Genomic DNA, 57,671 nt, shown 5'->3' on the forward strand with positions numbered 1-57,671 from the left:
GGGTTCCGCTATGATGCCGCCAAGCATATAGAGCTTCCGGATGATGGGAATTACGGAAGCCAATTTTGGCCGAATATCACAAATACATCGGCGGAGTTCCAATACGGAGAAATCCTGCAGGATAGTGCTTCCAGGGATACTGCTTATGCGAATTATATGAATGTGACAGCTTCTAACTATGGGCATTCCATCAGATCCGCTTTAAAGAACCGTAATCTGAGTGTGTCGAATATCTCCCATTATGCATCTGACGTGTCTGCGGACAAGTTAGTCACATGGGTGGAATCACATGATACGTATGCCAATGATGATGAAGAGTCTACATGGATGAGTGATGACGATATCCGTTTAGGCTGGGCAGTGATTGGTTCGCGCTCAGGAAGCACGCCTCTTTTCTTTTCCAGGCCTGAGGGCGGAGGAAATGGTGTAAGATTTCCAGGGAAAAGTCAAATAGGAGATCGAGGGAGCGCCTTATTTAAAGATCAGGCGATCACTGCGGTCAATCAATTTCACAATGAAATGGCCGGGCAGCCTGAGGAACTCTCAAATCCGAATGGGAACAATCAAATATTTATGAATCAGCGCGGCTCAAAAGGTGTTGTGCTGGCAAATGCAGGTTCCTCTTCTGTCAGCATAAATGCTTCAACGAAATTACCTGATGGCAGCTATGATAATAAAGCCGGGACCGGTTCATTTCAAGTCAGGGACGGTAAACTGACAGGCACGATCAATGCTAGATCTGTGGCTGTGCTTTATCCTGACGATATTGCAAATGCGCCTCAAGTTTTCCTTGAGAATTACAAAGCAGGCGTAACACATTCTTTCAATGATCAACTGACGATTACCCTGCGTGCAGATGCGAACACAACAAAAGCTGTTTATCAAATCAATAATGGACAAGAGACAGCGTTTAAAGATGGAGATCAATTCACAATCGGAAAAGAAGATCCATTTGGCAAAACATACACCATCATGTTAAAAGGAACGAACAGTGATGGTGTAACGAGGACCGAGGAGTACAGTTTTGTTAAAAGAGACCCAGCTTCGGCCAAAACCATCGGCTATCAAAATCCGAATCATTGGAGTCAGGTAAATGCTTATATCTATAAACAGGATGGGGGCTGGGCAATTGAATTGACCGGATCTTGGCCTGGAAAACCAATGACTAAGAATGCAGACGGAATTTACACCCTGACGCTGCCTGCGGATACGGATACAACCAACGCCAAAGTGATTTTTAATAATGGCAGCGCCCAAGTGCCTGGCCAGAATCAGCCTGGCTTTGATTACGTGCAAAATGGTTTATATAATGACGCGGGCTTGAGCGGTTCTCTTCCTTATTGAGGACAAGGCTAGACAGGACTTACCGAAAGAAACCATCATAGATGGTTTCTTTTTTGTTCATAAATCAGACAAAACTTTTCTCTTGCAAAAGTTTGTGAAGTATTGCACAATATAAATGTGAAATACTTCACAAATAAAAAGACATCAAAGAGAAACATACCCTGGAAGGATGATTAATGATGAACAAACATGTAAATAAAGTAGCTTTAATCGGAGCGGGTTTTGTTGGAAGCAGTTATGCATTTGCGTTAATTAACCAAGGGATCACAGATGAGCTTGTGGTCATTGATCTAAATAAAGAAAAAGCAATGGGCGATGTAATGGATTTAAACCACGGAAAGGCGTTTGCGCCGCAACCGGTCAAAACATCTTTCGGAACATATGAAGACTGCAAGGATGCTGATATTGTCTGCATTTGCGCCGGAGCAAACCAAAAACCTGGTGAGACACGCCTTGAATTAGTAGAAAAGAATTTAAAGATTTTCAAAGGCATTGTCGGTGAAGTCATGGCGAGCGGATTTGACGGCATTTTCTTAATCGCGACAAATCCGGTTGATATTCTGACTTACGCGACATGGAAATTCAGCGGCCTGCCAAAAGAGCGGGTGATCGGAAGCGGCACAACACTAGATTCTGCCAGATTCCGTTACATGCTGAGCGAATACTTTGGCGCAGCGCCTCAAAACGTGCACGCGCATATTATCGGAGAGCACGGCGACACAGAGCTTCCTGTCTGGAGCCACGCGAATGTCGGCGGTGTGCCGGTTAATGAACTCGTTGAGAAAAACGATGCGTACAAACAAGAGGAGCTCGACCAAATTGTAGATGACGTGAAAAACGCAGCTTACCATATCATTGAGAAAAAAGGCGCGACTTATTATGGTGTTGCGATGAGTCTTGCCCGCATTACAAAAGCGATTCTTCATAATGAAAACAGCATATTAACTGTCAGCACATATGTGGACGGGCAATACGGTGCAGATGACGTGTACATCGGTGTTCCGGCTGTCGTGAACCGCGGAGGGATCGCAGGTATCACTGAGCTGAACTTGAATGAGAAAGAAAAAGAACAGTTCCTTCACAGCGCCGGCGTCCTTAAAAACATTTTAAAGCCTCATTTTGCAGAACAAAAAATCAACTAATCGCAACTTTAGAGTAAAGGGCTGATTGTCAATGTGGGAGCAGTTGTATGATCCGTTTGGAAACGAGTATGTGAGCGCACTTGTGGCGCTCACTCCAATTCTTTTTTTTCTCTTGGCTTTAACTGTTTTGAAAATGAAAGGCATACTTGCGGCGTTTCTTACTCTAGCCGTCAGTTTCTTCGTCTCCGTTTTGGCATTTCATATGCCGGTTGAAAAAGCGATTTCTTCTGTTTTGCTAGGAATCGGGAGCGGGCTGTGGCCCATTGGCTACATCGTCCTGATGGCGGTGTGGCTGTATAAAATCGCAGTGAAAACCGGGAAATTTACTATTATTCGGTCCAGCATTGCCGGCATTTCGCCTGACCAACGATTACAGCTATTATTAATTGGTTTTTGTTTTAACGCGTTTTTGGAAGGCGCGGCCGGTTTTGGTGTTCCGATTGCGATCAGCGCGGCGCTGCTCGTCGAACTTGGTTTTAAACCGTTAAAAGCGGCAGCGCTCTGCTTGATTGCGAACGCAGCTTCCGGAGCCTTTGGGGCGATCGGGATTCCTGTCATCACAGGGGCGCAGATTGGCGATTTGTCTGCTCTTGAGCTGTCACGGACATTGATGTGGACACTGCCGATGATCTCATTTTTCATACCGTTCCTGCTTGTATTCCTATTAGACCGAATGAAAGGAATCAAACAGACATGGCCTGCCCTTTTGGTTGTGAGCGGTGGGTATACAGCGGTTCAGACACTGACAATGGCGGTGCTCGGGCCGGAATTAGCCAACATTTTGGCGGCCTTGATCAGCATGGGCGGGCTTGCCCTCTTCCTCCGCAAATGGCAGCCGAAAGAGATTTACCGGGAGGAAGGAGCCGGCGATGCTGGTGAGCAAAAGACATACCGTGCCGCTGACATTGCGAAAGCGTGGTCACCTTTCTACATTTTAACTGCGGCAATCACCATCTGGAGCCTTCCCGCCTTCAAAGCGCTTTTCCAAGAAGGCGGACTGTTATATCAAACAACGCTCCTGTTCAAAATGCCTTTTCTGCACCAGCAAATTATGAAAATGCCGCCGATTGCGCCATCTGCCATGCCGTTAGATGCGGTCTTGAAAGTTGATTTGCTGTCAGCGACTGGTACAGCGATTTTAGCCGCAGTCATCGTGACAGGACTGTTCAGCAAAAACTTCTCCTCTCGAGATGCCTTTGCTTCCTTGAAGGAGACAGGAAAAGAGCTGTGGGTGCCGATTATCACGATCTGCTTCGTGATGGGGTTTGCCAATCTGGCCAACTTCGCAGGGCTCAGCTCTTCAATTGGATTAGCGCTGGCGAAAACAGGAGACCTGTTCCCGTTTGTCAGTCCCGTTCTCGGCTGGATCGGCGTGTTCATTACCGGATCTGTTGTCAGCAATAACGCTTTGTTCGGACATTTGCAGGTTGTCACCGGAGCGCAGATCGGTGCGGGTTCTGACTTGCTGTTGGCCGCAAATACTGCGGGCGGGGTCATGGCAAAACTTGTTTCTCCTCAATCTATCGCCATCGCTGCCGCAGCGGTCGGCCAAACAGGCAAGGAATCTAAACTGTTTAAACGGACAGTGGCGTACAGCCTGATTCTTTTATTGGGCATATGTATTTGGACGTTTATTCTTGCAAGATTAGGAGTGTAATAGAAAAAAGCAGTACATGCCCAGCATGTACTGCTTTTTTATGTTAATTTGCTTTCTTTGTTATTTCGGCTGTTGTCTTCACTCTGGCTTTTCCCATAAACAAAATGGTAATCGCCGCGAGGACAATTGGAATCAAAGCGAGCAAAAATACATACGTGATACTTGATGACATCGCGTCAATAATGCGATTCAGGATTGCGTCAGGAATTTGGGAACGTGTTCCCGCTTGGAAAATCTCCTGCGGGTCGCCGATATTTTGCGCCGCGCCTGATCCCGCTGAGCCTTTCATGCCGCTGAAGGCGTCGCTCAGCTTGTTTGTGAATACGTTTGTTTGCACCGTTCCGAAAATGGTGACGCCCAGGGTCATGCCGAATGATCGCAAAAACGAATTTGTAGAGTTTGCCGTTCCCCGAAAGCGGGGTTCGAGGTCATTCATCGATGCCGCCGGCAGCAGTGAGAAGTTAAAGCCTACGCCAAAGCCTGAAATCATCATAAAGACTGTCAGCCATACCCGTGCTGTGTCAGGCGTCATATTGGAAAGAAGCAGCATGCCGATAAAGAAAGCTATAACAGATATCAGCATCAAATTGCGGAAGCTTGCCTTCGTTTGGAAGATCCCGCCGATCATGCTGCCGATGACTGATCCAATCATCATTGGCGTCAAAATGAAGCCCGCGCTTGTCGCTGAGCTGCCGTAGACCGCCTGAACGAAAATCGGAATAAATACCGCTAAAATAATGAATGTTCCGCCATACAGGAAAGCAAGAATCTGTGCTGTGGCAAACAATCTGTTTTTAAACATCCAGAACGAAATGATCGGCTCTTCCGCTTTTCTCTCCACAATAAAAAAGGCGATGAAGAAAACAGCGAATACAATAAACAGCCCAATGATCTGAATGGAGTTCCAATCGTATGTTTTGCCGCCAAGCTCAAGGGCGAACATCAGGCATACAATGGATACGACTAAGGTAATTGCGCCGCCCCAGTCAATTTTCTGCTTTCTGGGCTCCAGAGATTCTTTGTAATAGCGAATAATGAAAAACAATGACAATGCGCCGATCGGCACATTAATGTAAAACACCCAGTGCCAGCTGATCGAATCTGTAATGATTGCGCCTAAAAGCGGCCCAAGAACACTGGATAATCCGAATACAGCGCCGAACATGCCGGACATTTTTCCGCGTTTTTCCGGCGGAAACAAATCAAAGATAATCGTAAAGGCAATCGGCAGGAGCGCGCCGCCCCCGATTCCTTGAATGGCCCGGTAGATGATCAGCTGATTCATCGTCTGGGCAATTCCGCATAAAGCCGAACCGATTAAGAAAAAAATGAGTCCAAACAGGAAAAAACGTTTTCGGCCGTACATATCGGAAAGCTTGCCGTAAATCGGCATGCCAGCCATAACCGCCACCATATAGGATGCCGTCACCCAGGCAAATTTATCGAAGCTTCCAAGATCGGCTACGATGTTGCCCATCGCGGTGGCAACAATCGTATTGTCCATCGCGGACATCAAGATGCCCAGCAGGAGACCGAGAACAACAAATTTTGTGGAAGCCTGTTTTGCTGTTGTTGTGTCCATTTGTTCTACCTCCTCTTACTTTTCTATGTAAGTTCTGATATCATGATAATAGTTTGATTATTGAATATCTCGATTATCAAGATAAACTCGATTTTATAGGGAGGACTGTCAGTTGTCAACAAGAAATTCCAGAAGTGAGTTGGAAAAGACTGCTGTTCAGCTTTTTCGAAAACTGGGCACAAGAACGGTTCTGTTTCATCAGGCAGCCGCTCAAGCTCTCGGTCTGTTTCCCACCGATTTGAAATCAGCTGACATTTTAAATGAAGCAGGACCGATGACGGCCGGAGAGCTGGGGAAAAAAACCGGACTTAGCACGGGTTCCGTCACGGCGCTTGTTGACCGGCTGGAAAAAGCGGGGTATGTGGCTCGTGAAAAGGACCCGAACGATCGCAGGAGAGTCGTAATCGTCCCTTTGACTGCTTCGAAAAAACATATAAAGGATTTGTTCCGTCCTCTGTCTGAGTCGACGATGGATTTGTGCTGCGAATATACGGAAGAGGAACTGGAACTCATTTTCAGTTTTGTAGGCAAAGCCGCTGATATCATGGAGAAAGAGCTTCAACGTTTGAAACAGTAAGTGAAATTGTGCATAGCTTGGCCCGTTCCCGAATAAATTGTACAAGTTACGTAAGAGAAGGGAGTACGGGCCGGTGAACATTTTTTTGAGCTATATTGTGCTGGGACTGTCCTTGTCTGCGCCTGTGGGGCCAGTGAATGCGGCGCAAATAGACAAAGGAATTAAAAACGGTTTTTGGCATGCATGGATATTTGGTTTAGGCGCCATGACAGCGGATGGGCTGTACATGCTTTTTATCTATTTCGGGCTGTCACAGTTTTTGACCGCTCCATTTGTGAAAACGTTTTTGTGGCTCTTCGGCTTTTTTGTGCTGACCTATACTGGAATTGAAACGCTGAAAAACGTCAGAGAGCCGATGGATGTGCGAAGCTCGCGGGGAAAACCGTCATTCCGGAAAACGTTCGCTTCAGGTTTTCTCATTTCACTCTCAAATCCATTGAGCATCCTTTTTTGGCTTGGAATTTACGGAAGCATTCTTGCGAAAACAGCAGAGGCCTACAATATGAATCAGCTGCTGATCTATAGCTCCGGCATCATGATCGGCATTTTAATCTGGGATTTCTGCATGGCGATTACAGCCAGTACATTCAGAAACCTGCTTCATGAAAAGCTATTGAGAGGATTGACCGGAATGGCCGGTGTATCACTCCTCGTGTTTGGCCTTTACTTTGGTTATCAGGGCATCAAACAGTTATTGGGCTGATTCATAAAGGACAGTCACCTGCCGCTTCCAGTTTTAATATAGTATCCAGATGATACTGGAGGTGGATCAATGGTGAGTGGGATTTACACCAAAAGTTTTCTGGAACGTATTCAAGAAGAGCTTCCTGAATGGCAAAGAATCGCTTTTGAGCTGCTGGCAGAAACTGTGGCGGACGATGCGGATACGTTTCCGTGCATTCCCGGACGCCAGGCGTTTCTGACTGATCAGCTTCGCATTGCTTTTGCCGGAGATCCGCGGGAAAACCGTACAGCGGAGGAACTGGCTCCGTTGCTTGCGGAGTACGGAAAGATATCGCGGGACACTGGAAAATACGCATCCCTCGTTGTGTTGTTTGATACACCGGAAGATTTGGCGGAGCATTATTCGGTTGAAGCGTATGAAGAGCTGTTTTGGCGCTTTTTAAATAGACTGAGTGAACAAGACGAAAAAGAATGGCCGGAAGACATTCCGGCCGATCCCGAGCATTATAAATGGGAGTTTTGTTTTGACGGCGAACCGTACTTTATTCTTTGCGCTACACCGGGGCACGAGGCGAGAAAAAGTCGAAGCTTTCCTTTTTTTATGATCACCTTTCAGCCCAGATGGGTGTTTGAAGAGTTAAATGGATCTACTGCATTTGGCCGTAACATGAGCAGGCTGATCCGATCTCGTTTAGAGGCCTATGATGAAGCTCCGATTCACCCGAAATTAGGCTGGTATGGAGAAAAGGATAATCGTGAATGGAAGCAGTATTTCCTCCGTGATGACGAAAAACAGGTATCGAAGTGCCCATTTTCTTATTTAAAGAACATGTTCAACAAACTGAAATAAATCACGGACTTGCAGGGCGGTCTTTATGACCCTGCTTTTTTTGATAGATCATGGTCACGATGGCGATGATCACAAGAAAACCGATGCTCACAAAAAAACCGGGCCGGCTTGATTTTTCAAACAATGTACCGGACACAGCCGCAGCAATCAGAATCATCGCTAAATAAATTTGCGTTTTTCCCATGCCCTCAGGATCAGTCAGCTTTTTGCTCGAGAACAGGATAAACAGCCAAGTGTATAAAAGCATAAGCCCAGCAGCTGTTGTCATATGCTCATAAATGTTTTTAGGCAGCACTAATGACAGAATAATGGAGAGGATAAGCCCCGCAAACGTCAGCCCAAGTGCCGGCCAGCATATTTTTTTGCCTTCCTTTAGAGTAAAGCATTTCGGCGCGTCGCCGTCATCAGCCATCGTACAAAGCAATGTCGTAACGGCAAAAAGCGAAGCGACAAGGGTTGAGAACCCGGCAATAATGAAAATCCCGTTAAATATATCGAGGATGATCTCAAGGTTATACCCTTTTAATGACGTAATGAACGGACTGTCCTGTTCAGTAAACGTGTGTAACGGAACCAAAAGCAGAGCAAGCCCGATTGAAATGATATAAACAATCGCCAGTGTCGCCAGCATCAGTTTCCCTGATTTAGACGCTTCCTCAGGTTTTTTTAAGTGAACCGCCATCAGCCCCATGACTTCAATTCCGCCAAAGGCGTAAAACGCGTAGATTAAACCTGTCCACAGCCCCATGGCGCCGTATGGGAAAAACTCACTCGTCTTATTTGGGACATGTATGCCATGATTTCCGCCTGACAGGATACCGCATAACGCCAGGATGGCAATGACAATAAACATAAAAATAGCGGCTGTTTTAATCACTGCCAGCACGTTTTCTGTCTTTTCAAAGACAGACAGGCCGGTGAAAATAATAAGAAGCCCCAGTACCGCGTAGATTGAGGCAAACACCCATAGCGGCACTTGAGGAAACCAATGCTTCGTAAATAGCGAAATGGCTGTCAGCTGGCTGCCGGTAATCAGCATTTCTGATGACCAGTACACCCAGCCGTTGCTGAAGCCTGCCCATTTGCCGAATGCTTTTCGGGCATACGCACAAAACGAGCCCTTTTCCGGCTGCTTCGCCGACAGCTTGGCGAGCTGTTCAAAGACAAAATACGTACCGATCCCTGCGATCAGAAATGAAAGGAGAACGGAAAAACCGCTTTTTACAATTGCGATGCTGGAACCGAGAAAAAAGCCAGTTCCAATCGTGCAGCCGACTCCGATCAGTGACAGCTGCCACCAAGCCAGATTCCCTTTTGGCTGGTCTTTTTTTGTTTGGCTCATTATTTATTCAACCCCTTTTATCTAAGGTTAGATTGCGACCCGCCCGAAGCTTATATACATCAGATTTTTGCCTCTTTTTACATGGAGATGGAGGCGGACGCTCATACTAATGAAAAAAGGAGCAAACCAATGACACAGCAATATATTGTGGAGCCGAAAAAAGGGCTTGGGCTGAAGCTGAAAAAGGGGCAGATTTTAAAGGTGGTTGATGTAGAAGGCCAGCAGGTGGCTGATTTTGTCGCATACCATGCCAAGGATTTTTATGAACACCTTGATCAGGGAGCGACAATTGACGCCAATCATTCCATTCATGTGAAGGTCAACGACCATCTCTACTCCAACCTGTACAAGCCGATGCTGACACTGATTGAAGATACGGTCGGCAAGCATGACCTGCTTCTGCCCGCCTGCCGTCCTGATATGAACAGGCTCTTATACGGCAAGCAAAAGGATGAGTTTCAGGATACGTGCTATGACAATATGAACCGTGCGCTTGAACAGTTTGGCGTACCGAAGCCTCACATGCATTACCCATTTGCGATTTTTATGAATACTGTCCTTGATGAGAAAGGGAATCTGTCTGTGGAAACGCCGCTTTCAAATGCCGGAGATTACGTAAGGCTTAGGGCGGAGATGGATTTAATTGTCGCGTTTTCTTCCTGTCCGATTGAAAAAGGGAAATGCAATGGCGACAGTGTGACATCCATACGGGTTGAAGTCAGCTGATCTCTCTTGTTCACTGTGAATGAAGACCTGTGCTATATTTAAGAGGGATACATAACAGTCATGATTCATTTTCATTGATTTGGGGAAATGAACAGTAACAAGGGAAAATGTACAGGAGGAATGATTGGGATGAGCATGCAGGAAAAGATTATGCGTGAGTTACATGTGAAGCCCTCAATTGATCCAAAGCAAGAAATTGAGGACCGAGTCAATTTTTTAAAACAATATGTAAAGAAAACCGGTGCTAAAGGCTTTGTATTGGGAATCAGCGGCGGACAGGATTCAACGCTTGCGGGAAGACTTGCCCAGCTTGCGGTGGAGCGCATTCGCGAGGAGGGCGGGGACGCTCAATTTATCGCGGTCCGTCTTCCGCATGGCACACAGCAGGATGAAGACGATGCCCAGCTTGCTTTGAAGTTTATTAAGCCAGATAAATCATGGAAGTTTGATATTAAATCGACAGTCAGCGCGTTTTCTGATCAGTATCAGCAGGAAACAGGCGACCAGCTGACTGACTTTAATAAAGGAAACGTAAAAGCAAGAACAAGAATGATCGCGCAATACGCGATCGGCGGCCAGGAAGGCCTTCTTGTGTTAGGAACAGATCATGCGGCTGAAGCAGTGACTGGTTTCTTTACGAAGTACGGTGACGGCGGAGCAGACCTCCTGCCGCTGACAGGCTTGACGAAGCGCCAGGGAAGAAGCCTGCTGAAAGAGCTGGGTGCACCGGAACGCTTATACTTAAAAGAACCAACTGCTGATCTGCTCGATGAAAAACCGCAGCAGTCGGATGAAACAGAGCTTGGCATTTCCTACGAGGAGATTGACGATTATCTCGAAGGAAAACAAGTATCAGCGAAAGTATCAGAAGCGCTGGAAAAACGCTACAGCATGACTGAACATAAACGTCAGGTTCCAGCGTCAATGTTTGATGACTGGTGGAAATAAGTAGAAGAAAGCCCGCTCTCGGAGCGGGCTTTTGTCATGTCCCGGCGCTTTATTTGATGCGGATATGATTCAGTTTAACCCTTAATCTGTCGGTGAACCTTCGGAGACTGCCTCTCGTATCAGGATCTAATGGGAGCTCGGCTCTCTCGGCAATGGTTTCTGCCACATCCTGAATCGACAGGTTGTCTGTTTGAATGCGGCCCTCAAAAATGGGTGATGATAATCCTTCAACGCAGCGGTCAATTTGTTTGGCGGCCCATGAGTTTTTTCCTTCTGCTCTGGTGCGCAGCCGTTTTAACAAGGTTTCCTTTGAAGCCATTAGTGTAAAGTGGTGAACGATCCTGCCTTCCTGTCTGAGCCTGCCGATGATCTCATTGAAGTATTCAGGATGCACAATCGTCATAGGCACAATAATGATGCCGCGGTATGTATCTGTCAGAGAAGCTAGCAAACGGTAATTGAACGTCCGCCATAAGGGATAGCTTTGAAAATCGTCCTCGGCAATCTCCTGCGGCACCATGGAGCGCAGCGCAAAGCCCATTTTCTCAGGATCATACACATAAGAGGATTTCAGCCTTCTGTGCAGCTCGAAGGCTGTTTGTGTTTTTCCGGAACCGAATGCCCCGTTTATCCAAATGATCATCGCCATTTCTCCCTTCTTACTTATCATACAAAAAAAGACCCTTCGATCGAAGAATCAGCTGGAAAAACACATAAGGTTTTAATGCTTTTTTGCGTCGAAGTATTAAAATATCTGCGGAAATGTTGTACAATGAATGTCATTCAGGCAAAAACGTTTGAACGGAAAAGGACGGGCAAGCTGGCATCTATATAAATATTCGCTAAATAAGCATATAATGAAAATAAAATTTCATTCCTTAGGAGGATTTCGCCGAAGATGAACGCTAAACGAGCCATCCCAGTAAGAGAAAGAAATATCGTCCTGATCGGATTCATGGGTGTTGGAAAAACAACAATCGGCCAATTGGTCGCTAAAAAATTATATAGAGATTTTATCGATATTGACCAAGAGATCGAAAAGGATTTCAACATGTCAATCCCTGAGATGTTTGAGGAAAAGGGGGAAGACTTTTTCCGAAAAACGGAGAAGGAATATATTTTAGACATCTGCCATCATAAACGATTCAAAATCGTATCTCTGGGCGGGGGGGCTTTTAAACAAGAGGAAATCAGAAATTGCTGTCTGGAAAACTGTCTCGTGCTTCATTTGGACCTGTCATGGGAGAACTGGAAGCAGCGCGCGAATTTATTGATTGAAAGCCGCCCGGTGCTGCATAACCGTTCAATGGATGAAATGGAACAGCTGTTTAACGAGAGAAAAGTCATTTATGACAAGCACAATTCAAAAGTGGCAACAGACAACCTTTCCCCGGAAGAAGTTGCCGATTATATTGTAGAGACATTAAAAATTGGCTGGGACCTTTATCAGCCGATGTAAAAAGCCGTGCGCAGCGCACGGCTTTTTTTATCGTTTTATCCCTTGTATCAAAATCGCTTTTAAACAAAAGGAGTCGGGCCGTCCGTTTTGGTTCAATGTAATACAGAATGTGTCTTGTGCTTCGTCTGATGCGTGATTCAAGTGGGTAATGATTTGTTTTTCCCGATCAGCGGAGGTTCCGCCTCGTTTGATCCAGCTATCATATTGAATCGGCAAATTCCACTTTTGGATGTCTTGATAGGCCAGTTGGTTGGTGCTGAACATCGCCTGCCATTCTGATAATGAGCTTTCTCGAACATGGGAAGGGTCTCGAAGCCGGTTCAAATGATTGACAAACTCATCAAGAACGGGATCTTCAGGCGCGTAGTGATCCACTAAAAGAAAACGTCCGTCCTGTTTCAATACGCGTGCAACCTCGCTGACGGCTTTGCGGACATTTGAAAAATGGTGGGCTGCGTATCGGCAGGTGATGATATCAAATGAGTCGTCAGGGAAGGGAAGTGACTCTGCCGTTCCTTGTTGAAAGCGTACATTTTCAGCTCCTTTTTCTTGCGCGAAGGAGGACGCAACCTCTACCATCTCTTTCGTCGCATCAATACCGATGCACTCCTGTACATAAGGAGAAAATGCCAGCGCCGTATGGCCGGCACCCGCTCCGATATCCAGCACCCGATGCTCTGCCCGGCATTCCGCCGTTTTGATCATCAGCCCCAAATCTTCCCCCTCGGCAAATACCTTCTCATCCCGATACATCTCGGCATTTGTAGAAAACGGTGTTTCATTTGTCATTTGAACCAGCTCCTTCTTTTGTTTAAATGATGATATGGATTATGTTAGCAATTTCTGTTATGATTCGTCCAAGATATAAAAATGATAAAAACGATAGGTACAACCTATGGAGGCTGAAATGGATATTAAAGTGATGGAATACGCAGCGGAAATCGCCCGGCACCAAAGCTTTACAAAAGCGGCGGAGCATCTTCATATCGCTCAGCCGTCTCTCAGCCAGCAAATCAAAAAGCTTGAGGCAGAGCTGGGCCTTACTCTTTTTCACAGATCCCACGGCTCTGTTACACTGACACCCCACGGCAGGCGTTTCATTGAAAAAGCCGAGGACATCATTCGTTCCAGAGATGACTTGCTCCGGGAGATGCAGGAGCGCTCGCAAGGACTGGGGCACAAACTTTCGATTGGGATTCCTGCTGTAACAGGGAGATATCTCTTTCCGCCGCTGCTGAAGCAGTTTTTGGCGCGCTATCCCCATGTGGAGGTTCAGCTTGTTGAAAAAGATCCGGTTTCATTAGAGGAAATGACGGCAAAGGGAGAGGTTGACCTTTCTGTTTTATCCTTGCCGATCGAAGATGAACGGCTCTCCATTACACCCTTGCTCACGGAACCGATTGTTCTCGCAGTGCCGAAGGAAAAGCAAAGATGGATGCCGCCGGAAATGATCGCGCTGATTGAGAAAGCGCTGGAAGGTAAAGAGGGCCGCCAGCCGTGCGTGCCGCTTGACATGGTCAGGCAGGTGCCATTTATTCTGTTAAAAGAAGGCTTCGGTTTTCGCAGAACAGTTCTCGATCTCTGTGCGGAAAGCGGCTTTAAGCCGAATGCTGCCTTCAAGACGAGCCATATTGAAACCGCTCAATCCCTTGTGGCTAACGGATTAGGCGTGACAATGGCGCCGAATATGGTCAGAAGGGATAAAGATCCGGGTGTGATCTATTTATCGATTCAATCCGCGCCATCACGAACCCTCGTCTTTGTCTTTCTAAAGAACCGCTATGTCAGTCTGACAGCCCGGACCTTTATGGAACTGAGCCGGGAAGGCCTTAAACAAACGTTTGGTGAAAGCTGTCTGGGAAACAAAGATGAAAATATTTAGAAAACAAATCCGAAACATGATAGTATAGGAATACAAACTAAATCTTATAAAACAAAGGGGAATAATCGGAAATGCAACTATTCGATCTGCCGCTCGACCAATTGCGAACATATAAGCCTGAAAAAACAGCATCGAAAGATTTTTCTGAGTTTTGGAAATTGTCTTTGGATGAACTTGCAAAAGTCCAAGCAGAACCTGATTTACAACTGGTTGACTATCCTGCTGACGGAGTAAAAGTGTACCGCCTCACATATAAAAGTTTCGGAAACGCCCGCATTTCTGGATGGTACGCGGTGCCTGACAAGGAAGGCCTGCATCCGGCGATCGTGAAATATCATGGCTACAATGCAAGTTATGACGGTGAAATTCATGAAATGGTAAACTGGGCACTTCATGGCTACGCCGCATTCGGCATGCTTGTCCGCGGCCAGCAGAGCAGTGAGGATACGAGTATTTCACCGCACGGTCACGCTTTGGGCTGGATGACCAAAGGCATTCTTGATAAAGATACATACTATTACCGCGGTGTTTATTTGGACGCCGTCCGCGCGCTTGAAGTGATCAGCAGCTTTGACGAGGTTGACGAAACAAGGATCGGTGTGACAGGCGGAAGCCAAGGCGGAGGATTAACCATTGCCGCCGCAGCTCTGTCAGACATTCCAAAAGCCGCCGTTGCCGATTATCCTTATTTAAGCAATTTCGAACGGGCCATTGATGTGGCGCTTGAACAGCCGTACCTTGAAATCAATTCCTTCTTTAGAAGAAATGGCAGCCCGGAAACAGAAGTGCAGGCGATGAAGACACTTTCATATTTCGATATTATGAATCTCGCTGATCGAGTGAAAGTGCCTGTCCTGATGTCGATCGGTCTGATTGACAAGGTTACGCCGCCCTCCACCGTATTTGCCGCCTACAATCATTTGGAAACAGAGAAAGAGCTGAAGGTGTACCGTTACTTCGGACATGAGTATATCCCTGCTTTTCAAACGGAAAAACTCGCTTTCTTTAAGCAGCATCTTAAAGGCTGATAAATGTGAAAAGCCGCCAAATATTTTCCGGCGGTTTTTTTCTGCAAACTGCCGGAATGAGAACAGACTGGAGACGAATAGATATGAAACAAAGAATCATTGATGAATTAAAACGAATCGAGCAGTCATACGGGGTCAAAATCGTGTATGCCGTCGAGTCAGGAAGCCGCGCATGGGGATTCCCTTCGCAGGATAGTGATTACGATGTCCGCTTTATTTATGTGCCGAAAAAGGAGTGGTATTTTTCAATTGAGCAGGAGCGTGATGTCATTGAGGAACCGATTCACGATTTGCTGGATATCAGCGGCTGGGAGCTGAGAAAGACGCTTCGGCTTTTCAAAAAGTCAAACCCGCCGCTCCTCGAATGGCTGTCCTCAGACATTGTATATTACGAAGCATTTACGACCGCAGAGCAGTTAAGAAAACTGCGCACGGAGGCATTTAAGCCTGAAGCAAGCGTGTATCACTATATCAATATGGCGAGAAGGAACGTCAAAGATTACCTTCAAGGACAAGAGGTCAAAATCAAAAAGTATTTCTACGTGCTTCGGCCTATCTTGGCCTGCCAATGGATTGAAAAGCACGGAACCATTCCGCCAATGGACTTTACTGTTTTGATGAATGAACTTGTTGCTGAACCCGAGCTGAAGGCTGAAATGGAGACCTTGCTTGAACGGAAAAAAAGAGGTGAAGAACTTGACCTCGAAGCAAGAATCGATGTTATTCACCAATTCATTGAAACGGAAATCGAAAGAATCATGGAAGCGGCAAAAGAACTGAAGGCAGAGAAAAAAGATATGACACTTGAATTGAACCGTTTGCTTTTGAATACGGTTGAAGAAGTGTGGAAGGATGGAGGAAGCTGATGTTTTTTGTCGCTTCCTTTTCTCCTTTATTCGACAGAATTCCCCGACTTTCTAACTATCTGATTGTGGAAAAACCACAAAAATAATCAGAATCTTTGTATTTTGAGAATATTGTGAACGCCGGTTTTGTCCATTTACAATAAACTCATACAAATACTTCTTAGATTGCGGGGTGTTGAGGTTGGAAGTGATCACAAGAGATTTTTTCTTATTTTTATCCAAAAGCGGCTTTCTCAATAAAATGGCAAAGAACTGGGGAAGCAGAGTAGCAGCGGGTAAAATTATCGGCGGGAATGACTTTAACAGTTCAATCCCGACCATTCGACAGCTTAACAGCCAAGGTTTGTCAGTTACTGTCGATCATTTAGGAGAGTTTGTGAACAGCGCCGAGGTCGCACGGGAGCGTACGGAAGAGTGCATTCAAACCATTGCGACCATTGCGGATCAGGAGCTGAACTCACACGTTTCTTTAAAAATGACGTCTTTAGGTCTGGATATAGATATGGATTTGGTGTATGAAAATATGACGAAAATCCTTCAGACAGCTGAGAAGCATAAAATTATGGTCACCATCGACATGGAAGATGAAGTCAGATGCCAGAAAACGCTTGATATTTTCAAAGATTTCAGAAGGAAATACGAGTATGTAAGCACAGTGCTGCAAGCCTATCTGTACCGGACGGAAAAAGACATTGACGATTTAGATTCTTTAAACCCGTTCCTTCGCCTTGTAAAAGGAGCTTATAAAGAATCTGAAAAAGTAGCTTACCCGGAGAAAAGCGACGTCGATGAAAATTACAAAAAAATCATCCGAAAGCAGCTCTTAAACGGTCACTATACAGCGATTGCCACACATGACGACAAAATGATCGACTTTACAAAGCAGCTTGCCAAGGAACATGGCATTGCCAATGACAAGTTTGAATTTCAGATGCTGTACGGCATGCGGTCGCAAACCCAGCTCAGCCTCGTAAAAGAAGGTTATAACATGAGAGTCTACCTGCCATACGGCGAGGATTGGTACGGCTACTTTATGAGACGCCTTGCAGAACGTCCGTCAAACATTGCCTTCGCTTTCAAAGGAATGACAAAGAAGTAAAAAAGGAGAGATTATCATGACAACACCTTATAAACACGAGCCATTCACAAATTTCCAAGACCAAAACAACGTGGAAGCGTTTAAAAAAGCGCTTGCAACAGTAAGCGAATATTTAGGAAAAGACTATCCGCTTGTCGTTAACGGCGAGAGGGTAGAAACAGAAGCGAAAATCGTTTCAATCAACCCGGCTGATAAAGAAGAAGTAGTCGGCCGAGTGTCAAAAGCTTCTCAAGAGCACGCTGAGCAAGCGATTCAAGCGGCTGCGACAGCATTCGAAGAGTGGAGATACACATCTCCTGAAGAGAGAGCGGCTGTCCTGTTCCGCGCTGCTGCCAAAGTCCGCAGAAGAAAACATGAATTTTCTGCTTTGCTTGTAAAAGAAGCAGGAAAGCCTTGGAATGAGGCGGATGCAGATACGGCTGAAGCGATTGACTTCATGGAGTATTATGCACGCCAAATGATCGAACTGGCAAAAGGCAAACCGGTCAACAGCCGTGAAGGCGAGAAAAACCAATATGTATACACGCCGACTGGAGTGACAGTTGTTATTCCGCCGTGGAACTTCTTGTTTGCGATCATGGCAGGAACAACAGTGGCGCCGATCGTTACTGGAAACACAGTGGTTCTAAAACCTGCGAGTGCTACACCTGTTATTGCAGCAAAATTTGTTGAGGTGCTTGAAGAGTCCGGATTGCCAAAAGGCGTAGTCAACTTTGTTCCTGGAAGCGGAGCAGAAGTAGGCGACTATCTTGTTGACCATCCGAAAACAAGCCTTATCACATTTACGGGATCAAGAGAAGTTGGCACGAGAATTTTCGAACGCGCGGCGAAAGTTCAGCCGGGCCAGCAGCATTTAAAACGTGTCATCGCTGAAATGGGCGGTAAAGATACGGTTGTTGTCGACGAGGATGCGGACATTGAATTAGCGGCTCAATCGATCTTCACATCTGCATTCGGCTTTGCCGGACAAAAATGTTCTGCAGGTTCACGTGCAGTTGTCCATGAAAAAGTGTATGATCAAGTATTAGAGCGTGTCATTGAAATTACGGAATCAAAAGTAACTGCTAAACCTGACAGTGCAGATGTTTATATGGGACCTGTCATTGACCAAGGTTCTTATGATAAAATTATGAGCTATATTGAGATCGGAAAACAGGAAGGGCGTTTAGTAAGCGGCGGCACTGGTGATGATTCGAAAGGATACTTCATCAAACCGACGATCTTCGCTGACCTTGATCCGAAAGCAAGACTTATGCAGGAAGAAATTTTCGGGCCTGTCGTTGCATTTTGTAAAGTGTCAGACTTTGATGAAGCTTTAGAAGTGGCAAACAATACTGAATATGGTTTGACAGGCGCGGTGATTACAAACAACCGCAAGCACATTGAGCGTGCGAAACAGGAATTCCATGTTGGAAACCTATACTTCAACCGCAACTGTACAGGTGCTATCGTCGGCTACCATCCGTTTGGCGGCTTCAAAATGTCCGGAACGGATTCAAAAGCAGGCGGTCCGGATTACTTGGCACTGCATATGCAAGCAAAAACAATCAGTGAAATGTTCTAAAGCGGGACTAAATGGGCATCCTCCCTGCGGGGATGTCCATTTCATCCATATACCATAAAAAAGAGGAGGAAGTGCCATAGAAAACATACAGCTGATTATTTCGATTTGTATTTATATGGCGGGGATGATGCTGATCGGCTACTTTGCTTACAAGCGCACGTCGAATCTGACGGATTACATGCTTGGAGGACGCTCTTTGGGTCCGGCCGTAACCGCTCTCAGTGCCGGTGCTGCCGATATGAGCGGCTGGCTGCTGATGGGTCTCCCGGGCGCCATGTTTTCAACAGGTCTGAGCGGTATTTGGATTGTGTTCGGACTTTGCCTTGGGGCATGGGCGAACTGGCTCTATGTTGCGCCTCGGCTGAGAACCTATACTGAACAAGCGGGGAATTCCATCACAATTCCCGGGTTCCTTGAAAATCGCTTCGGAGACCATTCGAAGCTGCTGAGACTATTTTCAGGGATTGTGATTTTAGTTTTCTTCACATTTTACGTTTCGTCTGGAATGGTATCCGGCGGCGTTTTATTCAACAGTATTTTGGGGATGGAATATCATACAGGCTTGTGGGTTGTGACTGGTGTTGTTGTGGCGTATACCCTGTTTGGCGGCTTTTTGGCAGTCAGCTGGACAGATTTTGTTCAGGGGATCATTATGTTTGCCGCACTCATCCTTGTTCCGATCGTTACGTTTTTCCATACGGGAGGAGCAAGTGAAACAGTTACTGAAATCCGCTCTGTTGATCCAGATATGTTTAATATTTTCAAAGGAACAAGTGTCCTTGGCATTATTTCTTTGTTTGCCTGGGGTTTGGGCTACTTTGGCCAGCCGCATATCATTGTGCGTTTTATGGCGATAACGTCCGTAAAAGAGATCAAAAGAGCACGCAGAATTGGAATGGGCTGGATGATTTTGTCGGCAGTCGGCGCTGTGCTGACCGGTTTGGGCGGAATCGCTTATTACCATCAGAATGGCATGACACTGAAGGATCCTGAGACGATTTTTATTCAATTAGGTAATATTTTGTTCCATCCGATTATCACAGGTTTTCTGATTTCAGCTATTTTGGCCGCGATTATGAGCACAATTTCTTCCCAGCTGCTTGTGACATCAAGCTCTCTGGTAGAAGATTTGTATAAGTCGATGTTCAGACGCTCAGCTTCTGATAAAGAGCTGGTGTTTTTGGGCCGTATGGCTGTGCTTGTGATTTCTGTCATCGCATTATTCCTGGCTTGGGAGAAAAATAATACAATCCTTGGATTGGTAAGCTATGCATGGGCGGGCTTCGGTGCATCATTCGGGCCGGTTGTGCTGCTCAGTCTGTTTTGGAAACGAATGACCAAATGGGGGGCACTCGCCGGCATGATTGTGGGAGCAGCAACTGTAATCATTTGGGCGAATGCCGGTCTTTCGGACTTTCTGTATGAAATCATACCTGGTTTTGCTGCGAGTCTATTATCTGTCTTTATCGTCAGTGTTTTGACGCAGGCTCCGTCACAAGCTGTCGAAGACCAGTTTAAAGACTACCAAGATACAATGTCACAATAAAGATCGAAAGGAGGAGGAAGGGGCTATCCCTTTTTCCTCTTTTCTCCTTTTAAGCGGCCATTTTTTTCTTTTGGAAACAAACGTATTTTTTTCTATACAAAAAGCCCCCGTATGGATATGATTAAAGTAAAAAAAGTATAGGAGAAAAAGGTATGGAAGAGCTTTTAGAGAGAGTTTTTTCATTTTCAGATGTTGATAAGCTGATTGATTTTATCAGTTATGAACTGCAAAAACCAGTCATCCTGGAAAGCGCGGATTTCTTTTTGTTAGCCTATAATTCTTACTATATTAACCATTTTGACTCTGCCAACCAGCAGACTATTTTCTCAAAAAAATGTCCGGTTCAGATTTTTGAGAGGTTTTTGAAGGACGGAATCATTGAAAGACTGAAAACAGAACCTGAGCCTTTTCGCGTCAATAAAATTGAAAGCATTGGGTTAAACCAGAGGGTGGTCGTGAGTGCAAAGCACAAAGGGGAAGTCATGGGCTACATCTGGGTTCAGGAGCTGGACCAAAATCTGACGGAAGAAGAGCTCGACTTTTTGTATGAGACCTCTTTTCATGTCGGGAAAATCATTTATAAAACGAACAAATTGAAACAGGAAAAGGAAGAAAAAGCAGAGGATCTCATCAAACGGGCGATCTATCAGCAATTCACCTCTGAGAAGGACCTCAGAAGGGAAGCTGAAAAGATCAACACCGTGCTGCCTTCCATGTTTTCAGTTGTTATCCTGCACGCCGCAAATGGGGATGGGGAAGCGGTTGAGGATTTAAAGGAAAATATCAGGTCGTACCTGAATTTACGGGATAAAGTCAGTCATGTCTTAACGATCGAATCAAATATTGTCATCGTCGTAGCGAGTTTTTCCCAAAAAAGCTCCGTCTCCTCAGCAGCTTCTGAATTTATTAACAAGCTGTTAACACATTTTCACTTTCAAAAAATACCTACCCCTATTTATATCGGTATCGGAAACGAATATAATCACCTTCTCAAGCTTGGCAAGAGCTACACAGAAGCACTCGAAGTCATCAAAGCCGCAGAAATCACCGGCAATCAGGAAAACATTCCATATGAATATGCCAAACTCGGCATTTATCGCTATTTAGAAAGCATTGAACAAAAAAACGAATTTCTAGAATACGAGAATAAGGATTTGGCTTTATTAAAAGCGAAAGACGAAGAAAGCAGCACTGAGCTGCTCAAAACCTTGGAAATCTATCTCCTCAACAACTGCAAAACAAAACCAGCGGCAGAACAGCTCTTTATTCACCAAAATACATTGAATTACCGCATCAAACAGATTACTGAGATGACGTCGATCGATTTAAGCGATTTCAGAACGCGGTGCCAGCTCTATCTCGATTTGATGCTGATGAAAAAGAAATAAAAAAGAAACCAGTACTTGTACTGGTTTCGTCTTCATTTAAAATCCTCTGTAAACGTACGGATCATCAGGCTTTTTAATGGTGTTCCAATCGGTTACTTTCACAACAGGGAGAGTTGATTTGAATGGCTGGTAATATTCTGAGGCCAAAGTGCCTTTAATCTGAATCCATTCATCATCCTTGATGTTCATGTCCTTCGGAAACTCCACAAGCATCCCGTACACGCCGGAATCAGCGATACAGTGAATGACGCCAAACCTCAACACGAACAGCTGATTTTTGTTAATGGCGTTTCCTTTGTACGCAAATCCATGAAATTCAATCGTCCGTCCGAGAAATTCACCCGGATAGTTATAGATGGTTTCCATTCCTTTTAGGAAATCATCATCGGTCAGAGAAATCTCTTTTTTGCTGGAATACTTATTAAACAGCTGTTTCATCTGTTTGTCATAGCTGTCTTGCGCGTAATAAAGGCTGGCATCAGGCCGCAAATACTGTGTTTGGGAGTAATGATCTCCGCTCTCCATTGCCTTAAACGAGAACCCTTTTGTTTTGACAATCGATGAGTCAAGCGTTGCAATCGGGAAGAAAATGCCTGACACCAAAGGAAAAAGAAAAACGATATAAATCAAATACCGCTGATAAAATGGTTTGTTTTGCTCATGGTCATGCTCGTGATCATGGCCGCACCCGCAATCATGGTCATGGTGATGCCCGCCTTTTTCAGGCGACTTGATAAATAGATATGCTTGGACGGCGGTCAGAATGGCAAGCAGGAAGATCGCAATAAATGAAAGATAGGCATATTTCATATTGATATATTTTGTTAGATTTCCTGAGGCATGCAGATGATAAAAGAAAAACGTAAATCCCATCAGCACCAATAGACGAAACACCCAATCACCCCTTTACCAGTAGTGATCCTGCTAAAACAATCACGACAATGTATGTAATCAGCAGGAAAACAAATCGTTTTTTGAAGGCCGCAAGCATCATCAATAGATTCTTAATATCCACCATTGCCCCAAAGACGAGAAAGGCGATTAACGATCCTAATGAAAATGTGCTGCTGAAGGAAGACGCGATGAATGCATCAACTTCTGAACAAAGCGACAAGACAAATGCCAGACCCATCATCACGAGGGAAGAGGATACATCATTCTGCCCGATCGCAAGCAAAGTGGATGTTTTGACATACGTCTGCATGGCTGCTGCGATAAAGGCGCCGATGATTAAATATTTCCCCACGGAGAAAAATTCATCAATGGCATGACGCAAGGTCCCGCCCAGCTTTTGGAGCAAGGTACCGTGATGATGATGGTGCCCGGGTTCGTCAGGCTTTAAAAGCTGGTTATCCTTAAATTGATAGGATAAGATGACCCCGATGATCAGCGAAACGGCGAGAGCCAGTCCGCCTCTGTAAAAGACCACGCTCCATCTATTCCCGAACGCAATATAAGTAGAAAATAAAACGATAGGATTAATGATAGGCGCGGTCAGCATGAAAGCAACGCCCGCATGCAGAGGAACTCCCTTTAATAGAAGCCGCCTCGTAATCGGGATGATGCCGCATTCGCAGGCGGGAAATAAAACGCCGGCCAGCGCACCGAATAAAACGGCGAGAAAACGGTTTTTCGGCACGATTCTTGCAATCATTTCTTCAGAAACAAACATTTGAATGATTCCGGAAAGTATGACGCCAATCAGAATAAACGGAATGGCTTCTATTAAAATGCTGATAAAAATAGAATTCAGCTGAAGAAAAGATGATTGTGCTGTCACAATAAAACCTCCGCTCATGTTAAGCTGCCTTTCTTATGATACCAGAAAAAAAGGCACTGCTTGTTTGACGGAGGAGAGGAAAGGATCGTTTCACTTTGGTTAGGATTCCAAAAAGCCGAGTAGGATACTGTCTGTTTCTGCAGCTTCTTTTCCGAGCCAAATCAGGTGCCCCCATGAGTGAAGCAAACAGAGGGCGGCGTCACGAATGTGCTCTTTTGCATGATGTGCATGTGACAAGTCGACAAATCCATCATAAACACTTTGCATAATCAGCACGGGACAAATGATGGCTTGCAGTTCTTTCGAAGAGACAGCGGTTGTTTGTGACAAGTCAAGAAGAAATCCTTCACCCGAGCGCTGCCGGCTGTTCATTTTTCGAAAAGCTTCTATGTCGCTTTCATCCATCAAGGACTTGATTCGCTGAAACGGAAGCGTGCTGAATTGTGGGCTCATAGCACGAAACATCAAACGCGGAAAGGCGTTATTCAAAGAAGAAATCAGCTTCCATATCCACTTTTCCAGCGGCGGACGGAAGAGGATTCTTCCGACTTTGTATTCCGCGTCTTTGGGGGTAAGCCATTCCTTTGTGACCGCGGATTGCAGGATCAAAGTGTTTACTCTTTCCGGATAATGTGAGGCAAAGTATATGCCGCTCGGCCCTCCTGCTGAGATGGCGATCACATGGACACTGTCGATTTGTAAATGATCTAATAATTTCACATAGAAACGGCAGGCGTTGGCAAGACTTTTTCCAATTTCTTTTGACGTTCGTCCGTAGCCGGGCCTTGAAGGCGTAATGATGGAATACCCCTGCTCAATCAGTGCTGTGTACCCGAATTCCTCGTAACAATTTGAATGCCCGCCATGCATGACAAGGATTGGGGTGCCCTTGCCTGTCACAGAATATTCTAGTGTACGGCCTTCGATAGTGATTGTTTCGACTCGTCTTTTCATTTGTTTCACCCAATTGTTTTTTGCCTATTATAGAGTTTTCAACAATTGACCACAAGGAGAAGAAATGAATAAACAAAGGCCCTTGAAATATGATATACTTTGTATTGATATTCATTCTCAATTAAAGTTGTTGATATAGATGTGAACGGGAGGCAGGACGGATGGCTGAGAATCAAGAGGTATATGACGTTACGGTTATAGGCGGGGGGCCGATTGGGCTGTTTACTGCTTTTTACTGCGGGATGCGGGAGCTGAAAACAAAGGTAATCGAATTTTTGCCGAAGCTCGGAGGGAAAGTGTCTTTATTCTTTCCTGAGAAAATCATTCGCGATATCGGCGGCATACCGGGGATTGCGGGAAAGCAGCTGATCGAGCAGCTGAAGGAGCAGGCGGCAACGTTTGATCCTGATATCGTATTGAATCAGCGTGTGACCGGGTTTGAACGCCTGAATGACGGCACCATTGTATTGACAGGTTCTGAAGGGGAAAAGCACTATACAAGAACTGCGATTTTGGCTTGCGGCATGGGCACGCTTGAGGTCAATGAGTTTGACAGCGAGGATGCAACTCGGTACGCGGGCAAAAATCTTCATTATGGAGTGGAGAAGCTTGATGCGTTTAAAGGGAAGCGCGTGGTGATTTCAGGCGGCGGGGATACTGCCGTCGATTGGGCCAATGAGCTGGAACCGATTGCGGCGTCTGTGACTGTCGTTCATCGCCGCGAGGAATTCGGAGGAATGGAAAGCAGTGTGACGAAAATGAAGCAATCATCGGTGCGAGTGCTGACGCCTTATCGTCTGGAGCAGCTGAGCGGCAATGAGGAGCGCATCCAAAAAGTGACGATTTGCCATACGGAGACTGGCCAGAGGGAAGAGATAGAGGTTGATGAACTGATCATTAATCATGGCTTCAAAATTGATCTCGGGCCGATGAAGGAGTGGGGGCTGGAGATTGAAGAAGGCAGGGTGAAAGCAGACAGACATATGCGGACGAATCTTCCGGGCGTTTTTGTGGCAGGGGACGCGGCTTTTTATGAAAGCAAGCTGAGATTGATTGCCGGCGGCTTTACCGAAGGCCCGACAGCGGTCAACAGCGCTAAGGCTTATTTGGACCCTAAGGCTGAGAATATGGCGATGTATTCAACCCATCATAAAAAATTGGTGCATAAATAAAACAGCCCTTGAAAAAAGGGCTGCCAGCCATCAGCTGTGAAGGAGTTTTTTTTCCGCTTGTTGATTGTGGATGAAAGCAAACAATTCATCCTGTGCTTTGACGGCTGCGAATCCATAAGCGCCGGCAGCCGAATCATCGCCTATGCAGACGATAGGGGGGCGGCTTGCTGATGGTTCTGGTGAAATGCCAATTTGTTGTCCATTACTGATCAATTGCTGAACGGACAGCTTGTTCGGGCAAATGACCATGTGCAACGGGGATTCACTGATGGTACGCTGAATCATGTGGGTGAACCGGTCGTCTATGACGTTTTCATGAGTGATATAAAACGAACTGGACTCATGCGTCTGGACATTTTCCACTGCAGGGCGGCTCCCGACAACAAGGCGTTTTTCTGAATCAGGCTGAATGGCGGTGACAAGAAAACCCCGTTTTTCAAGCTCCGCCTTTGCTTGCTCAGTTGCTGCACTCAGTCGGGCTGTCAGCTGGCGGATGTCGATTTTCTTAGAAGCCAGTGCTTTGAAAAATTCACAAACCGCACGGCGCGATGTGAAAAGTATGTCTTCAAAGCTGCCGATCTTTCGAAGAATGTCTTCATTGACGGGCATATTTTCAGTCCGCCACTTGGGCCATTCGATGACATCGGCGCCGGAATCACGCAGCCTGTCTGCAAGTGGGTCTTCATCCTCGCCATGAGTGACTATCATCATATGCCGGCCGATAAGTGGTTTGCTTTCAAACCAGCTGTGTGTTTGAAAGTTAACGATATCTCCGATGACGATAATCGCAGGGTTTGTTATCTGGTGCTCCTGAACTTTTTGCTGAATGTTCTCAAGCGTTCCTTTCACACTTCGCTGGCGGCCCCACGTTCCCCATTGGATGACAATGACAGGGACAGAAGGCGATTTTCCGTATGAAATGAGCTGCTGGCAAATATAAGACAAGTTCTTGACACCCATGTAAAAAACAAGGGTTTGAACGCTTCGGGCAAGCCCTTCCCAGTCAAGGTTCGGCGTGCCTTTTAATGATTTATCATGCGCTGTAATCATGGCAAAAGACGATGCGAAATCCCGATGCGTGACGGGGATGCCTGCATATAGAGGCGCTGCAATTCCAGAGGTGATTCCCGGCACCATTTCATAGCGAATGCCGTGCTCATGAAGAGCATCCGCTTCCTCGCCGACTCTGCCGAATACGCTCGGATCTCCGCCCTTCAAGCGAACGACGGTTGACCCATTTAATGCTTTTTCAACCAGCAGGGCGTTAATTTCTTTTTGTTTCATAAAATGGCGGTCTGGCAGTTTTCCGCAATAAATAAACTGGCAGTCCGGTGATGCAAATTCGAGCAGCCTCGGGTTGGCGAGCCGGTCATATAAAATGACATCTGCTTCTTCGAGCGCCTGTTTTCCTTTGATGGTGAGCAGGCCTGGGTCGCCGGGTCCGGCTCCCACGAAATATACGATTCCGTTCTTCATGATCATGTCATCCTTCCGTCACTGTAAAAAATGAAGGACCACTAGAAAAGTGATCCGGTCTTTTGATCAATATACGAGATAAACATGCTCTCCTTCGATCAGCGTTTCGTATGTTTTGACGCATCCGTGGTCAGGTTCTTGAACGATTCCGTCTTCTAAGGAGATTTTCCAGTCGTGCATCGGGCAAAAAACATATTCGCCGCTGACGATGCCTTCTGCCAGAACGCCGCCCTTATGCGGACAGCGGTTTTCGATGGCGCGGATGCTTCCGTTTGAAAGCTTGAAGACTGCAAGCTCCTTATCTTCAATATACACTGTTTTGCCTAATTGTTCAGGCAATTCTCCAATTTTTCCGATACATACTTTTGTTACGTCTTTGTTTACCATGTCCATTCCTCCTTAATGTTTGTTTTTGTCATTATGATGTGGTGACGACATTTTCAAATAATTCTTTAGAGGTTTGTTTATCCTCTAAAAAGTCTTTCCACGGATCCTTGTGGACAGAGAGTGTTTCATTCATTCTGTCGTTCAGCTCCTGTCGCTTTGCCGGATCGTTTAACACGGACTGGACATGGGATAAACCGACGCGCTCAAGCCATGCGGATGTACGCTCCAGATAGTTTGCAGTTTCCCGGTAATATTGCAGGTAAGCGCCTGCGTATTCTAACACTTCTTCATTTGTTTTTACCTTCATCAGCAAATCGCCGGCACGCAAATGGGTTCCGCCGTTTCCGCCGACATAAAGCTCCCAGCCTCCGTCGATGCCGACTACGCCAAGGTCCTTAATGCCGGATTCCGCACAGTTTCGCGGGCAGGCAGACACGGCCATTTTGACTTTATGAGGCGTGTTCAGCCCTTCGAATTTTTTCTCAAGTGCAATGCCCAGTGCCATGGAGTCTTGTGTGCCGAAGCGGCAGAATTGCTCGCCTACGCATGTTTTTACTGTCCGGAGTGTCTTTCCGTACGCGTAGCCTGATGGCATATCAAGATCTTCCCATACCTTCGGAAGGTCTTCTTTTTTCACTCCGATAAGATCAATTCGCTGGCCGCCTGTCATTTTCACGAGCGGGATCTCATATTTGTCGACGACATCAGCGATTTTGCGCAAATCTGTAGAGTTGGTCACGCCGCCGTACATCCGGGGAACGACTGAGTATGTTCCGTCTTTTTGAATATTGGCGTGCATTCGTTCATTAACAAAGCGGGATGTTCGTTCATCCTCGTATTTGGTTGGATTGATCATGCCTAAGTAGTAGTTCAGAGCCGGGCGGCATTTGGAACAGCCTTCTGGCGTTTTCCAGCCGAGCACATTCATGACTTCTCTTGTATGTGACAGCCCTTTGGCTTTGATTTCTTCTACGACCTCATCTCTAGACAATGTGGTGCAGCTGCAAATGGCTTCTTTTTGCGCTGACGCATCAAAGTCTGATCCGAGCGTATGCTGGAGGATTTCTTCTACGAGCGGCTTACAGCCTCCGCATGAACGGGATGCACCGGTGCATGCTTTGATCTCGTCCGTTGACGAGCAGCCCTTTTCCTGGATGGCTTGAATAATCGTACCTTTTGACACGCCATTGCAGCCGCAGATGATTTCATCGTCGCTCATCGCTGCGGTAATGCTTGTGCCTGCTTCTTGGTCGAGAGGCTGTAAGATTGATATTTTTGAGGTTTCAGAGATATCGGCTTCTTTTTGAATCATAGAAAACAGGCGGTTGCCCTCGCTGCTGTCGCCGAATAAAACAGCACCGACAATTTGATTGCCTCTCAGGACGATTTTTTTATAGATGCCTTCCTGCTCATCAAAGACTTTAATCGCTTTTTTCTCCTCTGATTCGTTAAAGTCACCGGCAGAGAAGACTTCGACGCCTGATACCTTTAACTGTGTGGAGAGAACGGAACCTTCATACGGTTTTGTGTCGATGCCGCAAATATGCTTCGCCAGCACTTTTGCCTGTTCATAAAGTGGCGCCACAAGCCCGTAGGCGATTCCGCGGTGCTCAGCACATTCGCCGACCGCATAAATGTGCGGGATTTCCGTCTGCATATAATCGTTGACGATGATGCCGCGGTTGACCGGAATGCCGCTCTCGGCCCCGAGCGTTGTATTTGGGCGGATGCCGACAGCCATGACGACCAAATCAGCTTCAATGCTTGTGCCATCCTTGAAACGGAGGCCTTCGACACGATCGTCACCAACAATTTCTTCGGTTTGCTTTTCAAGTAAAAAGGTCATCCCTTGTTTTTCTAACTCGTTTTGCAGCAGGCGTCCTGCCGTTGCATCAAGCTGGCGCTCCATCAGGAATGGGGCGAGGTGGATGACGGATACTTCCATGCCGAGATTCAGCAGTCCGCGAGCGGCTTCCAAACCAAGAAGTCCTCCGCCGATGACGGCTGCTTTTTTATATTGTTTTGACGCGGCGAGCATTGTGTCTGTATCTTTTATATCCCGGAAAGCTGTGACGCCTTTTTTGTCTGCGCCCGGAATCGGAAGGATAAAAGGGACAGAGCCTGTCGCCAGAATCAATTCGTCGTAAGGCTGGATTCTGTCTGCGTCTGTGATGACTTTTTTGTTTTCCGTATCTACTTTGATGACCGTTTCATTTGTATACAATTGAATGTTGTTTTCTTCGTACCAGTCCCAATCGTTTAACGTAATATCTTTAATATCTGTATCGCCTTGAAGCACTTTTGACAAAAGGATTCGATTATAGTTGGGATGCGGTTCGGCACCAAAAATTGTGATCTGAAACTCGTCTTTAGCAACACTCAGTATCTCTTCAATGGCCCTTACCCCGGCCATTCCATTACCAACAAGAACTAGCTGTTTTTTTCCCATCAGATGATCCGCTCCTTATCAATGTTTTTTCCAGCGTAGCACAGCAAAAAGGAATATTTAAGATACATGTTATAAAATGTAACAAAATATACGAAAAGTTCTAAAAATTTTATGAAAAATTTAAATAGGTCTGATTCGGACGGCGCATACCTTAAAACCGGGCATTTTACAGGCTGGATCTAAGGCCTCCCCGATTAAATCATTCACATTTTGAGCGTCTGCCCAATGAATGGGAACAAAAACGGTATCCTTTCTGATTTGTTCTGATAATTTGCTGCGGACGGTGATGCTTCCCCGCGGAGATTCTATTTTTACCAGTACACGGTCCTCGATATTGTAGGTCGCTGCTGTTTGCGGATGGATTTCCATAAACGATTCAAAATGTCTCGCGGCCAGGGCGGCGCTTTTTCTTGTTTGAACGCCTGTTAAGTAGTGAGACATGACGCGGCCTGTCGTTAAATAAAGCGGATAATCGGCTGTCGGCTTCTCTTTTGGAACAGGCGGTTCATTTGGAATTACACTTAATGCCGCTTTTTGCTCCGGATGAGCAAATGATTCTGCAAACAAGCGCCCGGTTCCGGGATGATCAGGTTCCGGACATGGCCAGTGAATGCCGCCTTCACGTCTTAGCCTCTCATATGTGATGCCTGAATAATCGGCGATCCCTCCTCGGCTCGCTTCTCTTAATTCATTAAAAATATCCTCCGCTGACGTATAAGAAAAGTAGCGGCCTTTGCCGAGAACGGATGCGAGATCACAAATGATCTGCCAATCATGCTTTACTTCGCCGGGACATGGCCGGCTTGCTTCTCTTAATGTCACGCGTCCTTCTACATTTGTCATGGTGCCCTCATCTTCTAAATAAGAGGAGGCTGGCAAAATCACATCTGCGTATTCCGCAGTCTCTGAAATAAACAAATCGATTGCGACAAAAAATGTTAGTTTTCTTAGGGCTTTTTTCACGAGATGCGCATTTGGGCTGGAGACAGCAGGATTGGAGCACATGAGGAACAGTCCTTTAATGTCGCCGTCATGGATTTTTCCCATCATTTCATAGGCTGAGACACCTTTTCGCGGCAGATCATCCTGATGAATTCCCCACACTTTCGCAATATGTGCCCGGTGTTGCTCGTTTTCAATAGATCGGTAGCCCGGAAGCTGATCGGCTTTCTGGCCATGCTCTCTTGCACCTTGCCCGTTGCCTTGTCCGGTGATCGCTCCGTAACCTGAGTAAGGTTTGCCGATTTTTCCTGTGATCAGCACCATGTTTAAGAAGCCTTTCACAGCCGCTGTTCCATCGGTTTGCTGTTCAATCCCGCGGGCTGTAAACAGCATGCCGGACGTTTCCTTGGCAAACTTTACAGCAGCTTTTCTTATATGCGCCAGCGGGACACTCGTCTGTTCAGCGATGTCATTCAAGTTTAACGAGTCAGTATGCTGCTTCAGCTCTTTGAATCCATTTGTTCGTGATTGAATGAAATCCTCGTTTATGAGCTGCTCGTCAATGATGATTTTGACGAGACCGTTGGCAAGGGCGGCGTCTGTGCCGGGTTTGATTTTTAGATGAAGATCGGCGATTTTTGTTGTCGCTGTTTCACGCGGATCAATGGCAATGATGTAAGCTCCGTTTTCTTTCGCTTTTTCAAAATACGGCATCATTGTAGGCTGGCATTCCGCAATATTGGTGCCGGCCAGAATGATCACGCGGGTGTGGGGAATGTCTGACAAGGGGTTCGTTAGGCCTCTGTCCGCGCCGAATGTTTGATTGGCTGCGGTTGCGGCGGCGGACATACAAAGCCTCCCGTTGTAGTCAATGTATTTTGTCTGTAAGCCCACCCGTGCGAATTTCCCCAACAAATACGCCTCTTCATTTGTTATCGAGGCGCTTCCGTATACAGCCATGGCGTCATGGCCGTGTTCTGTTTGGATCGTTGTCACTTGTTCTTTGATGTAATTCAGTGCTTCTTCCCAAGAAACAGGCATAAATTCGCCGTTTTTCTTTAGCAGCGGGCGGGTGATGCGAGAGGAGTTCAACGCATGCTGGTGAGCATTCATGCCCTTCATGCAGAGACGGCCCTGTGTCGTAGGATTGTCAATCCCAATCGCTGTGTACTTTTTCCGTGTGACGATGGTTTGTTCCACGAGCTGCATTTTGCACTGCATGCTGCAAAACGGGCATTGGGTGTCATACGTTTTTTCTGATTGGATGTCTTGCTGTTTATCGCGGAAATATCTAAGCAGTCGTTCGGTCAAAATGCCTCATCCTTTCTTATATGAGCCCGCCTCTACAGTCGGGTTTTGAATCAGTGACAGGTCTGTATGAAGGCTTTCCAGCAGCTGTGTCCTTAGGTCTTCTTCAAATAGCACTTCTCTGATATGAACGATTCCGAGACGGTCCATCCACTGATGAACGGCTTCTAAGTAATGAGCTGTTTCACGATAATACTGGATCAGTCCTTTGATCATGCCGGCAGTTTTTTCTGCATTGTCTGTCACGCAAAACAGGGATCCGGAACGGGCGTGGGTTCCCCGGACGCCGCCGAAGTGAATGTCCCAGCCAGCTTGTGTCCGAATCGCGCCGACATCCTGCAGGGCGGCATCGGTGCAGTCTGTTTCACATGATAAGCTGATAGAAATGGGAGCGGGGAAGGAAAGCGTCTCAAGGTGTCTTTCGATTTGGGCTGCCAGCTGCTGAATCAATCGATTTTGCCCGCATGTACATGCTTTGATGCTTTGCAGCGTGTGCCGGAGTTCATTGGTGGAAACGGGCATCTTCAGGTCTTTTTTTATGTTCGGGAGATCCGCAGATTTGATCCCCGAAAGCTTCAGTCTTTGGCTGTGAGTGATGGATACGTCAGGGATGCTGTATGCCTCAATGATGTTGGCGATGTTTCTTAACTGCTCCGCGTTTGTCCGCCCGCCGTACATTTGCGGGATCAGAATGCATGTGTCTTCAGCGGCTGGCTCAGGCTGAACAAACCCTGGGTACAGCATTTCCAGGTAGTATTGAATCGCAGGAACACAAGTACTGCATCCGTTTTTCGTTTTCCACCCAAGCTTGTTCATTGCTTCTGCCGGATCAGTGAATGGCCTGCGCTGAAGCTCAGCGATGATGTCGTCTTCCGTAAAATCGGTGCAGCCGCAAAATGAAGGTGTGCCGGCGGGCTTCGTATATTCGCTGCTGGCCATATATCTCAAGAGTTCTTCAACGAGCGGTTTGCACCCTCCGCAGGAGCCTGATGCTTTGGTGCAGTGCTTGACTTCCTCAACAGTTGTTAAGCTATTCGTGTGCACCGCGTCTTCAATCGCGCCTTTCGTCACTGAGTTGCATTGGCAAATCGTTTCACTGGAAGGCATGGATTCAAATAAAGTGCCGCTTGTCTCCGGTTCGATGATCTGCTTTTTGACAATGGAGATGTCTCGTTGTTTAAGCAGGCTGTCGAGAAGCCACTGCTTGTCACGGGTGTCTCCGAATAAAATAACGCCGGCCAGTTTGTCATCTACAAAAAGCGCTTTTTTATAAACTCCTGCTTGTTCGTCGTAGATTTTGATGCTCGTCGTGTGTTCATCCTCTTGGATTTTTCCTGCTGACCACACATCAATTCCAGCTATTTTTAATGCTGCAGCTGAGGCTGAGCCTTGATATCCCTCACATGGAACGCCGCAAATATGTTTGGCGAGAACGTTTCCCTGCTCATAAAGCGGTGCCACCAATCCGTACACCGTTCCGTTATGCTCGGCGCATTCGCCAACGGCGTAGACATTAGGTTCGCTTGTCTGCATGCAGTCATTCACGATGATCCCGCGGTTCACTTCGATTCCAGCGGATACAGCCAATTCAATATTCGGTCTAACGCCAGCCGCCATCACAATCAGGTCTGCTTTTAGTGAAGCGCCATCTTTAAAATGGATTCCGTCTGCCCGCGTGGTGCCGGATATGGAGACGGTGTCTTTCTCCAAAAGAAAGGTTAAGCCTTTTTGTTCCAGCTTCGTTTGCAGCAGCCGCGCTGCCGTTTGATCGAGCTGTTTTTGCATAATGCCGGCGGAGTGGTGAATGACGCTGACATCCATGCCGAGCCGCTGTAAACCGATTGCAGCCTCCAGTCCTAATAAGCCGGCTCCGATCACCGCCGCCTTTTGATAGTGCTTGGCCATCTCCATCAGCGCTTGGCAGTCTTCTATTGTCCGAAATCCATAGACGCCTTCTTTGTCTGCCCCGGGGATAGGCAGAATATAAGGGGAGGAGCCTGTTGCAACAATGAGTTTGTCATACGACAGGATGCGCTTGCGATCCGTGATGATGCGCTGCTGATCTGTATCAATTTGAATAACCGTTTCGCCTGTGTAAAGCGTAATCCCGTGCTTGTCATACCAAGCCTTGCTGTTCAGTGTAATGTCATCGAGTGACGCTTCACCCTGCAATACAGAGGATAAGAGAATGCGATTGTAGTTGGGATGCGTTTCACTTCCGAAAATGACAATCTCAAACATGTGGCGATTCAGCTTTACTATTTCTTCAATACAGCGAATACCGGCCATGCCGTTTCCTGCTAACACCAACCTTTGTTTCTTCATATATCAGACCTCCTTTGACGCGGCTCGTAAGTTTTCTCCTATTAAAAATTATGTCACAATGCATTGTTAACGCATTAAACGTGTCATAAAAACTAACACATGTCTTTTCCAGAAAATAATGGTCCTATATCCTTGATTCAGAAAATGTAAAATAATGAGGGTCAAGAAAGGGGAATCTTATGAAGCTGTCGGAACTGAAAACTAGCGGTCATCCACTCACTTTGCTCTGTTCCTTTTTATATTTTGATGTCAGTTTTATGATATGGGTGATGCTTGGGGCGCTGGGTGTTTATATTTCTCAGGATTTTGACCTGTCTCCTTTTGAGAAAGGGCTTGTCGTGGCTGTGCCGATTTTATCTGGGTCTGTGTTTCGTATCATTCTGGGTATTTTAACGGACAGAATCGGACCGAAAAAAACGGCAGTGATCGGGATGCTGGTGACAATGATTCCGCTGCTGTGGGGGACATTTGGCGGCCGTTCACTGACTGAGCTGTATGCCATCGGGATTCTGCTTGGCGTAGCTGGGGCAAGCTTTGCCGTTGCGCTGCCAATGGCAAGCCGCTGGTATCCGCCTCATTTGCAGGGGCTTGCGATGGGGATTGCCGGCGCGGGAAACAGCGGCACGTTGTTTGCAACCCTGTTTGGCCCTCGTCTGGCAGAGCAGTTCGGCTGGCACATTGTTATGGGAATTGCGCTTATTCCATTATTGATCGTCTTTATTCTTTTTGTCTCCTTGGCTAAAGATTCTCCTGCACAGCCGGCTCCGCAGCCGCTCAAAAGCTATCTTCATGTGTTCGGGCAAAAGGAAACATGGTTTTTCTGCCTGCTGTATAGCGTCACATTTGGCGGATTTGTCGGGCTCTCAAGCTTTTTATCTATTTTCTTTGTTGATCAATACCAGCTGTCAAAAATTCACGCAGGGGACTTCGTTACATTATGTGTGGCGGCGGGGAGCTTTTTCAGGCCTGTCGGGGGTTTGATTTCGGATCGCGTCGGCGGCACGAAAGTTCTTTCTGTATTGTTTGTCATCGTGGCACTGTGTATGGCCGGAGTCAGCAGCCTGCCGTCCCTCTCAATGGTCATTGTTCTATTGTTTGTCGGAATGATGGGACTCGGAATGGGCAACGGCGCAGTATTCCAGCTCGTGCCGCAGCGTTTTCGCAAAGAAATTGGCATGGTGACGGGAATCGTCGGTGCGGCCGGAGGAATCGGAGGGTTTTTCCTGCCGAACATCCTAGGTTCCCTCAAACAGATGACAGGCACGTATGCCATCGGTTTTATCACGTTTTCCTGTATCGCGCTGCTGGCGTTTGCGCTTGTGCTCGCCGCAGGCTATTACTGGCGGAAAAGCTGGAGCGCGGAAAGCAGCCCGGCGGATGTGTAGGTTTTTGACGGACACGCGTTTGTGCGTGTCTTTTTTATTTTCTCTTGATTTTCATCAGTGAACCGATCAAAATAAATAGTAATTATTACGATTTGTTGGCGAGAGGAGTTTTCTGAATGAATCAACACATGCCGCTTCCGGGAAAACCGGAGCGTCTTCAATACTTTGGGTCGGTCAGTCCGGCCAAGGGTGAGAAACCAGTGGAAAAAGAGAAAATGAAGGACCTGCAAAATATCAGGAAGGATTATTTTTTTGACATTCAGCATGTAGGTGTCGCGAATGTGTCCCATCCAGTCACAATCACTTCTGCCATGGCGCCTGCCGAGCAAACAACGGCCGCGAACTTTATTATGACTTGTGATTTGCCGAGAAATCAAAAGGGGATAAACATGAGCCGGTTAACAGAGCTGCTCCAAGTCTATCATCAAAACGGCTGGATTCTCTCATTTTCCTCCCTTCAGCAATTTACGAAAGAGCTTGCAGAAAACATGGACGCATCCTCTGCTTCAGTTGAAGTGAGGTTTCCATGGTTTTTCGAACGAGAAAGTCCGAAGCTTGAGAAAACGGGTCTGATGCATGCTGACATATTCATGTCTGTTACGTATCGTGAAGATCAGCCGTTTAAACAGCGTGCCGGCATCTCAGCTAAAGTAACGACTCTGTGCCCTTGTTCCAAGGAAATCAGTGAATACAGTGCCCATAATCAGCGGGGAACGGTCAATATTTGGACTGATATTCACCCGGCTGCATCGCTGCCAAGTGATGTTAAAGCTGATTTACTTCACGCCGCAGAATCAAATGCCTCTGCGAGACTGCATCCGGTATTGAAGCGCCCTGATGAAAAAGCGGTGACGGAAACGGCCTATGAGAATCCGAGGTTTGTTGAGGATCTCGCCCGGCTGATTGCTGCGGATTTGTTTGAGCTTGAATGGGTGTCAGCCTTTGAGATTGAATGCCGGAATGAAGAATCAATCCATCTCCACGATGCCTATGCGAAGCTGTGTTTTTCAAAGGAAGTGGATAGAATATGAAACTCTCATTATTCATTGTTGCCGTTTTTATGCCAGCATGCCTGCTGTCAGCCTGCTCCGATCATGCGGAAGAACACGCAAGTGCCGATAAAAAGAAAACGGAAGAACATGCAAGCGCTGATACAAAGAAAACGGCAGAGCACGTAACGTCCGACCAAAAGACAGAAAAAACTAGCATCGATTGGACAAAACCATCGGGCGGTAAATACCCGGATATCAAGCAGAAACATGTCTGGATTGATGTGGACGTGAAAGAACAGAAGGCTTACATCAAAGAAGGAAGTAAAACTTTATATACAATGATTGTCTCGTCAGGACTGGATCAAACAAAAGATGATGCTACGCCAAAGGGCACCTTTCATATAGAGCCTGAACGGGGAGAATGGTTTTTCTCCGAAGGATACCAGGAAGGCGCGGAATATTGGGTATCATGGAAAAACCATGGAGAATTTCTATTTCACAGTGTGCCAATGACAAAGGATCCAAAAGTCATCAAAGCTGAAGCAGCAAAACTAGGAACGAAAGCATCTCACGGGTGTATCAGGCTGACCATCCCGGATGCGAAATGGATATATGAAAATATCCCTGAACATACAAAAGTGGTGATCAACTGAATTGAAAGCTGTTGACAAAAAGGAAAAAAGACCATACAATTCAAATCGTAACAATTACGTTTTGTGATAAATGGGTTATCATTGGCTGATGCATCCGTGAGAAACAGAAAGACATTGATTAAGGATCTTGCTGTCGGCAAGGGGAAGAGATTTGCGATGGGGAAAAGGATTAAACGCGGTTGGAGCCTTTACTGATTTAGCAATCGGGCGGCAGCAAGAAATGTTTTCGGAGCGCGAAAAGCTGCTTACACCATTGCTTATACGGCGAAGCATAAAATTTAAATCGTAATCGTTCTATTTTAAAGGGAGGATATCATGATGAAAAAAATTCCGGTTACCGTACTGAGCGGCTATCTCGGTGCGGGAAAAACAACGTTGTTGAACAGCATTCTGCAGAATCGCGAAGGCTTAAAAATAGCGGTCATTGTAAACGATATGAGCAAGGTGAACATTGACGCGGGCTTGGTTAAGCAGGAAGGGGGCCTTTCCAGAACAGATGAAAAGCTTGTGGAAATGTCAAACGGCTGCATTTGCTGCACGCTTCGCGAAGACTTATTAATAGAGGTTGAGAAGCTGGCAAAGGACGGACGGTTTGATTATATCGTCATCGAATCAACAGGAATCAGCGAACCGATCCCGGTGGCCCAGACTTTCTCTTATATCGATGAAGAGATGGGAATCGACCTGACAAAATTCTGTCAGCTGGATACGATGGTGACAGTGGTGGATGCCAACCGTTTTTGGCATGATTATCAGTCAGGCGAAAGCCTTCTGGACCGCAAAGAGGCATTGGGGGAAGAGGATGAAAGAGAAATCGCCGACCTCTTGATCGATCAAATTGAGTTTTGTGATGTACTGATCTTAAATAAATGTGATTTGGTCAGCGAGCAAGAGCTTGAACAGCTTGAAAACGTTCTTCGCAAACTGCAGCCTAGGGCCAAATTCATCCGTTCTGTCAAAGGAAATGTAAAACCGCAGGAGATTTTACATACAGGGCTATTTAACTTCGAGGAAGCGAGCGGATCGGCCGGCTGGATTCAAGAGCTGACGGCAGGCCATGCGGAACACACCCCGGAAACAGAAGAATACGGTATCTCTTCATTTGTGTATAAGAGACGTTTGCCGTTTCATTCTACACGATTTTACCGTTGGCTGGATCAAATGCCAAAGAACGTGGTTCGTGCCAAAGGAATCGTCTGGTGCGCATCTCATAACAACCTTGCTTTACTGATGTCGCAAGCAGGTCCGTCGGTTACGATTGAGCCTGTATCATATTGGGTGGCGGCGCTGCCAAAGCTTGAGCAGGAGCAAGTCAAACAGCAAGAGCCGGAAATGTTGGCGGAGTGGGACCCTGAATTTGGCGACCGCCTAACGCAGTTAGTGTTTATTGGAACTGATCTGGATGAAGAAGCGATCACGAAAGAGCTTGATCAATGCCTGCTGACTGAGTATGAATTTGATTCCGACTGGTCGCTGTTTGAAGACCCATTTAAATGGAAACTGAATCAATAGAAAAAAGCCGTTCCCTGGGGGAGCGGCTTTTTTAATGAAACGTTTGTTTAAACATAATGAGCGTATTTTTTCTCAAGGATATTCTGAAAGGTTGCGGAAATTGAGCAGATGGCCCAATAAATGAGAGCGGTCAGAATATACATGGTCATGTAATCAAACTCTCTGCCTCCGATGATTTTCGCATGCTGGAGCAATTCCGGCACTGTAATCATTGCAGCGAGAGATGACGCTTTGATTAAGTCGAGCAATACATTGGCAAGCGGAGGCAGCGCAATACGTATCGATTGCGGCAAAATGATGCCCCTCATCGTCTGCCAATAGGAAAGGCCCAGCGAGGATGCCGCTTCCCATTGTCCTTTATCAACGGATGAAATGGCTGAACGGTTAATTTCTGCAATGTAGGCGGCACTGTTAAGGCTAAAGCCGATTAAAGCAGCCGTGACAGCGGAAAATTCAATGCCGATGTATGGAAACCCAAAATAAAGGATAAACAAAATCACCAAAATCGGAACGCCCCGCATAAATGAGATATAGAGCTTCGCCGGCCATCTTAACAAAGCAAGCTTAGACATTCTGGCGAGTGATATGAACAGGCCGATCACAGTTCCCGCAAACATGCTTACAAAAGAGATGAGCAGTGTATACCCAATGCCTTTTATGACATAAGGAAACGATTCAATGGCCAGCTTCGTGTTGAAAATATATTCCCACTGAATGCTATTGATCATGGCGTCCGATTACAAATCAACGTCCTGAACGTCGACATTCAGTTTCTTTGATACATCTGCTTTATTGAAGAATTGCTTCGACAGCTTAGTCAAAGTGCCATCCTTGCTCATTTCCTTCAATGTTTCATTCATCTTTTTCTGAAGTGCCGCATTGCTTTTTTTCATGACAAGCGCCTGTTTGTTCGGCATGTACTTGATGTCAGGATGGATCGTAATGTTGAGATCCGGGAATGCTGCGAGCGCGAGTGTCTGCAGGTAATAGTCGTTTAAAATGACATCAGTGCGTCCGTTGGCGACATCTTTTAAATATTGCTCATTCGTCGCATTATCATAAATCACTTCTTTGGCGCCGTATTTTCTCGCGACATCCATGTAGACGGTGGTAGCAGCGCCAGCCGCTTTCTTCCCTTTCAAATCCTTAAGCGTTTTAATCCCTGATAAATCGTCTTTACGGACGATTGCCGTGCCGTATGAATATTTATAAGGAGTAGAAAATGCGAACTTCTTCTCGCGGTCCTTCGTCACATCGATGTCATTCGCGGCTGCGTCAACCTGTCCGCTGTTCACCGCTGTCAGCATCCCGTCAATGCCCATCTCCTTGAACTCAACCTTCAGGCCCAATCGTTTTGCCGCTTCGCGAACGACTTCAACCTCGTAGCCCGTCAGCTTATCAGAGCCAGAGTCGGTATCGTGATAAGAAGTAGGATAGAGCGTACCTGATGTAGCGACTACGATTTTCCCTTTATCCTTAATCTGCTCCCAGCCTGTATCCTTGGAATCGGCTTCATTTTTGCCGGAACAGGCTGCCAATATAAGAAAGAAAGCCATTGTGAAACTGAATATAACGGCTTTGGATTGCTTGAATGATTTCACCTATAGTTCCCCCAATCTGTTAATCAACTAAAAAGATAGCATTGAACATAAGGGGTTGCAATATGTTGATGACGTTTTCAAAAAGTTCGAATTGTGTATACAAAAGGTATGGGTGGGTGTTTAAAAGCGGCTATGAAGGGAAGAGGTGATGAAAAAAGGAGTTATCCAAGGATGAATGCCTGACGTACCAAGGAAACGCATGTTAAAGGAAGGATGCAGCAGATCCGTCATTCATCTATGCCAATACCGTAAGAAATGGTCAAGAGGCATGAAAGCGATCTTCAGAATAAATTAAGTCTTGCTGCTGCCCCTAAGGCATATGATATATTCGGTGAGGAATAAAATGGAAATATTTAAACCGTAATGGGGGGCAAATGAATATTTACAAACCAGCCGGATTTTGGATCAGACTGGGAGCTGCATTGTTAGATTACATTATAGTCTCGGTACCTCTTTTGCTGATCTATTGGCTGATTACAGGAAAAGACCCGAACGACAGCCTGTTCATCGGCTTGGTTGTTCTGCTGTACTCTATGCTGCTGCCGGTGTTTTGGCGCGGCTACCTTATCGGAAAAAGAATCTGCGGAATCAGAATCGTAAAAAAAGACGGATCACAAGTCAGCCTGTTAACAATGTTTTTACGGGTTATTGGTTTACGGTATAACCTTCGGACTCGGCTTGATCGCCAGCCTGATTCTGATTGCTGTACGAGAAGACAAACGAACTCTGCATGATTTAATCGCAGGAACGTATGTCACGTACGCGTCGCCCGATGAAGAAGAACTTTATACTGACGAAGAGATTAGAAAGAGCGAATAATGTTCGCTCTTTTTATTTTATGCATAAAAAATACAATGCAGCAAAACATATGAAAAATAGGATTGGAGGAATAAACTGGATGAAACGAATAACTATCAACTTGATCACAATGTTTATTGCCGCGGCTGTCATTTCTCTGACCGGTATAGCTGAAGCCGCTGAAAAACAGCAGCAGCCTCCCGCAAATGTCACACTGACAGATCGGCAAAAGAAAGAGATTGAAAAAATGGAAGCAGAGATTCTAAAAAAACGCAAAGACGTGATCTCAAAGTATGTACAATACGGCGTACTGCCTAAAGAAAGAGGAGAATATATCAAAAATCACATGGACAAACACTTTGAAATGATGAAACAAAACGGTTTTGTTCCAAAGCTCCATCCCCACCCGCATAAATTTGAAAAAAGACATTAAGATGTAAGCATCCAATGGGAGTTGGGTGCTTTTTTATTGTTAAAGGTTGCAAAATGAATTTTCCGAAAAATACATCGTTTAAATTGATTATATCTTATGATAAGATATAAATGAGGTGTATAAAGATGGAAACGGACTTCATAGCAAAACTTAATCAGCAGTGGACAGAAATTTATTATTTATTACATTATCAACATAAGGATAATATTTCTCACCAGGCAATACGAATCATGCAACATATCGAAAAGCAAGGTGAGGCAACAATAGGAGCTTTGGCTGAATACTTGTCTGTCTCACACAATACAGCGTCTGAGCATATTAAACGTTTGATTCAAAAGGAATTTATAGCTAAACGGCGAAGTCAGCAGGATGAAAGAAAAGTTTTCGTTTTCTTAACGCAAGAAGGAAGAGCTGTTCTTGAACAGCATACACAGCTAGATAAAGAGAAATTGAAAGAAATAATTGAACGAATGAGCACATCAGAAAAGGAATTAGTTGAACAGGCATTTGAACTATTGAGTAGGAAAGCTAAACAATGGCAGTTTTAAGTAAAGTAATCATCTCTGCGTTGATTATCGGTTTTGTTACTGAAATATCAAAAAGACATCCGACCTATGGAGGGATCATTGCCGCTTTGCCCTTGGTCAGTTTATTAAGCCTTTTTTGGATGCAGTTACAAGGTGAAAAAACAGTTCAATTAAGTCAATTTGCATCTGGTGTGCTTACAGGAATCCCAGCTACAGTTTGTTTACTAGCTATTTTGGCTTTTTTGCTGAAAATTCATGTGCCGTTTTGGTTTGCATTATGTGTTGGAATACTAGGATGGGCTATGTTTTTATGGATGCAGAAGATCTTTCTCAATATATTATTTAACTGAGTATAGAAAGGAGATGCTATGTTTTTAAAAAAGGTTACTCTTCTTCGAGATAAGATTTTGGACTTTGACAGATTTCCTTTTACTATCCCGGCTATAAGTCAATTAAATGACATCTTATTTACTAGCCAAGTGACTTTTTTTGTGGGGGAAAATGGGTCTGGAAAATCTACTTTGCTTGAAGCGATAGCAGATAAGTGTGAATTCAATACAGCGGGTGGAAGCCGAAATAATGTCTATGAATTACAGGAGTCAGATTCCCATTTAGGAGATTACATACGTTTATCTTGGCTTCCAAAGGTAACAAATGGCTTCTTTTTAAGAGCTGAAGCGTTTTATCATCTTTCTCTTCATCTGGATGAAATGGAATTAGATGCTCCTCAGCCCTACCGTTCCTATGGAGGGAGACCGCTACACAAACAATCACATGGAGAGTCCTTTATGTCTCTATTCCGTCATCGTTTTAAAGAGAAAGCGATTTATCTTTTAGATGAGCCAGAAGCAGCGCTTTCTCCAGCTAGGCAGCTAGCTTTTTTGAGAGTTATACATGATTTGGTGAAGGGCGGAAAGGTACAAATGATCATTGCGACTCATTCCCCTATCCTGCTGGGCTATCCCAATGCTAATATTTTAAGCTTTGATGATGGAAGAATACATCATATTGAATATGAGAATACAGAACATGTTCAATTAACACGATATTTTCTTGGACAAAGAGAAAAAATATTAGCTGAACTGTTCCGCGACTAAGATCGAGTTGATCTGAAACGCGTTTCATAGCCTATGATAGGTTTATCAAATCATTCAGGAGTGATAAACACTATGATTCACCAGCATCCAGAATCTTTTCCGAAACATTTTTTGTGGGGCTCTGCTTCTGCAGCGTACCAGATTGAAGGCGCATGGAATGAAGATGGCAAAGGCCCTTCTGTTTGGGATGTATTTACGAAAATACCTGGCAAAACGTTTAAAGGAACCAATGGAGACATTGCGGTTGACCATTATCACCGATATAAAGAAGATGTCGCCCTGATGGCTGAGATGGGATTAAAAGCGTATCGATTTTCCGTCAGCTGGCCGCGGATTTTTCCAAAAGGAAGAGGAGAGATCAATGAAGCAGGTCTAGCGTTTTACGACAACCTGATTGATGAATTGCTTTCTCATCACATCGAGCCGGTTTTGACTTTATATCACTGGGATTTGCCTCAAGCGCTTATGGACGAGTACGGCGGGTTTGAGTCAAGAAAAATCATAGAGGATTTTAATCATTACTGTATTACTCTTTATAAACGTTTTGGAGATAGAGTGAAATATTGGGTTACGTTAAACGAACAGAACTACAATTTTAATCACGGCTTTATTACAGCCATGCATCCGCCTGGAGTGAAAGACAGAAAACGATTTTATGAAGCAAACCATATTGCATTTCTGGCTAATGCAAAAGCCATTGAATCCTTTAGAGATTATGTGCCTCAAGGCAAAATCGGACCAAGCTTTGCTTATTCTCCGGCTTATCCTTTATCAAGCCATCCAGAGGATATCCTGGCATTTGAAAACGCAGAAGAATTTATGAACAATTGGTGGCTTGACATGTATTGCTGGGGAACCTACCCGCAAATCCCTTTCCGTTACTTGGAAAAACAGGGATGGGCGCCGACTATCGAAGCGGGAGATATGGAGCTCCTTGCCAAAGGGAGGCCTGATTTTGTAGGTGTCAATTATTATCAGACGATCACCTACGAACGAAATCCGCTTGATGGTGTGTCGGAAGGGAAAATGAATACGACAGGCCAAAAGGGAACCAATCAGGAGACGGGGATACCGGGAGTGTTCAAAACGAAAAAAAATCCTCACTTGACAACGAGCAACTGGGATTGGACAATTGACCCAATTGGGCTGCGTATCGGTCTTCGCCGAATTACAAGCCGCTATCAGCTTCCAGTGTTTATAACAGAGAACGGTTTAGGTGAATTTGATAAAGGTGAGGACGGCACTGTACAGGATGATTATCGAATTGATTATTTGCGTTCGCATCTTGAGCAATGCAGACAAGCCATCAGTGACGGTGTCGATTTAATCGGCTATTGCAGCTGGTCGTTTACTGATCTGTTAAGCTGGCTGAACGGCTACCAAAAAAGATACGGATTTGTATATGTCAATCGTGATGAAGAAAGCACATACGATTTAAAACGCTTGAAGAAAAAAAGCTTTTATTGGTATCAAGATGTCATCAAGACGAACGGAGAAAGTTTATAAAGAGTCCCTGAGAGTTATTCTCTCAGGGGTTTTTCATTACACAGAAACAGCATCAATAATATAAGTGTCAGCGTGCAAATCTGACATTTCAGCCGGCACAGTCCAGCATGTCAATTGATAGTCTCCTTTGGGGAGATCAAAGGACAGTCTTTTAGACATGATGCTTTCAATTTGAATTCCGTTTTCTGTGAGATGAAAAGGAACAGTCACTTTTTTCTCGTAGGCGTTTACTGTTTCTGAACTGTTCAGGCGCAAAAGAATAAAGGCCTTTGTATTTCGCTGCGCCTCAAAGGAAATGGCCCCGTCTGCCGCAGTATAACCTTTTTCAATCGCTTCGTCAGTCCAATCCATTACAGGAGGTGCAGAATCCTTTTGAAATACAGTAAATTGATGATATGAAATCGAAAGTTCTTGCGGCTTCCATGATTTGATCAATGTGCTGTTCCTCCTCTATGTACTGTTTACTGAATTGTGAATAAAACCTTTGTGCCGTCTGGATAATCGGTAAGCTGATGCCCGACCCAAGAGCCTGCTCCGCGATTGTCAGCGGGAGAAATGTATTCTACAGAAGCTCCCTCACCGCCTTCTTTGCACATGGCCATTGGCCATTCATCTCTGTCATACCCCGTTTTTGGCGGTACGTCTTTTAATGATTGCTCGCGGCGTTCCTCAGCTCCGTCTCTGTCGATGGTGCACACATCTGAGTGCCCCTCATTTATCGCATCCTTAATATGTTTGGCCGTTTCGGGATAACGGTCAGAAGGGAGGGCGATCGTTTCGTCATATTCTTTCGTTTGAGACGTTTTTTGATCAGCTGAGAAAAAGTCTCCCTTTATCAGGCCGACAGCTGCAGCTGCTATGACGACGATGACGAGAAGTATTGTTTTTATGATGTCCATCGTGATGTTCACCTCCCGCTTTTAGCAACTTTAAAACTGACACAAGAGTAATCCAGAAAGCATGTGGTGTAAAGGTTTAAATTTTAGGTTTTCTGCTCAGTTTATTGCAGAAATCGTAATTTTAGCAGGTCGAAATATTAGTTTTCAGCAAAATACGAATGCCAATTTACAATAATGATAGTAAGTCATCAGCCGTTTTCAGCTTGATTAATCATTTTAAATTGGCTTATGATACCGGTAAGCTCCTCAGCTAATTGAGACAGCGTTTCAGAAGCTGCGGTAATCTCCTCCATTGCAGCAAATTGCTCCTCTGTTAATGCAGCCGCTTGCCGGGTATTTTGAGTAGATTCTTTAATGTCGGCCGTATTGGCTGCAAAGGAATCATTTATTTGATGTGCACTGGCTGAAATGTTTGTTACAGATGCTGATAAATCACTAATCTCGGCGCTGATTTCACCTGTTGCAGCTGCAATTTCCTTAAATGCATCTCTGGTGCGCTGGATCATGGTGACTCCTTCTGCAGCTTCTGTTTTCACATGCTCAACAGATCTTGCAGATTGGTTCATATCATTTTGTATTTCTTTGATCAGTTTTGAAATCTGTCCCGCAGACTGTTGAGACTCTTCCGCTAATTTGCGTACCTCATCGGCAACAACAGCAAAGCCTTTTCCATGTTCACCGGCTCTGGCAGCTTCGATCGCTGCATTCAGCGCAAGCAGGTTTGTCTGGTCGGCAATTTGGGTGATGACCGATAAAATTTGCTCAATTTGTTTAGAGCGGCTGTCTAGCTGGTGTATGATTTCTCCGCTTTTCTGAATTGAATTGTGAATCGCGTCCATTTGAGCCTGTACATGTAAAATTTCCTTTTGCCCAATATCTGCTTTTGATTGCGCGAGCTGTCCTTTGTCGGCGATAGCGGCAGTATTTGCAGAAATATCCCGGATGTCTGCTGAAGCTTGTTGTAATGAGCTTTCACTGTTTTCAATTCGTGTGATCTGATCTTGGGCTCCATTTGCAATCTGCTGTACAGCTTCTGTAATCTTTTCTGAAGCTTGATTCGTTTCTTCTGCTCCGGCTGAGAGCTGCTGAGAGGCTGATGCAAGCTGAAGGGCTGATTGTTGTACAGTTTGGATGGTATCGTTCAGCTTCATTCTCATCTTGTTATAATAGGCGCTTAGTTCTGAGAGCTCGTCACCGGTTTTATCTGACACCACTATTGTCATGTCTCCGTTTCCGGCACTTTCAAACGCGCTTTTTAAAGCGTTCAGCCGCTTATTGATTTTTTTTGTGAAAACCAGGACAAGGATGACTGATACCATAATGACGATAACAAGAACGATAGCGAATTGAGTGAAAAGCGAATGTGTAAGTGATGCTAATATGCTTTGATTGGCTCCGGTATAAAGCATGCCGATAATGTTCCCGTTTTGATCTTTTAACGGCATGTATGCCGTCTGATAAGAAGAGCCTGCAACATCTGCTTGTCCGTAGAACCGTTTTCCGTTCTTTAATACAGTGTCAGTAACTTCAGAAGAAGCCTGGGTGCCAACAGCTCTTTCTCCATTCTTCATGACATTGGTTGCAACACGAGTATCGCCTTGGAAAATGGTAATGGTATCACCCGTTTTTTCGCCAAGCAGATCAACGATATCTTCATTTCCATTGATTTGTGTTTGCCCTTTATAGAGCTTATTGTTTTTCACCTGCCAGTCCCCTGAAATGACATCATCAATATAAGCATTGCTTAAAGCGAGATCCCCTTTCGCTTTTTCAGTTGCCATTTGTTTCATGTTTTCTGTAATTTCCTTAAGCATCACCGTGCCGACTGATGCGGAAAATAAAAGAATCACCACAAAAACCAGGAAAAGAATTTTAGTTCCTAGCTTTAACTTAAGTCGTTTTATCAACATAATTCCTCCTTTTGTGATTCGTAGGTCATATTACTTATCGGGTTTTCGGGCTTAAAGTTTTATTTTAGAAAAAATAAAACCGGCCTGATCTTCAGGCCGGTTGTGTGAGGCTATTCAAGGTTCGCGTGGTGGGTGAACATGGTTTCAGAATCGAGCTCTTTTTTCTCCATAAGTTTTAAAATTACTGCGTCGTAGAATAGCAGCAACGTTTGTTCAAATAATGATCCCATTGGCTGGATGGTTTTATAGCTTCCGTTTGACTGGTCTTTAGGAGAACCAGGCATTCTAATGATCAGGTCTGCTTGTTTTCCGATACTTGATTGCGGATTGATGGTTAAAGCTGCAACATTTCCGTGTAAGCTTTTTGCTTTTGCTGCGGTATGAATCAAGCTCTTTGTCTCGCCTGAGCCTGAGCCGATAATAACTAGATCTCCTTCGGCGAGCGGCGGAGTGAGAATTTCACCGACTATATGGGCGTTGAAGCCCATGTGCATCAATCTCATCGCGAAGGATTTTGCCATCAGGCCAGACCGCCCCGCACCCGCAGTGAAAATTTGATTAGACGAAAGAATGTGATCGGCAAGCTGGTCAGCTTCTTCATCAGAAATATAAGCTGCTGAACGGTGTAACTCATTGAGAATTTCCGTTACGTATTCAGTCGTTTTCATCTGATTTATCCTTGGGCAATCAGCTGTTTCATTTTTGAAGCTGTTTTGGCTTTGTCTGCCGCGCTTGTAATTCCGCCCCCAACAATGACAAGGTCAGGCTTTTGTTTGATTACTTCTGGCAGTGTATCAAGTTTGATGCCGCCTGCGATTGCGGTTTTTGCGTTTTTTACGGTATTTTTGATTGTCGTTAATTCTTCGAAAGAGTTTTTGCCCTCTGCTTGAAGATCATAGCCAGTGTGGACGCAGATGTAGTCAACACCGAGTGCGTCGATTTCTTTCGCGCGGGATTCGATGTCTTTCACGTTAATCATGTCCACTAGGATTTTCTTCTTTTGTTTTTTGGCTTCTTCTACTGCGCCTTTAATCGTTGCATCGTCTGTAGCCCCTAAAACGGTGATGATGTCAGCGCCCGCTTCCGACGCTTTCATGATTTCATAGCCCCCGGCATCCATGATTTTCAGGTCTGCGAGAACTTTCAATTGCGGAAATGTGTCTTTTATCTCTTTAACGGCTTTTAGGCCTTCATTAATGACGACCGGTGTTCCGATTTCAACCACGTCGATATATTGTTCCACTTCTTTGACAAGCTCAATGGCTTCGGGGATGTTGACGAGGTCTAATGCAAGCTGTAATTCCATTGTTGATCCACTCCCTTTTTCGAATTATTTTTCATTCTATAGGTTCCTTCTATTGATGAGAAGTAGGCACTTTGAAGTCAACAAGTTACTTGGAGGATACTGTGTGGAGCGGCAATCAGATTTCTTTCTCTTAGTATTATGAGTGAGTATAATGAAAAAAGAGTCTGCAAAAAAGTAAGTAAGTGACGATACGTATCTAACATATAAAAAGGTTACTGAGGGGGGATTTCTTTTGAGCCGGATGGACGGAAAAAGGTTTAATTGTGAGAAGGAATTAACGCTTGCAGTGATTGGCGGTAAGTGGAAAATGCTCATTTTGTGGCATTTAGGAAAAGAAGGCACAAAACGGTTCAATGAATTAAAAACATTGATTCCTGATATTACGCAGAAGATCCTCGCGAATCAGCTGAGAGAGCTTGAGCAGGATATGATTGTTCACAGGGAAGTGTATCCGGTTGTCCCGCCGAGGGTTGAATATTCTCTGACCTCCCAAGGAGAAAGCCTCATGCCTATTCTTGATGCCATGTATGAGTGGGGGAAAGGCTATATGGAATTGTTTGATATCGACAAAAATGTCATGAAAGAATCGTTATAAGGCGCTCTTCGCAAGGGTGTCTTTTTTTTTGCCTGTTTTTCGGTTTTTGCGCGGTAAACATATATCATGTAAAGACTGTAAATCGCAGTCAACAATAAATAAGATTGAACGCAGCAATTTGTTTTAAAAATTTTTATTTTTCTGTAAATAATGTTTAGTGGAAATAATTGCGGTATCCCGCAAAAATATCCCTGTAAATAAACTGGAATCTTTCGGCATCCCGCATGAAACTTTTCACCCATTTTTCGGTGATAAAAACATTTTTTTCATTTAAAGTGAACGGTAGCAAGATAAAAAATATTGAAAACAATGAATAAATAGCCAAAATTGTTTCCTATTAGGGTGGGGGTCTTGCGGTCTTTATTCGCTTGTGTTAAACCCCGCAATGCTGACTGACGGCAGCCTGTTTTAATAGCGGTAGATTGGAAGCACTGCTTTTTAAGTGTAGTACTTTGGGCTATTTCGGTTGTTAGTTCATAAGAATTAAAAGCTGGTATGGATAAAAAAGAGAAAATGCGCTGCACATGTTCACTGCTTATGAAGACTAGGGGAGGTATGACAATATGGAAATAACTTTTTATCCTTTAACGGATGCACAAAAACGAATTTGGTATACAGAAAAATTTTATCCTCACACGAGTATTTCAAACCTTGCGGGGATTGGTAAGCTGGTTTCAGTCGATGCGATTGATTATGTGCTTGTTGGGCAGGCGATTCAAGAGTTTATTCGCAGAAATGAGTCCATGCGCCTTCGGCTGCGGCTCGATGAAAATGGGGAGCCTGTTCAATATATTAGCGAGTATCGGCCTGTTGATATAAAACATACTGACACTACTGGAGATCCGAATGCGATAGAGTCTATTTCACAATGGAGCCGGGAGGAAACGAAAAAACCTTTGCCGCTGTACGATTGTGATTTGTTCCGTTTTTCCTTGTTCACCATAAAGGAAAATGAAGTGTGGTTTTACGCAAATGTTCATCACGTAATTTCTGATGGCATCTCCATGAATATTCTCGGGAATGCGATCATGCACATTTATTTAGAATTAGCCAACGGCTCAGAGTCAAAAGAAGGAATCTCGCATTCATTTATCGATCATGTTTTATCTGAACAGGACTATGCTCAATCGAAGCGGTTTGAAAAGGACAAGGCGTTTTGGAACAAGCAATTTGAATCGGTGCCTGAACTTGTTTCCCTGAAACGGAATGCTTCCGCAGGAGGGAGTTTGGATGCTGAGAGGTTCTCTAAAGATGTGCCTGAAGCACTTCATCAACAGATTCTATCGTTTTGTGAGGCAAACAAAGTCAGTGTTCTTTCGGTGTTTCAATCGTTGCTTGCCGCCTATTTGTACAGGGTCAGCGGCCAGAATGATGTTGTGACGGGAACCTTTATGGGCAACCGGACGAATGCGAAAGAGAAGCAAATGCTAGGCATGTTTGTTTCTACGGTTCCGCTTCGGACAAACATTGACGGCGGGCAAGCGTTTTTAGAATTTGTCAAAGATCGGATGAAGGATCTCATGAAGACACTTCGCCACCAAAAGTATCCGTATAATCTCCTGATCAATGATTTGCGTGAAACAAAGAGCTCTCTGACCAGGCTGTTTACAGTTTCTCTTGAATATCAAGTGATGCAGTGGCAGAAAGAAGAGGATCTTGCCTTTTTGACAGAGCCGATTTTCAGCGGCAGCGGATTAAATGATGTCTCGATTCATGTAAAGGATCGATGGGATACTGGGAAACTCACCATAGATTTTGATTACCGCACTGATTTATTTTCACATGAAGAAATCAACATGATTTGTGAGCGCATGATGACCATGCTGGAGAACGCGTTAACGCATCCAGAACATACAATTGATGAATTAACACTGATTTCTGAAGGGGAGAAAGAGAAGCTGCTTGCGATGGCCGGCGGTAAATCTGTGAACTACCGTAAGGACATGACGATCCCAGAGCTGTTCCGAGAAAAGGCTGAGCTGCTTTCAGATCACCCAGCAGTTGTATTTGAAGATCGCACATTGTCCTATCGAGCGTTACATGCGCAATCTGCACGCATTGCCAATGTGCTGAAACAAAAAGGGGTTGGCCCGGATAGTCCTGTCGCCGTACTGATTGAACGCTCTGAACGGATGATTACATCTATCATGGGGATTTTAAATGCCGGCGGAGCCTATGTGCCGATTGATCCCGGTTTTCCTGCTGAGCGGATTCAATATATTTTGGAGGATTGCGGGGCGGACTTCATCCTGACTGAATCGCAGATTGAAGCTCCTGCGTCCGATGCTGAATTGATTGATTTTGATCAGGCGATTGCGGAAGGCGCAGACGACATGCCAGAGGCTGATGTAAACGCGCGGAATCTTGCTTACATTATTTACACATCGGGAACAACCGGACGTCCGAAAGGCGTTATGATCGAGCATCGCCAGGTTCATCACTTGGTTGAATCTCTGCAGCAGACGATTTATCAAAGCGGCTGCCAAACCCTGCGGATGGCATTGCTTGCGCCTTTCCACTTTGATGCGTCAGTGAAGCAGATTTTCGCGTCGCTTCTTTTGGGACAAACCCTATATATCGTACCGAAGAAAACAGTGACGAACGGGGCCGCCCTTGCTGCTTATTATCGGAGAAATAGCATTGAGGCGACGGATGGTACACCTGCCCATCTGCAAATGCTGATAGCGGCGGGCGATCTTGGCGGACTTAAGCTGAAGCATATGCTGATTGGCGGAGAAGGCCTATCCTCTGTCGTTGCGGATAAGCTGATGAAGCTGTTTAAAGAAACAGGCGCGGCACCGCGTTTGACCAATGTGTACGGACCGACTGAAACGTGTGTTGACGCCTCTGTTCATCCGGTTATACCGGAGAGTGCCGTTCAATCAGCGTATGTGCCAATCGGGAAAGCGCTGGGAAATAACCGCTTATATATTTTGGATCAAAAAGGCCGGCTGCAGCCTGAAGGCGTGGCTGGCGAGCTTTATATCGCGGGAGACGGTGTAGGCCGAGGCTATTTGCATTTACCTGAATTGACGGATGAGAAGTTTTTACAAGATCCGTTCGTGCCGGGCGAGCGCATGTACCGAACCGGGGATGTGGTGCGCTGGCTTCCAGATGGAACAATCGAATATTTAGGCAGAGAGGATGACCAGGTCAAAGTCCGCGGATACCGGATTGAGCTTGGGGAAATTGAAGCTGTGATTCAGCAGGCGCCCGACGTTGCAAAAGCCGTTGTTTTGGCACGGCCTGACGAACAGGGAAATCTTGAGGTTTGCGCATATGTTGTGCAGAAGCCTGAAAGCGAATTTTCACCTGCCAGCCTGCGGGAGCATGCGGCCAGACAGCTTCCTGACTATATGGTGCCGGCTTACTTTACAGACGTGACAGAAATTCCGCTTACGCCAAGCGGCAAAGTCGATCGCCGCAAGCTGTTTGCGCTAGAGGTGAAGGCTGTCAGCGGCACGGCTTATACAGCGCCGCGAAATGAGACTGAAAAAGCAATCGCAGCCATTTGGCAGGATGTGCTGAACGTTGAGAAGGCGGGGATCTTTGACAATTTCTTTGAAACGGGCGGACATTCATTGAAGGCCATGACCCTTTTAACGAAGATTCATAAGGAAACAGGCGTCGAGATTCCGCTTCAATATTTGTTTGAGCATCCGACGATTGCGGCTCTTGCACAGGAAGCAGATCACAGAGAAAGCCGGGCATTTTCTGTGATTGAACCTGCTGAAAAACAGGAGCATTATCCGCTTTCTCTGGCACAGCAGCGAACATATATCGTCAGCCAGTTCGAGGATGCGGGAGTCGGCTACAACATGCCGGCGGCAGCAATTCTGGAAGGGCCTTTAGATATTCAAAAACTGGAGCGCGCATTTCAGGGGTTAATTCGACGCCACGAGTCTTTGAGAACGTCATTTGTTCTTGAAAACAGCACGCCGAGACAGAACATTCACGACAGCGTTGAATTTAACATTGAGATGATTGAAAGAGGCGGCCGCTCAGATGAGGCAATTATGGCTTCATTCGTTCGGAGATTTGACTTGGCGAAAGCTCCGCTGTTCAGAATCGGTTTGCTGAAGCTTGAAGAGAACCGTCATATGCTGCTGTTTGACATGCACCACTTGATTTCTGACGGTGTATCCATTGGCATTATATTGGAGGAATTAGCACGCATTTATAAAGGCGAACAGCTTCCTGAGCTTCGTCTCCAGTATAAGGACTACGCCGTATGGCAAAGCAGGCAGGCTGCTGAAGGGTACAAGAAGGACCGGGCTTATTGGAAGGAAGTCTTTGCAGGCGAGCTCCCGGTGCTTCAGCTTCTGTCCGATTACCCGAGACCGCCTGTTCAAAGCTTTGAAGGGGATCGGGTGTCAATCAAGCTGGATGCGGGGATAAAGGATCGCCTCAATCGTTTGGCTGAACAAAACGGCGCCACTTTGTATATGGTGATGCTTTCCGCTTACTATACGCTTTTGTCAAAGTATACGGGACAGGATGACATTATTGTCGGGACGCCGTCAGCCGGCAGAAACCACTCCGATACAGAGGGCATTGTCGGGATGTTCGTCAATACGCTTGCGATTCGCAGTGAGGTCAAGCAGGATGAGACGTTTACTCAATTGATCTCGCGTGTCCGCAAACGCGTGCTGGATGCCTTTTCCCATCAGGACTATCCGTTTGAGTGGCTTGTTGAAGAGTTGAACATCCCGCGTGATGTTAGCAGGCATCCGCTGTTTGACACGATGTTCAGCCTTCAAAACGCGACAGAGGGCATTCCGGCTGTCGGCGATCTGTCCTTGTCTGTTCATGAGACCAATTTCAAGATAGCCAAATTTGATTTGACAGTGCAGGCGAGAGAAAACGATGAAGGCATTGAGCTTGATTTGGATTACAGCACGAAGCTCTTTAAACAAAGCACGGCAAACAGGCTGCTTACGCATTTTGCGCGTTTGCTTGAAGATGCTGCGGCTGAGCCGGAACAGCGGATTTCAGAATATAAGCTTCTTTCTGAAGAGGAGGCAGCTTCGCAAATTCAGCAGTTTAACCCGGGCAGAACACCTTATCCGAAAGACAAAACAATTGTTCAGCTGTTTGAAGAGCAAGCGGCGAATACGCCAGACCACACTGCGCTTCAATATGAAGGCGAATCACTCACTTATCGTGAGCTGAATGAACGGGCCAATCGTTTAGCCCGCGGCATTCTTTCTCTTGGAGCTGGCGAAGGCAGAACTGCGGCTGTCTTATGTGAGCGGTCAATGGAGATGATTGTGTCGATCTTGGCAGTATTAAAATCAGGTTCGGCTTATGTTCCGATTGATCCGGAACACCCGATTCAGCGAATCCAGCATTTCTTCCGTGACAGCGGCGCAAAGGTGCTTCTCACACAGAGAAAATTAAAGGCTTTAGCGGAAGAAGCTGAATTTGGCGGCGTTATCGTGCTCGCAGATGAGGAAGAAAGCTATCATGACGAAGCGCGAAATCTCGCACTGCCTCTTGATTCTGCGGCAATGGCCAACCTGACGTATACTTCTGGAACGACAGGAACCCCTAAGGGGAATATCGTGACACATGCCAATATTCTCCGTACGGTGAAGAAAACGAATTATCTCAGCATTACAGAACAGGATACGATTCTCGGACTTTCTAATTACGTGTTTGACGCGTTTATGTTCGATATGTTCGGCTCTTTGTTAAACGGAGCCAAGCTGGTGCTGATACCGAAGGAAACCGTCTTGGATATGGCTCGCCTGTCTCGCGTCATTGAACGGGAGAACATCAGCATTCTCATGATTACAACCGCTTTGTTCCACTTGCTTGTGGACTTGAATCCAGCGTGCTTGTCAACGCTGCGCAAGATTATGTTTGGCGGGGAACGGGCTTCAGTTGAGCATGTCAGAAAAGCTTTGCAAACGGTTGGAAAGGGCAAGCTCCTTCACATGTATGGGCCGTCTGAAAGCACGGTTTTCGCGACATATCATCCGGTTGATGAGTTAGAGGAGCACACGCTGTCTGTTCCGATTGGAAAACCGGTCAGCAATACGGAAGTATATATTCTTGACCGTACGGGACACGTGCAGCCGGTGGGGATTGCCGGAGAGCTTTGTGTCAGCGGCGAAGGACTCGTGAAAGGCTATTACAATCGTCCAGAGCTGACTGAGGAGAAATTTGTTCCCCATCCGTTTGCATCCGGTGAACGCATGTATAAAACGGGAGACCTTGCGAGATGGCTGCCGAATGGCAACATCGAATTTATCGGGCGCATCGACCATCAGGTGAAGATTCGCGGACAGCGCATCGAGCTTGGAGAAATCGAACATCAGCTGCAAACCCATGATCGTGTTCAGGAGAGTGTTGTGCTTGCTGTTGAACAAGGAGCGGGAGATCAACTGCTTTGCGCTTACTATGTCGGAGAGGGAGACATCTCATCACAGGAGCTGAGAGAGCATGCTGCGAAGGACTTGCCGGCATATATGGTTCCTGCGGTGTTTATCCAAATGGACGAGCTGCCGCTGACAGGGAACGGAAAAATTGACCGGAGAGCGCTGCCGATTCCTGATGCCAACGTTTCAAGAGGTGTTTCATATGCTGCGCCACGCAATGAAACGGAACAAAAAGTCGCAGACATTTGGGCGCAGGTGCTTCAGGCTGAACGAATCGGCGTCTATGACCACTTCTTTGACATTGGCGGACACTCATTAGCAGGCATGAAGATGCTTGCCTTGGTTCATCAGGAACTGGGCGTTGAGCTGTCACTCAAAAATCTCTTCCAGTCACCGACGGTTGAGGGCTTGGCACAAGTGATTGCTTCTGCTGAAAAAGGGACAGCCGCAAGCATCAGCCCGGCAGAGAAACAAGATACGTATCCTGTTTCTTCACCGCAAAAACGGATGTACGTGCTCCAGCAGCTTGAAGGAGCGCAAACGAGCTATAACATGCCGGCGGTTCTGCGCCTGACAGGTGAGCTTGATGTTGAAAGGCTTAACAGCGTCATGCAGCAGTTAATGAAGCGTCATGAAGCCTTGAGAACCACGTTTGAAATAAAAGATGGAGAAACGGTGCAGCGGATCTGGAAAGAGGCTGAGTGTGAGATGGCCTATTTCGAAGCCCCGGAAGAAGAGACAGAGCGGATCGTTTCTGAGTTTATTAAGCCTTTCAAAATCGACCAACTTCCACTGTTCAGAATAGGGCTTATCAAGCATTCAGACACTGAGCATGTGCTGCTGTTCGATATGCATCATATTATTTCTGACGGTGCGTCTGTCGGTGTGCTGATTGAGGAGCTTTCAAAGCTGTATGACGGAGAAGACCTTGAGCCGCTCCGTATTCAATATAAGGATTATGCCGTGTGGCAGCAGCAGTTCATTCAGTCTGAGCTTTACAAGAAGCAAGAGGAACATTGGCTGAAGGAGCTGGATGGAGAGCTGCCGGTGCTGACGCTTCCGACTGACTACAGCCGGCCTGCCGTTCAAACATTTGAGGGAGACCGCATTGCATTTTCATTAGAAGCAGGCAAAGCCGATGCTCTGCGCAGGCTTGCAAAAGAAACGGATTCCACGCTTTACATGGTGCTTCTGGCTTCATACAGTGCGTTTTTATCAAAATTGAGCGGGCAAGACGATATCATCGTCGGTTCACCTGTGGCCGGACGATCTCAAGCGGACGTCAGCCGCGTTATCGGAATGTTCGTCAATACATTGGCGCTGCGCACGTATCCGAAGGGTGAAAAGACCTTTGCTGACTATCTTAATGAAGTGAAAGAAACGGCACTCAGCGCTTTTGATGCGCAGGATTACCCGCTTGAGGACTTGATCGGAAATGTTCAGGTTCAGCGTGACACAAGCAGAAATCCGTTATTCGATGCAGTTTTTTCAATGCAAAATGCGAATATAAAGGATTTAACAATGAAAGGGATTCAGCTTGAGCCGCATCCGTTTGAACGGAAAACAGCCAAGTTTGATCTCACACTGACAGCTGACG

General features: G+C 45.7%; 47 protein-coding genes and 2 pseudogenes (2 of these 49 cut by a window edge). 30 read left to right on the forward strand and 19 right to left on the reverse strand.

The annotated features are described in order from the left end of the window. The 3 genes from C1T29_RS02020 to C1T29_RS02030 all read left to right on the forward strand — a co-directional run. Nucleotides 1–1,344 carry the 3' portion of an alpha-amylase gene (locus tag C1T29_RS02020; RefSeq protein WP_103749829.1) on the forward strand. Its footprint begins 636 nt before the window's first position, so the window shows 1,344 of its 1,980 coding nt (coding positions 637–1,980); the start codon falls outside the window, past its left edge; it ends in the stop codon at nucleotides 1,342–1,344. 176 nt (nucleotides 1,345–1,520) lie between these two features. Beyond that, a complete protein-coding gene (locus tag C1T29_RS02025) occupies nucleotides 1,521–2,486 on the forward strand; it encodes an L-lactate dehydrogenase (RefSeq protein ID WP_103749828.1) in 966 nt (321 codons plus the stop codon). Between the two features lie 31 nt (nucleotides 2,487–2,517). Continuing rightward, on the forward strand, nucleotides 2,518–4,143 hold the full coding sequence (locus tag C1T29_RS02030) for an L-lactate permease (RefSeq protein ID WP_103749827.1): 1,626 nt from the start codon (nucleotides 2,518–2,520) through the stop codon (nucleotides 4,141–4,143). Between the two features lie 43 nt (nucleotides 4,144–4,186). Here the strand turns inward: C1T29_RS02030 and bmr3 are convergent, their stop codons facing one another. After that, nucleotides 4,187–5,725 (reverse strand): multidrug efflux MFS transporter Bmr3, encoded by a 1,539-nt coding sequence (gene bmr3, locus C1T29_RS02035; protein WP_040084243.1) that lies wholly within the window; start codon nucleotides 5,723–5,725, stop codon nucleotides 4,187–4,189. Between the two features lie 112 nt (nucleotides 5,726–5,837). Between bmr3 and C1T29_RS02040 the strand changes: the two genes are divergently transcribed. The 3 genes from C1T29_RS02040 (at nucleotide 5,838) to C1T29_RS02050 (ending at nucleotide 7,836) form a co-directional block, all read left to right on the forward strand. Then, nucleotides 5,838–6,302, forward strand: a complete 465-nt coding sequence (locus tag C1T29_RS02040) for a MarR family transcriptional regulator (protein ID WP_014662695.1) — start codon at nucleotides 5,838–5,840, stop codon at nucleotides 6,300–6,302. 73 nt (nucleotides 6,303–6,375) lie between these two features. Next, a complete protein-coding gene (locus tag C1T29_RS02045) occupies nucleotides 6,376–7,005 on the forward strand; it encodes a LysE family translocator (RefSeq protein ID WP_069839804.1) in 630 nt (209 codons plus the stop codon). Nucleotides 7,006–7,074: 69 nt separating this feature from the next. Next, complete coding sequence (locus tag C1T29_RS02050) at nucleotides 7,075–7,836, forward strand: YqcI/YcgG family protein (protein ID WP_071581397.1); 762 nt, start codon at nucleotides 7,075–7,077, stop codon at nucleotides 7,834–7,836. A 1-nt stretch (nucleotide 7,837) separates the two neighbouring features. Here C1T29_RS02050 and C1T29_RS02055 read toward each other — a convergent pair whose 3' ends face one another. After that, nucleotides 7,838–9,178 (reverse strand): amino acid permease, encoded by a 1,341-nt coding sequence (locus C1T29_RS02055; RefSeq protein ID WP_071581396.1) that lies wholly within the window; start codon nucleotides 9,176–9,178, stop codon nucleotides 7,838–7,840. Between the two features lie 129 nt (nucleotides 9,179–9,307). Here C1T29_RS02055 and C1T29_RS02060 point away from each other — a divergent pair, with 129 nt between their 5' ends. Together C1T29_RS02060 and nadE are read left to right on the forward strand one after the other, a co-directional pair. After that, a complete protein-coding gene (locus tag C1T29_RS02060; RefSeq protein ID WP_003246345.1) occupies nucleotides 9,308–9,904 on the forward strand; it encodes a DUF1989 domain-containing protein in 597 nt (198 codons plus the stop codon). 129 nt (nucleotides 9,905–10,033) lie between these two features. Next, nucleotides 10,034–10,852, forward strand: coding sequence for an NAD(+) synthase (gene nadE / locus C1T29_RS02065; RefSeq protein WP_095431217.1), 819 nt, complete (start codon nucleotides 10,034–10,036; stop codon nucleotides 10,850–10,852). Nucleotides 10,853–10,901: 49 nt separating this feature from the next. Here nadE and tmrB read toward each other — a convergent pair whose 3' ends face one another. After that, nucleotides 10,902–11,495, reverse strand: a complete 594-nt coding sequence (tmrB, locus tag C1T29_RS02070) for a tunicamycin resistance ATP-binding TmrB (protein ID WP_071581394.1) — start codon at nucleotides 11,493–11,495, stop codon at nucleotides 10,902–10,904. Between the two features lie 255 nt (nucleotides 11,496–11,750). Here tmrB and C1T29_RS02075 point away from each other — a divergent pair, with 255 nt between their 5' ends. Further along, the gene (locus C1T29_RS02075; RefSeq protein ID WP_103031530.1) at nucleotides 11,751–12,311 is read left to right on the forward strand and encodes a shikimate kinase; all 561 of its coding nucleotides are present in this window, start codon (nucleotides 11,751–11,753) and stop codon (nucleotides 12,309–12,311) included. 27 nt (nucleotides 12,312–12,338) lie between these two features. Here the strand turns inward: C1T29_RS02075 and C1T29_RS02080 are convergent, their stop codons facing one another. Beyond that, nucleotides 12,339–13,100 carry a class I SAM-dependent methyltransferase gene (locus C1T29_RS02080; protein WP_103749826.1) on the reverse strand — a complete coding sequence of 254 codons (762 nt, stop codon included), beginning with the start codon at nucleotides 13,098–13,100 and terminating at the stop codon, nucleotides 12,339–12,341. Nucleotides 13,101–13,218: 118 nt separating this feature from the next. Between C1T29_RS02080 and C1T29_RS02085 the strand changes: the two genes are divergently transcribed. The 7 genes from C1T29_RS02085 (at nucleotide 13,219) to putR (ending at nucleotide 21,684) form a co-directional block, all read left to right on the forward strand. Continuing rightward, a complete protein-coding gene (locus C1T29_RS02085; protein WP_103749825.1) occupies nucleotides 13,219–14,193 on the forward strand; it encodes a LysR family transcriptional regulator in 975 nt (324 codons plus the stop codon). Nucleotides 14,194–14,264: 71 nt separating this feature from the next. Beyond that, nucleotides 14,265–15,221, forward strand: coding sequence for a cephalosporin C deacetylase (gene cah, locus C1T29_RS02090; protein WP_103749824.1), 957 nt, complete (start codon nucleotides 14,265–14,267; stop codon nucleotides 15,219–15,221). 83 nt (nucleotides 15,222–15,304) lie between these two features. Further along, nucleotides 15,305–16,087 carry a nucleotidyltransferase domain-containing protein gene (locus tag C1T29_RS02095; protein ID WP_095431220.1) on the forward strand — a complete coding sequence of 261 codons (783 nt, stop codon included), beginning with the start codon at nucleotides 15,305–15,307 and terminating at the stop codon, nucleotides 16,085–16,087. A gap of 187 nt (nucleotides 16,088–16,274) precedes the next feature. Continuing rightward, nucleotides 16,275–17,186, forward strand: coding sequence for a proline dehydrogenase PutB (gene putB / locus C1T29_RS02100; protein ID WP_080478302.1), 912 nt, complete (start codon nucleotides 16,275–16,277; stop codon nucleotides 17,184–17,186). 16 nt (nucleotides 17,187–17,202) lie between these two features. Continuing rightward, entirely contained in the window at nucleotides 17,203–18,750 is a 1,548-nt protein-coding gene (pruA, locus tag C1T29_RS02105) for an L-glutamate gamma-semialdehyde dehydrogenase (protein ID WP_103749823.1), read from the forward strand. 124 nt (nucleotides 18,751–18,874) lie between these two features. After that, nucleotides 18,875–20,296, forward strand: coding sequence for a sodium/proline symporter PutP (gene putP, locus C1T29_RS02110; protein ID WP_231516563.1), 1,422 nt, complete (start codon nucleotides 18,875–18,877; stop codon nucleotides 20,294–20,296). Between the two features lie 152 nt (nucleotides 20,297–20,448). Further along, nucleotides 20,449–21,684: a proline utilization transcriptional regulator PutR gene (gene putR / locus C1T29_RS02115; protein WP_103749821.1), complete on the forward strand. Its 1,236-nt coding sequence runs from the start codon at nucleotides 20,449–20,451 to the stop codon at nucleotides 21,682–21,684. A 36-nt stretch (nucleotides 21,685–21,720) separates the two neighbouring features. On the opposite strand, the gene C1T29_RS02120 is transcribed toward putR, so the two are convergent. From C1T29_RS02120 to C1T29_RS02130, 3 genes are all read right to left on the reverse strand, one after another. Continuing rightward, nucleotides 21,721–22,578 carry a TIGR03943 family putative permease subunit gene (locus tag C1T29_RS02120; protein WP_095431222.1) on the reverse strand — a complete coding sequence of 286 codons (858 nt, stop codon included), beginning with the start codon at nucleotides 22,576–22,578 and terminating at the stop codon, nucleotides 21,721–21,723. A gap of 4 nt (nucleotides 22,579–22,582) precedes the next feature. Further along, complete coding sequence (locus C1T29_RS02125) at nucleotides 22,583–23,464, reverse strand: permease (protein ID WP_103749868.1); 882 nt, start codon at nucleotides 23,462–23,464, stop codon at nucleotides 22,583–22,585. Between the two features lie 99 nt (nucleotides 23,465–23,563). Beyond that, entirely contained in the window at nucleotides 23,564–24,418 is an 855-nt protein-coding gene (locus C1T29_RS02130; protein ID WP_103749820.1) for an alpha/beta fold hydrolase, read from the reverse strand. Between the two features lie 161 nt (nucleotides 24,419–24,579). Between C1T29_RS02130 and ffoR the strand changes: the two genes are divergently transcribed. Then, complete coding sequence (gene ffoR, locus C1T29_RS02135) at nucleotides 24,580–25,590, forward strand: ferredoxin--NADP(+) reductase (RefSeq protein ID WP_103749819.1); 1,011 nt, start codon at nucleotides 24,580–24,582, stop codon at nucleotides 25,588–25,590. A 30-nt stretch (nucleotides 25,591–25,620) separates the two neighbouring features. Here the strand turns inward: ffoR and cobA are convergent, their stop codons facing one another. From cobA to nirB, 5 genes are all read right to left on the reverse strand, one after another. Further along, entirely contained in the window at nucleotides 25,621–27,072 is a 1,452-nt protein-coding gene (gene cobA / locus C1T29_RS02140; protein ID WP_103749818.1) for a uroporphyrinogen-III C-methyltransferase, read from the reverse strand. A 60-nt stretch (nucleotides 27,073–27,132) separates the two neighbouring features. Next, complete coding sequence (gene nirD, locus C1T29_RS02145) at nucleotides 27,133–27,453, reverse strand: nitrite reductase small subunit NirD (protein WP_014662717.1); 321 nt, start codon at nucleotides 27,451–27,453, stop codon at nucleotides 27,133–27,135. 31 nt (nucleotides 27,454–27,484) lie between these two features. Further along, nucleotides 27,485–29,902, reverse strand: a complete 2,418-nt coding sequence (gene nasD / locus C1T29_RS02150) for an NADPH-nitrite reductase (protein ID WP_103749817.1) — start codon at nucleotides 29,900–29,902, stop codon at nucleotides 27,485–27,487. A gap of 120 nt (nucleotides 29,903–30,022) precedes the next feature. Then, nucleotides 30,023–32,155, reverse strand: coding sequence for an assimilatory nitrate reductase catalytic subunit NasC (gene nasC / locus C1T29_RS02155; RefSeq protein ID WP_103749816.1), 2,133 nt, complete (start codon nucleotides 32,153–32,155; stop codon nucleotides 30,023–30,025). A gap of 6 nt (nucleotides 32,156–32,161) precedes the next feature. Continuing rightward, nucleotides 32,162–34,477, reverse strand: a complete 2,316-nt coding sequence (gene nirB / locus C1T29_RS02160) for a nitrite reductase large subunit NirB (RefSeq protein ID WP_103749815.1) — start codon at nucleotides 34,475–34,477, stop codon at nucleotides 32,162–32,164. A gap of 179 nt (nucleotides 34,478–34,656) precedes the next feature. On the opposite strand from nirB, the gene C1T29_RS02165 reads away from it, so the two are divergent. From C1T29_RS02165 to zinU, 4 genes are all read left to right on the forward strand, one after another. Further along, on the forward strand, nucleotides 34,657–35,862 hold the full coding sequence (locus C1T29_RS02165; RefSeq protein ID WP_103749814.1) for an MFS transporter: 1,206 nt from the start codon (nucleotides 34,657–34,659) through the stop codon (nucleotides 35,860–35,862). 116 nt (nucleotides 35,863–35,978) lie between these two features. Continuing rightward, nucleotides 35,979–36,893, forward strand: coding sequence for a GTP cyclohydrolase FolE2 (gene folE2 / locus C1T29_RS02170; RefSeq protein ID WP_103749813.1), 915 nt, complete (start codon nucleotides 35,979–35,981; stop codon nucleotides 36,891–36,893). Beyond that, on the forward strand, nucleotides 36,890–37,507 hold the full coding sequence (locus C1T29_RS02175) for a L,D-transpeptidase (RefSeq protein WP_103749812.1): 618 nt from the start codon (nucleotides 36,890–36,892) through the stop codon (nucleotides 37,505–37,507). Before folE2 ends, C1T29_RS02175 begins: the two co-directional genes overlap by 4 nt. A gap of 318 nt (nucleotides 37,508–37,825) precedes the next feature. After that, complete coding sequence (gene zinU, locus C1T29_RS02180) at nucleotides 37,826–39,019, forward strand: zinc metallochaperone ZinU (RefSeq protein ID WP_103749811.1); 1,194 nt, start codon at nucleotides 37,826–37,828, stop codon at nucleotides 39,017–39,019. Between the two features lie 47 nt (nucleotides 39,020–39,066). Here the strand turns inward: zinU and C1T29_RS02185 are convergent, their stop codons facing one another. Together C1T29_RS02185 and C1T29_RS02190 are read right to left on the reverse strand one after the other, a co-directional pair. Then, on the reverse strand, nucleotides 39,067–39,747 hold the full coding sequence (locus tag C1T29_RS02185) for an amino acid ABC transporter permease (protein WP_103749810.1): 681 nt from the start codon (nucleotides 39,745–39,747) through the stop codon (nucleotides 39,067–39,069). Nucleotides 39,748–39,756: 9 nt separating this feature from the next. Next, the gene (locus tag C1T29_RS02190; RefSeq protein ID WP_040084210.1) at nucleotides 39,757–40,620 is read right to left on the reverse strand and encodes a transporter substrate-binding domain-containing protein; all 864 of its coding nucleotides are present in this window, start codon (nucleotides 40,618–40,620) and stop codon (nucleotides 39,757–39,759) included. A 179-nt stretch (nucleotides 40,621–40,799) separates the two neighbouring features. Here C1T29_RS02190 and C1T29_RS02195 point away from each other — a divergent pair. The 7 genes and pseudogenes from C1T29_RS02195 to bglC all read left to right on the forward strand — a co-directional run bounded on the left by C1T29_RS02195 (nucleotide 40,800) and on the right by bglC (nucleotide 44,981). After that, nucleotides 40,800–40,962 (forward strand): annotated as a pseudogene (locus tag C1T29_RS02195) (hypothetical protein). Between the two features lie 32 nt (nucleotides 40,963–40,994). Beyond that, nucleotides 40,995–41,439, forward strand: a pseudogene (locus tag C1T29_RS02200) (RDD family protein). Nucleotides 41,440–41,518: 79 nt separating this feature from the next. Then, on the forward strand, nucleotides 41,519–41,851 hold the full coding sequence (locus C1T29_RS02205; protein ID WP_103749809.1) for a YckD family protein: 333 nt from the start codon (nucleotides 41,519–41,521) through the stop codon (nucleotides 41,849–41,851). Between the two features lie 125 nt (nucleotides 41,852–41,976). Then, the gene (locus C1T29_RS02210; protein WP_103749808.1) at nucleotides 41,977–42,399 is read left to right on the forward strand and encodes a MarR family winged helix-turn-helix transcriptional regulator; all 423 of its coding nucleotides are present in this window, start codon (nucleotides 41,977–41,979) and stop codon (nucleotides 42,397–42,399) included. After that, nucleotides 42,387–42,728: a DUF3147 family protein gene (locus tag C1T29_RS02215; protein WP_103749807.1), complete on the forward strand. Its 342-nt coding sequence runs from the start codon at nucleotides 42,387–42,389 to the stop codon at nucleotides 42,726–42,728. The genes C1T29_RS02210 and C1T29_RS02215 overlap by 13 nt, the downstream gene beginning before the upstream one ends. A gap of 18 nt (nucleotides 42,729–42,746) precedes the next feature. Continuing rightward, entirely contained in the window at nucleotides 42,747–43,475 is a 729-nt protein-coding gene (locus C1T29_RS02220; protein WP_014662733.1) for an AAA family ATPase, read from the forward strand. A 72-nt stretch (nucleotides 43,476–43,547) separates the two neighbouring features. Continuing rightward, nucleotides 43,548–44,981, forward strand: a complete 1,434-nt coding sequence (gene bglC, locus C1T29_RS02225) for a 6-phospho-beta-glucosidase (protein ID WP_095431235.1) — start codon at nucleotides 43,548–43,550, stop codon at nucleotides 44,979–44,981. Nucleotides 44,982–45,017: 36 nt separating this feature from the next. On the opposite strand, the gene nin is transcribed toward bglC, so the two are convergent. The 5 genes from nin to hxlA all read right to left on the reverse strand — a co-directional run bounded on the left by nin (nucleotide 45,018) and on the right by hxlA (nucleotide 49,096). Next, nucleotides 45,018–45,416, reverse strand: a complete 399-nt coding sequence (gene nin / locus C1T29_RS02230) for a DNA-entry nuclease inhibitor (protein WP_095431236.1) — start codon at nucleotides 45,414–45,416, stop codon at nucleotides 45,018–45,020. Nucleotides 45,417–45,442: 26 nt separating this feature from the next. Beyond that, nucleotides 45,443–45,892: a DNA-entry nuclease gene (gene nucA, locus C1T29_RS02235; protein ID WP_120698809.1), complete on the reverse strand. Its 450-nt coding sequence runs from the start codon at nucleotides 45,890–45,892 to the stop codon at nucleotides 45,443–45,445. Between the two features lie 176 nt (nucleotides 45,893–46,068). Continuing rightward, the gene (tlpC, locus tag C1T29_RS02240; protein ID WP_103749806.1) at nucleotides 46,069–47,790 is read right to left on the reverse strand and encodes a methyl-accepting chemotaxis protein TlpC; all 1,722 of its coding nucleotides are present in this window, start codon (nucleotides 47,788–47,790) and stop codon (nucleotides 46,069–46,071) included. 110 nt (nucleotides 47,791–47,900) lie between these two features. After that, nucleotides 47,901–48,458 (reverse strand): 6-phospho-3-hexuloisomerase, encoded by a 558-nt coding sequence (gene hxlB / locus C1T29_RS02245; RefSeq protein ID WP_014662738.1) that lies wholly within the window; start codon nucleotides 48,456–48,458, stop codon nucleotides 47,901–47,903. 5 nt (nucleotides 48,459–48,463) lie between these two features. Next, entirely contained in the window at nucleotides 48,464–49,096 is a 633-nt protein-coding gene (hxlA, locus tag C1T29_RS02250; protein ID WP_095431239.1) for a 3-hexulose-6-phosphate synthase, read from the reverse strand. Nucleotides 49,097–49,328: 232 nt separating this feature from the next. Between hxlA and hxlR the strand changes: the two genes are divergently transcribed. Together hxlR and srfAA are read left to right on the forward strand one after the other, a co-directional pair. Further along, nucleotides 49,329–49,691 (forward strand): transcriptional activator HxlR, encoded by a 363-nt coding sequence (gene hxlR / locus C1T29_RS02255; RefSeq protein WP_014662740.1) that lies wholly within the window; start codon nucleotides 49,329–49,331, stop codon nucleotides 49,689–49,691. A 563-nt stretch (nucleotides 49,692–50,254) separates the two neighbouring features. Continuing rightward, nucleotides 50,255–57,671 carry part of the coding region annotated (gene srfAA / locus C1T29_RS02260; RefSeq protein WP_208945603.1) for a surfactin non-ribosomal peptide synthetase SrfAA on the forward strand (this coding region is incomplete at its 3' end). Its footprint extends 325 nt past the window's final position, so 7,417 of the 7,742 annotated nt are shown.

It is taken from the genome of Bacillus sp. MBGLi79 (assembly GCF_002953915.1).

Excerpts from the sequence above, each read along its gene's own strand:
- C1T29_RS02025 (WP_103749828.1), top strand. The coding sequence starts at position 1,521 with ATGATGAACAAACATGTAAATAAAGTAGCTTTAATCGGAGCGGGTTTT.
- C1T29_RS02030 (WP_103749827.1), top strand. The coding sequence starts at position 2,518 with ATGTGGGAGCAGTTGTATGATCCGTTTGGAAACGAGTATGTGAGCGCA.
- bmr3 (WP_040084243.1), bottom strand. The coding sequence starts at position 5,725 with ATGGACACAACAACAGCAAAACAGGCTTCCACAAAATTTGTTGTTCTC.
- C1T29_RS02050 (WP_071581397.1), top strand. The coding sequence starts at position 7,075 with ATGGTGAGTGGGATTTACACCAAAAGTTTTCTGGAACGTATTCAAGAA.
- C1T29_RS02055 (WP_071581396.1), bottom strand. The coding sequence starts at position 9,178 with ATGAGCCAAACAAAAAAAGACCAGCCAAAAGGGAATCTGGCTTGGTGG.
- C1T29_RS02060 (WP_003246345.1), top strand. The coding sequence starts at position 9,308 with ATGACACAGCAATATATTGTGGAGCCGAAAAAAGGGCTTGGGCTGAAG.
- nadE (WP_095431217.1), top strand. The coding sequence starts at position 10,034 with ATGAGCATGCAGGAAAAGATTATGCGTGAGTTACATGTGAAGCCCTCA.
- tmrB (WP_071581394.1), bottom strand. The coding sequence starts at position 11,495 with ATGATCATTTGGATAAACGGGGCATTCGGTTCCGGAAAAACACAAACA.
- C1T29_RS02075 (WP_103031530.1), top strand. The coding sequence starts at position 11,751 with ATGAACGCTAAACGAGCCATCCCAGTAAGAGAAAGAAATATCGTCCTG.
- C1T29_RS02080 (WP_103749826.1), bottom strand. The coding sequence starts at position 13,100 with ATGACAAATGAAACACCGTTTTCTACAAATGCCGAGATGTATCGGGAT.
- C1T29_RS02085 (WP_103749825.1), top strand. The coding sequence starts at position 13,219 with ATGGATATTAAAGTGATGGAATACGCAGCGGAAATCGCCCGGCACCAA.
- cah (WP_103749824.1), top strand. The coding sequence starts at position 14,265 with ATGCAACTATTCGATCTGCCGCTCGACCAATTGCGAACATATAAGCCT.
- C1T29_RS02095 (WP_095431220.1), top strand. The coding sequence starts at position 15,305 with ATGAAACAAAGAATCATTGATGAATTAAAACGAATCGAGCAGTCATAC.
- pruA (WP_103749823.1), top strand. The coding sequence starts at position 17,203 with ATGACAACACCTTATAAACACGAGCCATTCACAAATTTCCAAGACCAA.
- putP (WP_231516563.1), top strand. The coding sequence starts at position 18,875 with ATGATGCTGATCGGCTACTTTGCTTACAAGCGCACGTCGAATCTGACG.
- putR (WP_103749821.1), top strand. The coding sequence starts at position 20,449 with ATGGAAGAGCTTTTAGAGAGAGTTTTTTCATTTTCAGATGTTGATAAG.
- C1T29_RS02130 (WP_103749820.1), bottom strand. The coding sequence starts at position 24,418 with ATGAAAAGACGAGTCGAAACAATCACTATCGAAGGCCGTACACTAGAA.
- ffoR (WP_103749819.1), top strand. The coding sequence starts at position 24,580 with ATGGCTGAGAATCAAGAGGTATATGACGTTACGGTTATAGGCGGGGGG.
- cobA (WP_103749818.1), bottom strand. The coding sequence starts at position 27,072 with ATGATCATGAAGAACGGAATCGTATATTTCGTGGGAGCCGGACCCGGC.
- nirD (WP_014662717.1), bottom strand. The coding sequence starts at position 27,453 with ATGGTAAACAAAGACGTAACAAAAGTATGTATCGGAAAAATTGGAGAA.
- nasD (WP_103749817.1), bottom strand. The coding sequence starts at position 29,902 with ATGGGAAAAAAACAGCTAGTTCTTGTTGGTAATGGAATGGCCGGGGTA.
- nirB (WP_103749815.1), bottom strand. The coding sequence starts at position 34,477 with ATGAAGAAACAAAGGTTGGTGTTAGCAGGAAACGGCATGGCCGGTATT.
- C1T29_RS02165 (WP_103749814.1), top strand. The coding sequence starts at position 34,657 with ATGAAGCTGTCGGAACTGAAAACTAGCGGTCATCCACTCACTTTGCTC.
- folE2 (WP_103749813.1), top strand. The coding sequence starts at position 35,979 with ATGAATCAACACATGCCGCTTCCGGGAAAACCGGAGCGTCTTCAATAC.
- C1T29_RS02175 (WP_103749812.1), top strand. The coding sequence starts at position 36,890 with ATGAAACTCTCATTATTCATTGTTGCCGTTTTTATGCCAGCATGCCTG.
- zinU (WP_103749811.1), top strand. The coding sequence starts at position 37,826 with ATGAAAAAAATTCCGGTTACCGTACTGAGCGGCTATCTCGGTGCGGGA.
- C1T29_RS02185 (WP_103749810.1), bottom strand. The coding sequence starts at position 39,747 with ATGATCAATAGCATTCAGTGGGAATATATTTTCAACACGAAGCTGGCC.
- C1T29_RS02205 (WP_103749809.1), top strand. The coding sequence starts at position 41,519 with ATGAAACGAATAACTATCAACTTGATCACAATGTTTATTGCCGCGGCT.
- C1T29_RS02210 (WP_103749808.1), top strand. The coding sequence starts at position 41,977 with ATGGAAACGGACTTCATAGCAAAACTTAATCAGCAGTGGACAGAAATT.
- C1T29_RS02215 (WP_103749807.1), top strand. The coding sequence starts at position 42,387 with ATGGCAGTTTTAAGTAAAGTAATCATCTCTGCGTTGATTATCGGTTTT.
- C1T29_RS02220 (WP_014662733.1), top strand. The coding sequence starts at position 42,747 with ATGTTTTTAAAAAAGGTTACTCTTCTTCGAGATAAGATTTTGGACTTT.
- bglC (WP_095431235.1), top strand. The coding sequence starts at position 43,548 with ATGATTCACCAGCATCCAGAATCTTTTCCGAAACATTTTTTGTGGGGC.
- tlpC (WP_103749806.1), bottom strand. The coding sequence starts at position 47,790 with ATGTTGATAAAACGACTTAAGTTAAAGCTAGGAACTAAAATTCTTTTC.
- hxlB (WP_014662738.1), bottom strand. The coding sequence starts at position 48,458 with ATGAAAACGACTGAATACGTAACGGAAATTCTCAATGAGTTACACCGT.
- hxlA (WP_095431239.1), bottom strand. The coding sequence starts at position 49,096 with ATGGAATTACAGCTTGCATTAGACCTCGTCAACATCCCCGAAGCCATT.